The 57,382-nt window shown below is 39.6% G+C and carries 50 protein-coding genes; 17 read left to right on the top strand and 33 right to left on the bottom strand.

Features of this window, described 5'->3' with window-relative positions; all coding sequences use genetic code 11:
- Positions 1-118: 118 nt before the first annotated feature.
- The 7 genes from I6F66_RS16855 to metA all read right to left on the bottom strand — a co-directional run bounded on the left by I6F66_RS16855 (position 119) and on the right by metA (position 9,637).
- Entirely contained in the window at positions 119-2,380 is a 2,262-nt protein-coding gene (locus I6F66_RS16855) for a xanthine dehydrogenase family protein molybdopterin-binding subunit (RefSeq protein ID WP_197209490.1), read from the bottom strand.
- The gene (locus I6F66_RS16850) at positions 2,377-2,874 is read right to left on the bottom strand and encodes a (2Fe-2S)-binding protein (RefSeq protein WP_165721286.1); all 498 of its coding nucleotides are present in this window, start codon (positions 2,872-2,874) and stop codon (positions 2,377-2,379) included. The genes I6F66_RS16855 and I6F66_RS16850 overlap by 4 nt, the downstream gene beginning before the upstream one ends.
- A gap of 187 nt (positions 2,875-3,061) precedes the next feature.
- The gene (locus I6F66_RS16845) at positions 3,062-3,817 is read right to left on the bottom strand and encodes a hypothetical protein (RefSeq protein ID WP_197209489.1); all 756 of its coding nucleotides are present in this window, start codon (positions 3,815-3,817) and stop codon (positions 3,062-3,064) included.
- 126 nt (positions 3,818-3,943) lie between these two features.
- Positions 3,944-4,732 (bottom strand): DUF3800 domain-containing protein, encoded by a 789-nt coding sequence (locus tag I6F66_RS16840; RefSeq protein WP_197209488.1) that lies wholly within the window; start codon positions 4,730-4,732, stop codon positions 3,944-3,946.
- Between the two features lie 254 nt (positions 4,733-4,986).
- Positions 4,987-7,617, bottom strand: a complete 2,631-nt coding sequence (metH, locus tag I6F66_RS16835; protein ID WP_197141195.1) for a methionine synthase — start codon at positions 7,615-7,617, stop codon at positions 4,987-4,989.
- A 9-nt stretch (positions 7,618-7,626) separates the two neighbouring features.
- Complete coding sequence (locus tag I6F66_RS16830; protein ID WP_197209487.1) at positions 7,627-8,700, bottom strand: homocysteine S-methyltransferase family protein; 1,074 nt, start codon at positions 8,698-8,700, stop codon at positions 7,627-7,629.
- Positions 8,690-9,637 carry a homoserine O-succinyltransferase gene (metA, locus tag I6F66_RS16825; RefSeq protein WP_007376156.1) on the bottom strand — a complete coding sequence of 316 codons (948 nt, stop codon included), beginning with the start codon at positions 9,635-9,637 and terminating at the stop codon, positions 8,690-8,692. Before metA ends, I6F66_RS16830 begins: the two co-directional genes overlap by 11 nt.
- A gap of 222 nt (positions 9,638-9,859) precedes the next feature.
- On the opposite strand from metA, the gene ettA reads away from it, so the two are divergent.
- The 5 genes from ettA to I6F66_RS16800 all read left to right on the top strand — a co-directional run bounded on the left by ettA (position 9,860) and on the right by I6F66_RS16800 (position 14,328).
- Positions 9,860-11,533 (top strand): energy-dependent translational throttle protein EttA, encoded by a 1,674-nt coding sequence (ettA, locus tag I6F66_RS16820; protein ID WP_007581203.1) that lies wholly within the window; start codon positions 9,860-9,862, stop codon positions 11,531-11,533.
- 156 nt (positions 11,534-11,689) lie between these two features.
- Positions 11,690-12,058, top strand: a complete 369-nt coding sequence (locus I6F66_RS16815) for a PilZ domain-containing protein (RefSeq protein ID WP_007581201.1) — start codon at positions 11,690-11,692, stop codon at positions 12,056-12,058.
- Between the two features lie 53 nt (positions 12,059-12,111).
- Positions 12,112-13,020: a histone deacetylase gene (locus tag I6F66_RS16810; RefSeq protein ID WP_021032146.1), complete on the top strand. Its 909-nt coding sequence runs from the start codon at positions 12,112-12,114 to the stop codon at positions 13,018-13,020.
- Positions 13,021-13,082: 62 nt separating this feature from the next.
- The gene (locus tag I6F66_RS16805) at positions 13,083-13,577 is read left to right on the top strand and encodes a TlpA disulfide reductase family protein (protein ID WP_165728495.1); all 495 of its coding nucleotides are present in this window, start codon (positions 13,083-13,085) and stop codon (positions 13,575-13,577) included.
- Between the two features lie 85 nt (positions 13,578-13,662).
- Positions 13,663-14,328: a hypothetical protein gene (locus I6F66_RS16800; RefSeq protein ID WP_197119094.1), complete on the top strand. Its 666-nt coding sequence runs from the start codon at positions 13,663-13,665 to the stop codon at positions 14,326-14,328.
- 99 nt (positions 14,329-14,427) lie between these two features.
- Here I6F66_RS16800 and cyoE read toward each other — a convergent pair whose 3' ends face one another.
- The 17 genes from cyoE to I6F66_RS16715 all read right to left on the bottom strand — a co-directional run bounded on the left by cyoE (position 14,428) and on the right by I6F66_RS16715 (position 31,460).
- Positions 14,428-15,312, bottom strand: coding sequence for a heme o synthase (gene cyoE, locus I6F66_RS16795; RefSeq protein WP_197119093.1), 885 nt, complete (start codon positions 15,310-15,312; stop codon positions 14,428-14,430).
- Positions 15,313-15,321: 9 nt separating this feature from the next.
- Entirely contained in the window at positions 15,322-15,660 is a 339-nt protein-coding gene (gene cyoD, locus I6F66_RS16790) for a cytochrome o ubiquinol oxidase subunit IV (protein WP_197209486.1), read from the bottom strand.
- A complete protein-coding gene (cyoC, locus tag I6F66_RS16785) occupies positions 15,660-16,301 on the bottom strand; it encodes a cytochrome o ubiquinol oxidase subunit III (protein WP_197209485.1) in 642 nt (213 codons plus the stop codon). Before cyoC ends, cyoD begins: the two co-directional genes overlap by 1 nt.
- Positions 16,298-18,286 carry a cytochrome o ubiquinol oxidase subunit I gene (gene cyoB / locus I6F66_RS16780; protein WP_165728487.1) on the bottom strand — a complete coding sequence of 663 codons (1,989 nt, stop codon included), beginning with the start codon at positions 18,284-18,286 and terminating at the stop codon, positions 16,298-16,300. The genes cyoC and cyoB overlap by 4 nt, the downstream gene beginning before the upstream one ends.
- A 2-nt stretch (positions 18,287-18,288) precedes the next feature.
- Positions 18,289-19,248, bottom strand: a complete 960-nt coding sequence (gene cyoA / locus I6F66_RS16775; protein ID WP_165728486.1) for a ubiquinol oxidase subunit II — start codon at positions 19,246-19,248, stop codon at positions 18,289-18,291.
- Between the two features lie 318 nt (positions 19,249-19,566).
- Positions 19,567-19,986 (bottom strand): hypothetical protein, encoded by a 420-nt coding sequence (locus I6F66_RS16770; protein ID WP_165728513.1) that lies wholly within the window; start codon positions 19,984-19,986, stop codon positions 19,567-19,569.
- Between the two features lie 1,273 nt (positions 19,987-21,259).
- A complete protein-coding gene (gene nqrM / locus I6F66_RS16765) occupies positions 21,260-21,472 on the bottom strand; it encodes a (Na+)-NQR maturation NqrM (RefSeq protein ID WP_007376137.1) in 213 nt (70 codons plus the stop codon).
- Between the two features lie 101 nt (positions 21,473-21,573).
- Positions 21,574-22,605, bottom strand: a complete 1,032-nt coding sequence (locus I6F66_RS16760; RefSeq protein WP_197119090.1) for an FAD:protein FMN transferase — start codon at positions 22,603-22,605, stop codon at positions 21,574-21,576.
- Positions 22,606-22,714: 109 nt separating this feature from the next.
- Positions 22,715-23,944 carry an NADH:ubiquinone reductase (Na(+)-transporting) subunit F gene (gene nqrF, locus I6F66_RS16755; protein ID WP_007584893.1) on the bottom strand — a complete coding sequence of 410 codons (1,230 nt, stop codon included), beginning with the start codon at positions 23,942-23,944 and terminating at the stop codon, positions 22,715-22,717.
- 19 nt (positions 23,945-23,963) lie between these two features.
- Complete coding sequence (nqrE, locus tag I6F66_RS16750; protein ID WP_002958896.1) at positions 23,964-24,572, bottom strand: NADH:ubiquinone reductase (Na(+)-transporting) subunit E; 609 nt, start codon at positions 24,570-24,572, stop codon at positions 23,964-23,966.
- A 10-nt stretch (positions 24,573-24,582) separates the two neighbouring features.
- On the bottom strand, positions 24,583-25,215 hold the full coding sequence (locus I6F66_RS16745; protein WP_007584891.1) for an NADH:ubiquinone reductase (Na(+)-transporting) subunit D: 633 nt from the start codon (positions 25,213-25,215) through the stop codon (positions 24,583-24,585).
- A complete protein-coding gene (locus I6F66_RS16740) occupies positions 25,215-25,967 on the bottom strand; it encodes a Na(+)-translocating NADH-quinone reductase subunit C (protein WP_165728484.1) in 753 nt (250 codons plus the stop codon). Before I6F66_RS16740 ends, I6F66_RS16745 begins: the two co-directional genes overlap by 1 nt.
- The gene (locus I6F66_RS16735) at positions 25,960-27,162 is read right to left on the bottom strand and encodes an NADH:ubiquinone reductase (Na(+)-transporting) subunit B (protein ID WP_010555189.1); all 1,203 of its coding nucleotides are present in this window, start codon (positions 27,160-27,162) and stop codon (positions 25,960-25,962) included. Before I6F66_RS16735 ends, I6F66_RS16740 begins: the two co-directional genes overlap by 8 nt.
- 4 nt (positions 27,163-27,166) lie before the next feature.
- A complete protein-coding gene (locus I6F66_RS16730; protein WP_165728483.1) occupies positions 27,167-28,510 on the bottom strand; it encodes a Na(+)-translocating NADH-quinone reductase subunit A in 1,344 nt (447 codons plus the stop codon).
- A 674-nt stretch (positions 28,511-29,184) separates the two neighbouring features.
- Positions 29,185-30,378, bottom strand: coding sequence for an enoyl-ACP reductase FabV (gene fabV / locus I6F66_RS16725; RefSeq protein ID WP_197209484.1), 1,194 nt, complete (start codon positions 30,376-30,378; stop codon positions 29,185-29,187).
- 104 nt (positions 30,379-30,482) lie between these two features.
- A complete protein-coding gene (locus I6F66_RS16720; RefSeq protein WP_165728481.1) occupies positions 30,483-30,794 on the bottom strand; it encodes a BolA family transcriptional regulator in 312 nt (103 codons plus the stop codon).
- Between the two features lie 54 nt (positions 30,795-30,848).
- Complete coding sequence (locus I6F66_RS16715) at positions 30,849-31,460, bottom strand: alpha-ketoglutarate-dependent dioxygenase AlkB (RefSeq protein ID WP_165728480.1); 612 nt, start codon at positions 31,458-31,460, stop codon at positions 30,849-30,851.
- Between the two features lie 42 nt (positions 31,461-31,502).
- On the opposite strand from I6F66_RS16715, the gene I6F66_RS16710 reads away from it, so the two are divergent.
- From I6F66_RS16710 to I6F66_RS16695, 4 genes are read left to right on the top strand one after another with little or no spacing between them, the layout of a single operon-like run.
- A complete protein-coding gene (locus I6F66_RS16710; protein WP_165728479.1) occupies positions 31,503-32,645 on the top strand; it encodes a methyltransferase in 1,143 nt (380 codons plus the stop codon).
- The gene (locus I6F66_RS16705; RefSeq protein WP_165728478.1) at positions 32,646-33,206 is read left to right on the top strand and encodes a YajG family lipoprotein; all 561 of its coding nucleotides are present in this window, start codon (positions 32,646-32,648) and stop codon (positions 33,204-33,206) included.
- A 2-nt stretch (positions 33,207-33,208) separates the two neighbouring features.
- On the top strand, positions 33,209-33,829 hold the full coding sequence (locus I6F66_RS16700) for a peptidylprolyl isomerase (protein ID WP_197209483.1): 621 nt from the start codon (positions 33,209-33,211) through the stop codon (positions 33,827-33,829).
- 50 nt (positions 33,830-33,879) lie between these two features.
- Positions 33,880-35,259, top strand: a complete 1,380-nt coding sequence (locus I6F66_RS16695) for an MFS transporter (RefSeq protein ID WP_007584875.1) — start codon at positions 33,880-33,882, stop codon at positions 35,257-35,259.
- Positions 35,260-35,329: 70 nt separating this feature from the next.
- On the opposite strand, the gene I6F66_RS16690 is transcribed toward I6F66_RS16695, so the two are convergent.
- Complete coding sequence (locus I6F66_RS16690) at positions 35,330-35,569, bottom strand: helix-turn-helix domain-containing protein (protein WP_007584874.1); 240 nt, start codon at positions 35,567-35,569, stop codon at positions 35,330-35,332.
- Positions 35,570-36,021: 452 nt separating this feature from the next.
- On the opposite strand from I6F66_RS16690, the gene I6F66_RS16685 reads away from it, so the two are divergent.
- Entirely contained in the window at positions 36,022-36,210 is a 189-nt protein-coding gene (locus I6F66_RS16685) for a hypothetical protein (RefSeq protein WP_165728476.1), read from the top strand.
- 48 nt (positions 36,211-36,258) lie between these two features.
- On the opposite strand, the gene erpA is transcribed toward I6F66_RS16685, so the two are convergent.
- Entirely contained in the window at positions 36,259-36,597 is a 339-nt protein-coding gene (erpA, locus tag I6F66_RS16680; protein ID WP_002958911.1) for an iron-sulfur cluster insertion protein ErpA, read from the bottom strand.
- Between the two features lie 322 nt (positions 36,598-36,919).
- On the opposite strand from erpA, the gene I6F66_RS16675 reads away from it, so the two are divergent.
- The 5 genes from I6F66_RS16675 (at position 36,920) to I6F66_RS16655 (ending at position 43,517) form a co-directional block, all read left to right on the top strand.
- Positions 36,920-38,602, top strand: coding sequence for a chloride channel protein (locus tag I6F66_RS16675; protein ID WP_007584866.1), 1,683 nt, complete (start codon positions 36,920-36,922; stop codon positions 38,600-38,602).
- A gap of 15 nt (positions 38,603-38,617) precedes the next feature.
- The gene (locus I6F66_RS16670) at positions 38,618-39,052 is read left to right on the top strand and encodes a CopD family protein (protein WP_007584864.1); all 435 of its coding nucleotides are present in this window, start codon (positions 38,618-38,620) and stop codon (positions 39,050-39,052) included.
- A gap of 114 nt (positions 39,053-39,166) precedes the next feature.
- Positions 39,167-40,183: an aspartate carbamoyltransferase gene (locus I6F66_RS16665; RefSeq protein WP_007584862.1), complete on the top strand. Its 1,017-nt coding sequence runs from the start codon at positions 39,167-39,169 to the stop codon at positions 40,181-40,183.
- A gap of 33 nt (positions 40,184-40,216) precedes the next feature.
- Positions 40,217-41,497 carry a glutamate-1-semialdehyde 2,1-aminomutase gene (gene hemL, locus I6F66_RS16660; RefSeq protein ID WP_165741544.1) on the top strand — a complete coding sequence of 427 codons (1,281 nt, stop codon included), beginning with the start codon at positions 40,217-40,219 and terminating at the stop codon, positions 41,495-41,497.
- A 178-nt stretch (positions 41,498-41,675) separates the two neighbouring features.
- A complete protein-coding gene (locus I6F66_RS16655) occupies positions 41,676-43,517 on the top strand; it encodes a methyl-accepting chemotaxis protein (protein WP_024608758.1) in 1,842 nt (613 codons plus the stop codon).
- A gap of 270 nt (positions 43,518-43,787) precedes the next feature.
- Here the strand turns inward: I6F66_RS16655 and mrcB are convergent, their stop codons facing one another.
- The 4 genes from mrcB to I6F66_RS16635 all read right to left on the bottom strand — a co-directional run bounded on the left by mrcB (position 43,788) and on the right by I6F66_RS16635 (position 49,302).
- The gene (gene mrcB / locus I6F66_RS16650) at positions 43,788-46,130 is read right to left on the bottom strand and encodes a penicillin-binding protein 1B (RefSeq protein WP_165728474.1); all 2,343 of its coding nucleotides are present in this window, start codon (positions 46,128-46,130) and stop codon (positions 43,788-43,790) included.
- A 150-nt stretch (positions 46,131-46,280) separates the two neighbouring features.
- A complete protein-coding gene (locus I6F66_RS16645) occupies positions 46,281-47,510 on the bottom strand; it encodes an ammonium transporter (RefSeq protein ID WP_010555509.1) in 1,230 nt (409 codons plus the stop codon).
- Between the two features lie 9 nt (positions 47,511-47,519).
- Positions 47,520-47,858 carry a P-II family nitrogen regulator gene (locus tag I6F66_RS16640; protein ID WP_004587162.1) on the bottom strand — a complete coding sequence of 113 codons (339 nt, stop codon included), beginning with the start codon at positions 47,856-47,858 and terminating at the stop codon, positions 47,520-47,522.
- A 220-nt stretch (positions 47,859-48,078) separates the two neighbouring features.
- Positions 48,079-49,302: a diguanylate cyclase gene (locus I6F66_RS16635; protein ID WP_165728473.1), complete on the bottom strand. Its 1,224-nt coding sequence runs from the start codon at positions 49,300-49,302 to the stop codon at positions 48,079-48,081.
- A 365-nt stretch (positions 49,303-49,667) separates the two neighbouring features.
- On the opposite strand from I6F66_RS16635, the gene I6F66_RS16630 reads away from it, so the two are divergent.
- Positions 49,668-51,185 (top strand): S10 family peptidase, encoded by a 1,518-nt coding sequence (locus I6F66_RS16630; RefSeq protein WP_165728472.1) that lies wholly within the window; start codon positions 49,668-49,670, stop codon positions 51,183-51,185.
- Positions 51,186-51,224: 39 nt separating this feature from the next.
- On the opposite strand, the gene I6F66_RS16625 is transcribed toward I6F66_RS16630, so the two are convergent.
- From I6F66_RS16625 to I6F66_RS16615, 3 genes are all read right to left on the bottom strand, one after another.
- Positions 51,225-53,456 carry an ATP-binding protein gene (locus I6F66_RS16625; protein ID WP_197209482.1) on the bottom strand — a complete coding sequence of 744 codons (2,232 nt, stop codon included), beginning with the start codon at positions 53,454-53,456 and terminating at the stop codon, positions 51,225-51,227.
- Positions 53,443-54,252: a phosphate/phosphite/phosphonate ABC transporter substrate-binding protein gene (locus I6F66_RS16620; RefSeq protein ID WP_165728470.1), complete on the bottom strand. Its 810-nt coding sequence runs from the start codon at positions 54,250-54,252 to the stop codon at positions 53,443-53,445. Before I6F66_RS16620 ends, I6F66_RS16625 begins: the two co-directional genes overlap by 14 nt.
- Positions 54,253-54,767: 515 nt before the next feature.
- Positions 54,768-56,291 carry a CYTH and CHAD domain-containing protein gene (locus tag I6F66_RS16615; protein ID WP_165728469.1) on the bottom strand — a complete coding sequence of 508 codons (1,524 nt, stop codon included), beginning with the start codon at positions 56,289-56,291 and terminating at the stop codon, positions 54,768-54,770.
- 294 nt (positions 56,292-56,585) lie between these two features.
- Between I6F66_RS16615 and I6F66_RS16610 the strand changes: the two genes are divergently transcribed.
- A complete protein-coding gene (locus I6F66_RS16610; protein ID WP_007584830.1) occupies positions 56,586-57,191 on the top strand; it encodes a TIGR04211 family SH3 domain-containing protein in 606 nt (201 codons plus the stop codon).
- Positions 57,192-57,382 lie beyond the last annotated feature (191 nt).

Here is a 57,382-nt window from a genome sequence, read left to right as displayed (position 1 = left end):
CAAAAGATGATAAGGGTATTGTGAAGCAACCAAAAGATCGGTCAACCGATCAAAAATACCTTAACTGATCGGTGTTAGCCATTTGGCGGTTTTTTTGTTTAAGCTGTAGGTTATTTAGCTACGCTTTTAATTGGTTACCAATCGGTAACTGCCTAATACGCTTTCCGCACGCTGCAAAAATAGCATTACATAATGCTGGCGCATAAACCGGTGTAGATGGCTCGCCTACCCCTGCTGGTGGTGCATCGCTTTGTACAATTTCAACTTCAATCTCAAGAGGTGCGTCGCTCATACGCGGTACGCGATAATCATGAAAATTACTTTGCTGTACGCGCCCTTTATCAAAGGTAATACCATCGCTGATTGCAGTTGTAATACCGTAAATAGAGCCACCTTGGGTTTGGTTTTTAACAGTGTCGGTGTTTACAACCGTACCCGCATCAATGGCAACCCAAGATTTAATTACTTTTAAATCGCCAGCATCCGACACTTCTACTTCAACTACCGTAGCTACGTAAGTTAGAAAGCTTCTGTGTGCTGCTATGCCTAAACCTCGACCTTTAGGAAGCTCTCGCCCCCATTTACTCATGTCAGCCACTTTTTCAATAACATGGCGCAGTCTGCCAATATCTAAAGGGTAAACTGCTTTATCGCCGCCATAATTATCGTATGTGGCATTTTGCTCAGTTACATCAACAATGCGACTCGGACCTATAGTGTCTAGTAAATAGTCTTTTTGGTCGCGACCGGCTTTGTGCGCAGCTTCGCCAATAAATGACTGAATAGCAAAGGCATGAAAAATATTTGATACAGAGCGCATCCAACCAATTCGTGCTTTGGCTTGCGCATCACCGTTTTCTAACTTCATATTAGGTGTGTTAATAGGGTTATCGGTAAATCCTAAGCGCAGTTCAAAGCTTCCTGGCGTAGTCGCCCCTTCTGAAAAGGTAGAGGTAATTGGTGAAAACGCGGTGCGGTGTAAATAAGATTCTATAGCGCCATTTTTATCTAGCGATGCTTCAATGTGCTGAGCCGAAACTGCATGGTAAAAACCATGTTGTATGTCGTCTTCACGCGTCCACTGCACACGAATAGGCTTGCCTACTTTCATTGAAAGGTAAGCTGCTTCTGCTGAAAAGTCAGGTTTTGACTTACGCCCAAAACCGCCTCCTAACATGGTAACGTGAACATTAATTTTGCTCTCATCCATGCCAAGCATTGCCGCCACTGTTTTCATATCGGCTTGTGGATTTTGCGTAGCAGCCCATATATCAACACTGTCTTTGTTGTACATCGCTGTTGCACAAGGCGGCTCCATTGGTGCTTGAGCAAGATGCGGCGCGTAATAATCAGCTACGAGTTTATTGCTCGACTTACCCAACACGCCCATGGCATCGCCTTTATCACGTATGTTTGCCTGTGGAGTTTGTACCGTTTGTAATAATGACTTTTTAAATTCTTTTGAATTGTAATCGCCATTTTTGCCATCATCCCACACGACTTTTAATGCTTTACGCCCTTGCCATGCAGCCCATGTGTTTTTAGCTATAATCGCAATGCCACCTTTTGGCTGAAACTGCGGTGCGCCTTTTGGTGCAGGTATTTCAATAACATCTATAACGCCGTTTATCGCTTTTGTAGCACTGGCATCAAACGACTTAACAACACCGCCTACTACCGGCGGGCGTTCAATTATAGCCACCAGCGCTTGTGGTTCGCGTACATCGGCTGCAAATATAGCTTTACCTGTTACTAAATCGGCTAAATCTATGTGTGCCATGCCGGTATTAATGTAGCGCCATTCTTTGCGTGTTTTAAGCGTTAGTTTGTCAGCTTCTGGTGGCGTTATTGTAAGCGCTAAGTCGATTAAATCTTTATAAGTAAGCGATTTACCTGAGCTGTGTGTAACAACGTGTTGATTAGCAGTACAGGTTTGTGGATCAACTTTCCAAAACTTAGCGGCAGCATGCTGCATCATGTAACGTACACTTGCGCCCATTTCACGCAGGCGCTGCATGTTGTAGCGAATACTGCGCGAGCCATCGGTATTTTGATCGCCGTATTTAGGGTCGCCCTTACCCTGAATAACAATAACCTTATCCCACGCGGCTTCCATTTCATCGGCAACTATTTGTGCAATCGCGGTGCGAATTTGCTGACCCATTTCAGAGCGATGACAGGTTATTTCAACCATGCCGTCTGGGCGCAGTGCAATAAATAAGTTTGCGCGTTTTGCCAGCTCAGATGGCTGCTCTAACACGCCAGCAAATGCTCTTGGCGCACTGCCAACAAAATAAGTACCCAGCACTAGCGCACCTAGGGCACTAGTTTTTAAAAATTTACGGCGGGTTAAATCAAAGTATTTGTTATCTTGGTTCATACTTCTTCCCCTTGTTCATTTGGGTCGAAATACTGAACACTCGCCATTGTTTTAGCAGCTGATTTAATTGCTTTATGAATACGCGGGTATGTACCACAACGGCAAATATTTCCCGACATATTACTTACTATTTCATCATCGGTAGGGTTTGGATTGGCAGCTAATAAGCTTGCAGCTTGCATCATTTGGCCGCACTGGCAAAAACCACACTGCGGTACTTTATGCTCAACCCATGCTTGTTGTACTGGATGGTCGCCCTGCTCGCTTAACCCTTCAATTGTTGTAATTGAAAGACCCGCTACTGCCGCTACAGGTAATACACACGAGCGCTGAGCTACCCCATCAATATGCACAGTACACGCACCGCACTGAGCCATACCACAGCCAAATTTAGGGCCGGTTAAATTCAATTCGTCTCGGAGATACCATAATACTGGCGTTGACGGATCGCCAGAAAACTCATGTTTATTACCATTAATGGTAAGCGTGATCATACTAAACTCCTTGGCAAAGCGCTTTACAGGAGGGTTCCTTGTTGCGCGAGAACTATTTTTAATTACTTACTATTTTATACTTACTACTTTTAGCCTACCACTTAGATCTATTTTATAAAAATACTAATTATTAGAACGTTTTACTGTTAAAAACAGATCTACATTATCAAGCATACTAAAACATACATTAATGAGTGCTTATAACATCTTCAAATAGTAATCGCTCATCGTCTTTATAAACTTCAAGCCAACCTGGTGGTGATGTATCGCAGCCAATAATGGTTACTTGTAGCACATAACTATAGCGACCATTTTTAAACGTATAGTGATGATTCCCGCCGCTACCCTCAAATGTAATATCGCCGTTTAGTAAAACCATATCAGGCTTATCACTTGGCTTTTTATTAATACCCCACGATGCATACCGATAATTATGCCCCCCTAAATCATCAACACGAATATGGTAGTTAGCCGTTTTCCAATCAAGTACTGGTTTTTCAAAAGTGTTGATACTTGCGTGCAAGGATTGCTTATCGTGTTCGATTAAGCTTTTAGCAAGTGCCTGCTCTTTAGTATTTTGTGTATTTACAGCAATAATTTTACCGTCAGTATCAACCCACATAACGCCGTTATTTAGCATAATGCCGCGCCAACCAACTTTATCCCAATCGGTATTAATGTTTGAGGCGGCAATAACTTTGGCGAGTTCATCGTCAAACACTTCATCAAAGCGGTTAATAAACTCAGCTTCATTTTTAATGTCAGGTATGGGGTACTGTCGTTTTAGCGGGTAGCTAATAAGTGCAGCAATCGCAGTTTTATCATGCGTTTTAAAAGCAGCAATAACAGGTAAAACGCTCTCGTGATATTTTTGCTCAAGCGCAAATGTGCTAGATGTGAAAAGTAGAGATAAGCAAAGGAATATGTAATTTAGATACTTCATTGATAGTCCTTCAATTAAAGTCATTGAAAATGAAAGATTTGAGCCCTTTTGTTATTAAGTACGAAATGAAACAGAAGCGAGTAAAATTACAAAGTTCTCCCTAAGTACAGTTCGTTTAAAACCTTATTAAGAGCCTGTTATAACTTCATATTCTGCTCTGCTAACATTTGGTACTGCAAAATTGGGAACTATATCTCTAGTGTCTGGTATAGCTCTAGTTTCTATTGGAAAATGCCAAATGTTAAACATATTATTTGGTCTAGTATCGTAGGCTAATTGATCCCAACCTAAAATTGAAGCCATTCGAAAAGTGGCTAGTTTTTTTGCCATTTGCATATCAGATTTGGGGTTGAAATATAAAAGATAACCAGTATTAACTGCCCCAGTTAGTATATCAACAGCCTGTAAACCCCAATGGAGCTTAGAGTCCTGCATAGATACAAGCTCAATTTTTGAAGATATTGGTAATTTAGCAAGCATATGATTAGTAATAATTTGAATTACTTCATCTTGTTTAGGATATTTTGTACTTTTCTGGTCTATATATACTTTAAAGTTAGCGTTTAAACCTTTACTACTTTGATTTAGAAGTTGATTATACGTTGTGTAAAAAGCCGCTTCTTCATCTCTATGCCATTTTTGATAAGGCGCTTTTGATACCGCAATGGCATGGAAAGTACACGGGCTACTTAGTACAAACTTTAAGATATTTAAGCATAAATTAATCTGTCCTGAGCTTTTTCTTATTTTTTCCCATTTTATCTCACCTCGAATCCCACTCGATTTATAAATTTGTTCAATTTTAAAATTGAATTCATCTAAATATCCACTTGGAACATTTAAGATACCGATAGTATAACAAGGTGATCCTTTTGAAATTCCACTTTCATCAGCAAATGATACTACATCGTTCACTTCATTCTCCTTATCTATAAGCATTAAATAGCCTATTATGTTCCACTTTTGGAGGAGTTATAACATCCCAAAAATGCTTATATTCGTTTGTTTAATAATTTCACTAAATAAACTTTTTGTAAATATATGATTATTTGGATAAGAACAGGTCTTTATTATTTTTCACCAGAACAATATTTATTAATGTCGTGTGACAAAAACAAAAAAGCGAGCTTAATTAAGCTCGCTTTTGTTTTAACGGACAGCTGTTCTATTTACTCCGGATCATACCCCAAGTTAGGCGATAGCCATCTTTCTGCCTCTGCGAGCGTCATATTAGTTCGTTTAGCGTAGTCTTCTACTTGATCGCGTTGTACCGCTGCTACTGCGTAGTACTTAGCTTCTGGGTGTGAAAAGTACCAACCTGAAACAGCAGCACCTGGCCACATGGCGTATGAGCTGGTTAACTGCATGCCAATGCGTTTTTCGGTGTCGAGCAACTGCCAAATTTTCTTTTTCTCGGTGTGCTCTGGGCACGCAGGGTAACCTGGCGCTGGGCGAATACCTTGGTAGTTTTCGCGTATTAGCTCATCGTTTGCTAGGTTTTCGTCTGGTGCAAAACCCCAATACTCTTTACGTACTTTTTCGTGTAGGTATTCTGCAAACGCTTCTGCGAGTCTGTCGGCAACCGCTTTAATCATTATTTTGTTGTAGTCGTCTTGCTGTGCGTCAAACGCATTTGCTAAGTCGTCCTCTTCTAAACCGCCTGTTACTGCAAACGCGCCAAAATAGTCTGGTGTGCCTTTGGGTGCTATGTAGTCGGCTAGGCAGTAGTTAGCAAAGTCGGTTTTTTCGGTTTGCTGACGTAAATGGCATGAAGTAGTTAACAGCGTTTTGCGTGTTTCGTCGGTGTATATTTCTATGTCGTCCCCAACGCGGTTAGCAGGGAATAAACCTATTACGCCAAGTGGTTGCAAACTGCCGGCTTTTTCAAGGTCGTCTAACATGTCGTTAGCGTCTTTAAATAAGCTTTGCGCTTGCTCGCCTACGACTTCATCGGTCATTATGCGCGGGTATTTACCGGCGATTGACCACGTCATAAAGTATGGCGTCCAATCTATGTATTTACGCAAAGTAGCGATTGATACGTTTTTAAACTCGATCACGCCAAGCTTTTTAGGCACTGGTGGCGTGTAGTTATCCCAATCGAGTTGTGCTGCGTTATCGCGTGCGCGCTGGATTGTAACAGGCTTAGAACGTGGTTTTTTACGCGCTTGTTGCTCGCGTACTTTTACATACTCGGCTTTTGTTTTTTCTAAAAAGGCAGGTTTTAGCTCTTTAGATAACAAGCTTGATACCACACCTACTGCACGGCTGGCGTTACTTACGTACACTACGCCCTTGTCGTACTGTGGCTCAATTTTAACGGCAGTATGCGCTTTAGAAGTAGTAGCGCCACCAATCATTAATGGGAGCTCAAAGCCACGGCGTTTCATTTCTTTTGCTACGTGCACCATTTCGTCAAGCGATGGGGTAATTAAGCCCGACAACCCAATAATATCGGCTTTTTCATCGATTGCGGTTTGCAGTATTTTATCGGCAGGTACCATTACACCTAAATCGATTACTTCATAGTTATTACATTGCAGTACAACACCCACAATATTTTTACCTATGTCGTGTACGTCACCTTTTACGGTCGCCATCACTATTTTACCGTTAGTTGAGCCTTCTTCTTTTTCAAGCTCAATGTAGGGGTCTAGGTAGGCTACGGCTCGCTTCATTACGCGCGCCGATTTAACAACTTGTGGTAAAAACATTTTTCCTGCGCCAAATAAGTCGCCTACTACGTTCATGCCGTCCATTAACGGCCCTTCAATTACGTGAATAGGTTTAGCTGCTGCGGCGCGGCATTCTTCGGTATCTTCATCTATAAAGGTAGTAATACCTTTAACAAGCGCGTGCTCAAGGCGTTTTGCAACAGGCCATGTGCGCCACTCTAAATCTTCTACTCGCTCGGCTTGCGCCATACCCGAGTATTTTGGTGCAAGCTCTACTAAACGCTCGCCTGCGCCTGAGTCGGTGTTAAGTATTACGTCTGTAACGGCTTTGCGTAACTCTTCTGGTATGTCGTCGTAAACGGCTAGTTGCCCTGCATTTACAATACCCATATCCATACCAGCTTGAATAGCGTGATATAAAAACACCGAGTGAATAGCCTCACGTACTGGGTTATTACCCCTAAACGAAAACGATACATTTGACACCCCGCCCGACACTTTACAGTGCGGTAAATTTTGCTTAATACGGCGCGTGCCTTCAATAAATTCTACGGCGTAGTTGTCGTGCTCTTCTATACCGGTGGCTACGGCAAATATATTTGGGTCGAAAATAATATCTTCTGGCGCAAAGCCAATGTCTTCTACCAATATTTTATAACTGCGCGCACATATTGCGAACTTACGGTCTGCCGTGTCGGCTTGCCCGTCGGTATCAAACGCCATTACAACAGCGGCTGCACCAAAGCGTTTTATTATTTTAGCTTGGCGAATAAACGGCTCTTCGCCCTCTTTTAGCGATATTGAGTTAACAATTGCCTTGCCTTGAATACACTTTAAGCCTGCTTCTATTACTTCCCATTTTGAAGAGTCAACCATAATCGGTACGCGAGAAATATCAGGCTCTGAGGCTATTAAGTTTAAAAACTTAACCATGGCGGCTTTTGAGTCCAACATGGCTTCGTCCATGTTTATATCAATAACCTGTGCGCCGTTTTCTACTTGTTCGCGGGCAACGGTTAGCGCGGCTTCAAAGTCTTCTTCCATGATTAAACGTTTAAACATGGCAGAACCCGTTACATTGGTACGTTCGCCGACATTAGTAAATACTGCTATTTGTTGGGTCATGCTGGCTCCTTAATTTAAGTTACAGGCTTCAAGGCCTGATAAACGCATGCGTACTTCAAGCTCTGGTAGTTGGCGTGGTTTAACGCCCGCTAAACCTTTTGCAAAAGCGCGAATATGCGCAGGCGTGGTGCCACAGCATCCGCCTACTATATTAATAAAGCCCGATTTACCCCAATCGATAATTTCGGTTGCCATATCGCCCGCTTCTAAGTCGTATTCACCAAACTCATTTGGTAAGCCTGCATTAGGGTGTACCGATGTAAAGGTTTCGCACACGCGCGATAACTCTTCTACATACTGGCGCAGTAAATCAGGACCAAGCGCGCAGTTTAAACCAATAGAAATAGGCTTAATATGGCGAATAGAATTATAAAATGCTTCGGTTGTTTGCCCCGAAAGCGTACGGCCAGAGGCGTCGGTAATAGTCCCCGAAATCATAACTGGTAATGTGCGCCCTGCTTGCTCAAAGGCTTCTTCAACGCCAAACGAGGCGGCTTTTGCATTAAGGGTGTCGAATATAGTTTCGATTAGTATTAAATCGGCGCCGCCTTCCATTAATGCAAGTGTTGATTCAATATACGCAGTAACCAGCTTATCAAAGGTGACATTTCGGTAACCCGGATCGTTTACGTCTGGCGAAATTGAACACGTTTTAGATGTCGGCCCTAAAACACCGGCTACGTAACGCGGTTTTTCTGGCGTTTTAGCACTAAATTCGTCGCACATTGCGCGTGCTAATTTAGCCGACTCTAGGTTTATTTCACGACTTAGGCTTGCCATGTCGTAATCTTCCATCGAAATAGTGGTCGAGTTAAACGTATTGGTTTCGATAATATCGGCGCCCGCTGATAAAAAACCACGATGAATATCAGTGATTAAATCGGGCTTGGTTAGGCTTAATAAATCGTTATTGCCTTTAATTAATACATGCCAGTCTTTAAAACGCTCTCCGCGATAGTCTTCTTCTTCTAGCTTATGATCTTGGATCATGGTGCCCATAGCGCCATCTAAAATTAAAATGCGTTCTTTTAATGCGGCGCTTATTTCGGCTTGCTTATTATTTGTAGGAGCGTTATTCGGCATAGTTGTTAGTCCTCACGTCTTGGCTAACTAAATTAATATCATACGGTGTGGTTTGGTACACGTAGTAATTTAACCAGTTCGAAAAAAGTAAAAAAGCATGGCTTTGCCACGTTTTTGAAGGTTGTTTGGTTGCATCATCATCCGGAAAGTAATTTTCGGGTTTTGGTGCATTAGGGCTTTTTTTACAATCGCGCTCGTATTCTGCTTTTAGCGAGTCGGCGTCGTACTCAGGATGACCGGTTATAAACACTTGGCTACCCGATTTATTTTTAAGTAAGTAAGCCCCTACTCGCTCAGAACCAGCCAGTACAACTAGCTCATCACAGGCGTTTATTTTATTTATATCAATGTGGCCGTAGCGTGAGTGCGGTACCAAAAAGGTGTCGTCGAATCCGCGAGTCAGTGCGCCGTGATCAAAGTAACATTGGTGGGTAAATACGCCACACAGTTTGTCGTCTTTTAAATCGCGCTTTAAATTGTAACGGTGATATAACGCTGCATGCGCTGCCCAGCACGAAAATAACGTAGAGGTAACGTGTTGCTCAGCCCAATCAATAATGACCTTTAGCTCATCCCAATACGCTACATCGTCGTATTCTAAATGGGCAAGTGGCGCACCGGTTACAATTAACGCATCGTAATTGTTGTCTTTAACCTCGGAAAAATAACGATAAAAAGTATCAAGATGCTCTTCTGAATTACTGCTACTGCGGTGAGTGTCGAGGCGCAGTAGTTCTACGTTTACTTGCAAAGGCGAGTTGGCAAGCAAGCGAATAAACTGTACTTCGGTTTCTACTTTATTAGGCATTAAGTTTAAAATAGCCAAACGCATTGGGCGTATTTCTTGCGTTTTTGCACGTGTTTTTGGCATTACAAATACGTTTTCTTGACGTAAACGTGCAATTGCCGGCAACTCGTCTTTTACTGTAATTGGCATACTTTACTCCTGCTCATAAAAACCGAAGCTTAATTATGAACTGAAAGTAAAAAATATCAACCTCTAGATGTATAGATGTCTAAATGAAATTTATTCATGATTTTATACTTTACTTACAAGCATGCTTTAGTGCTTTAAAACCCGCCATTCGTTGACTGTTTCACCTGTCAGCCACTACAATACAACATTGAAATTTTTATTATTATTTGAAGGCTTTCCTCCATGGTTTTACCTGATAAATTTATATTCTCGATGAGTCGAGTATCTAAGGTTGTGCCACCTAAGCGCACTATCTTAAAAGATATTTCGTTACATTTTTTTCCTGGCGCTAAAATTGGTGTGCTTGGTTTAAACGGTTCTGGTAAATCTACGTTACTACGTATTATGGCCGGTGTTGACCAAGATTTTGAAGGTGATGCACATCCTCAGCCTGGTACAAAAATTGGTTATTTACCGCAAGAGCCTGTTTTAGACGAAAGCAAAACAGTTCGTGAAATTGTTGAAGAAGCTGTTGGCGAAGTTAAACACGCACTTAAACGCCTTGACGAAGTGTATAACGAATACGCCATGGAAGACGCTGACTTTGACGCACTTGCAAAAGAGCAAGGCGAGCTTGAAGCTGTTATTCAGGCGCACGATGGTCACAACATTGATAACGTTTTAGAGCGTGCTGCTGATGCACTTCGTCTGCCAGAATGGGATGCTAAAATTGAGCACCTTTCAGGTGGTGAGCGTCGTCGTGTTGCTATATGTCGATTACTGCTTGAAAAACCAGACATGCTTATTCTCGATGAACCAACTAACCACTTGGATGCTGAGTCGGTTGCATGGTTAGAGCGCTTCTTACACGATTACGAAGGCACTGTTGTGGCGGTAACGCATGACCGTTACTTCCTTGATAATGTAGCTGGTTGGATATTAGAGCTTGACCGTGGTGAAGGTATTCCATGGGAAGGTAACTACTCTTCTTGGCTTGAACAAAAAGATGCGCGCTTACAGCAAGAACAAAAATCTGAAAAAGCACGTCAAAAATCAATTGCGCAAGAACTTGAATGGGTTCGTTCAAATCCTAAAGGTCGCCAAGCTAAGTCAAAAGCACGTATGGCTCAGTTTACTGAAATGCAGCAGTCTGATTACCAAAAACGTAACGAAACTAACGAGATGTTTATTCCACCTGGCCCGCGTTTAGGGGATCAAGTGCTTGAAGTAACTAATCTTCGTAAGAGTTTTGGCGATCGCGTTTTAATTGACGATTTAAGCTTTAGCATGCCAAAAGGTGCCATTGTGGGCATTATTGGTGCGAATGGCGCGGGTAAATCAACGCTGTTTAAAATGATCAGTGGTGAGCAAAAGCAAGACAGCGGTAGCATTACCGTTGGCGAAAGCGTACACCTTGCTACTGTTGATCAGTTCCGCGACGGTATGGACGAAAGCAAAACTGTTTTCCAAGAAATATCAGACGGTCAAGACGTACTAAAAATTGGTAACTTTGAGTTCCAAAGCCGTGCGTATGTAAGTCGCTTTAACTTTAAAGGTAACGATCAGCAAAAGTTTGTTAAAGACCTATCAGGTGGTGAGCGTAACCGTTTACACCTTGCTAAGTTATTAAAAGCTGGCGGCAATGTGTTACTACTCGATGAGCCAACCAATGACTTGGACGTTGAAACACTACGTGCACTAGAGAACGCTATTTTAGAGTTCCCTGGTTGTGTAATGTGTATCTCGCATGACCGTTGGTTCCTTGACCGTATTGCTACGCACATTTTAGATTACCGCGACGAAGGTCAAATTAACTTCTTTGATGGTAACTATACTGAATACGAAGAGTGGCTTAAAAAGACACTAGGTGCAGCAGCAACTGAACCTAAACGTATTAAGTACAAAAAAATTGGTTAATATTTACTGTAGCTAATTTATTACAGTAATACTAAGCCCTGCATTTATGCGGGGCTTTTTTATGCCACCAGCATTACAGGAGCATATCCTGCTAGCATGTAGAGAATTACCCGCTATGCTTAATTTATTATAAAAACAGTAAGGCTAAATTAGGTTATGCAAAATCGTCGTCAGTTTTCTCGTGTTTTATTTTCAACCGATGCACAAGTAATTTTTAATGATCACCAATACCCATGTAAATTACTTGATGTATCTTTACATGGCGCATTAATCACTAAATGTGATGCTTTTATTGGCAACCAAAATAGCCAAGCTGTTCTGCGTTTTTCGCTGCCTCAAAGCGAAATAGAAATAAAAATGGAGGTTGTGGTGTGCCATATAGAAGCGGATCATATTGGTTTAAAATGCCACCATATTGATATAGACAGCATTACTTATTTAAAGCGTTTAATAGAGCTAAACTTAGCTGATGACGAACTATTACATCGCGAACTCGCTATGTTGATTCACGACACACAAGAATAGACTCATTTGGATTAGTTGATTACCATAGTGCAAACTTTTTAACTTGTGTAAACATGACTTTAAATCCACATTTACCTTTGGTGTATCACCCTAACTACTCGTTTAATTTCGATCCAAAGCATCGTTTTGCAATGAGTAAGTTTGCACATTTATATCAGCATGTAGCAAAGCTTGGTTTGATTGGCGATAACCTGGTTGAGCCAATATTAGGCACGCCAGAGCCACTGGAGCTAATACACTGCGAAAATTACATACATGATTTGTGGAATAACCGCTTAGATGAAAAAGCAATGCGTCGCATTGGCCTACCTTGGTCAAAAGAGCTTATGGCACGTACATTTACAGCACCTCAAGGTACTTTGCAAACAGCTCGTTTAGCACTTAAACATGGTATAGCCTGCCACTTAGCCGGTGGTACACACCATGCGCATACCGATTTTGGCTCAGGCTACTGCATGGTTAACGATTTAGCCTTTACCACGCAAACTTTAATTGAATCGGGTGAAGTAACTAACGTACTTATTTTTGATTTAGACGTGCACCAAGGTGATGGCACAGCCGCAATGTTACAGCATCAAGCATACGCTTATACTTGCTCTATCCATTGTGAAAAAAACTTCCCTTTCAGAAAATCCGCTAGCGATTTAGATATTGGCTTAGCCGATAATATGAAAGACGACGAATACCTTGCCGTAGTTGACGACACCTTGAGTTATTTACTTAAAGAGCTAAACCCAAGCTTGGTACTTTACGATGCTGGCGTTGATATTTGGCAAGGCGATGGCTTGGGTAAATTAGATATAAGCTGGGATGGCATAGTTAAGCGCGACCATTTAGTGCTAAAACGCTGCCTTGAACACAATACACCCGTTGCTACAGTAATAGGTGGTGGCTACGATAAAGACCATCTTCGCCTCGCTAAACGCCATGCTATTGTTGTTGAGCAAGCCGCTCGCTTTTAATGTGAAATAAAAATGTTAAATACTCGTTCTTATTTAATACATACAATAAAAACGAAAACACTATGAAACAACTCTTTATTGCCATCACACTCACTCTATTAAGCTTTATAGTTAGCGCGCAAGAGCAAGACACTGAAGCAACATACCCTAAATTACCTATATTAAATCTACAAATGGCCGATGGGTCTGCTCTCAGTACTCAAGATTTATTAGGCCAGCCTTACATTTTACATTTTTGGGCAACGTGGTGCCCATATTGTAAAAAGCTACAACCAGCACTTCAAAAAATAAATGACATGGGTGTAAAGGTCATTGCCGTGAGCTTTAAAGAAGATGACGATGCTACTCCCGCTAAAGCGCTTAGCGATAGAGGTTATACTTTTAAAACAGCCGTAAAAGCCGATGCAATAGCACAGCAATTAGGTATACGCGGCACACCTACTACATTGTTTGTAAATAAAGAAGGTAATGTAATTTGGCTGACTAATACGTCAAACCCAGAGGATCCAAACCTACATTTGAAGGCACGAACATTATTACACTCCATATCTGAGTAATAATATAGGTCTAAATTTAGTTTAAAAATATAAGTAATATAAACTTTATACTACAATTTAAGCTCATAAATTAATTGAGATTATAATGCGCCTACTACTTACTTTATTACTAATCACTTTAAGTGGCTTTGCCGCAGCTGAAGAAGAAAAAGCAGAACTTCCACCGGTAGATCCTGCTTACAATTCTGAGCACCCAATGGCCTTAGTAAATAAAGATTCCGCTATAATTGCGATTAACTTACCTAGTTATAACTCTCCTGATGATGTTCAGGTTGTCTATAGAATAGGAAACCCAGATGTTGCACTGTTAAATTTTGTTAGAAATGCCGAGCTAATTACTATAAAGCCACAAGCGTTTAACATTCAGCATTTAATGCGTGGTGAAGAAATCACAATTATTGCCGATATTTATGAAGGTGATTATCAGCAAGGTGGCAGTTTAATTTATTCAAAAAAAGAGTTGGTCTTGAGTAAGCAGCTGTATGCCAGAGAACTAAAAAAATTAAGTGAATCATCGCAATGGCAAGACTACGACATGATTACACTAAGCGGTACTGAGCGTATTTATATTCATAAAATTCAAAAAGCGCCGAGCTATAACCATCTTATTTTTGTCGATTTAGTTAATGCATGTATGCAAAAGCTTCGTACCTCAAAACGTGTCCCAGCTGAAAATGAGCTTACTTATAAATTTATTAATTGCGGCACCCTTAAACCACTTTATTACAATGCTGATGATTTTAAAAAGTAAAATAGCGAGTATACGAATGCTAAATAATTTCAATATTCAGGCATAAAAAAAGGCTCTTTCGAGCCTTTGGATTAACTTTGGAATGTTAAAGTTTTTAAATTAGGTAAGTGTTAATAGCTGTGGAGCAACGCTATGATAGTCAACAGCCATAGCAATACTTAACGCTGTAATATTAATGATAGAAAACGCGAACACTTTACGTGCCCAACTGGTTACATCAATATTTCGACGATACCCTCTTAGTGCCATTAGCAACCACCAAAAGCTGGTAATACAAGCAACAGCCATAAAAGCAGCACCTGTGTAGCCAGTAATTGGCAGTAACATCACAACTAACGCGTATACAGCAATATAAAGCACAATGTGGCGTTTTGCTTTGTCGATACCTTGCGCTACAGGTAATACTGGAATACCTGCAGCTTGGTAATCTTTAAAGCGAAAAATAGCGATGGCATAAGAGTGCGGCATTTGCCACAAGCTAAACATAACCAGCAGTATTAACGCGCCCATATCGAACTGGCCTGTTACGGCGCAGTAACCGACTACTGGTGGTACTGCGCCCGAAAGGCTACCTACAAAAGTGCCATATACTGAGTTACGCTTCATGTAGAGGCTATAAACCCCTACATAAATTACGTAGCCAAAGGCTGCAAAAAATACCGCGGCTTGAGTGGTATAGGCGATAAGTAAACCAAAGCCCACAACACCCAATAAAATACCGTGACTAAGTGCAGCAAAGGCCGACATTTCGCCTGTTACTGTTACTCGCGTACGAGTACGCGCCATGGCTACATCTATGTCTCTATCTATAACATTATTGATAGCACAACCTGATGCAACCACTAGCGACAAACCAATTAATGTAGCAATCATTAACCATGGGTTTATATCACCGCGCGAGGCAAGTAAAAACCCGCCCGCTACGCTGATCAAATTGCCCATAATAATACCCGGCTTTGTCACTGATAAATAACGACGAAACATCTTCAACTCCTAGTACATCATCATTGCGTTAGATTCATAAATGATCCAAACAGATAACCCAACCACCATTACGATGATCAGAGCACTGAATAGGAATGAGAAAGTACTTGCACGGCCATCTTCGGTCGTAAAATTAAGGTGTAAAAAGTACTTTAAATGCACCCAAATTTGTACGATTGCTAAAGTAACAATGATCCAAAGCGTTGTTGCCTTTGTGAAGTCGCCTTCCATTACCATCCAAAATGGAATGGCTGTCAAAATTACTGATAACACAAAGCCAATTAAGTAAGTTTTAACACTGCCATGAGATTCATCATGGTGCTCAGCATGTGTTTCGCTGTGGCTCATTACATTGCTCCCATTAAATAAACAACGGTAAATACACAAATCCAAACAATGTCTAAGAAGTGCCAAAATAGGCTTAAGCAGCTTAAACGCGTTACGGTTGCTTTACCTAGACCGCGTTTAGCAACTTCTATCATCATTATGGTCATCCAAATTAAACCGGCTGTTACATGTAAACCATGTAAGCCAACTAATGAGAAAAACGATGTTAAAAAAGCACTATGTTGCGGACCATGCCCGTTCACTATTAGGTGATGAAATTCGTATATTTCCATACCAATAAACACAGCACCTAAACAAAACGTAATAAATAACCAAGTAAGTGTGAGCGCCTTTTTTTGCCCTTGAGCGGCAATCATGGCAAAACCAAAGGTAATACTACTAATAAGTAGTGCAGCTGTTTCTACTGCTACAAAGTCGAGTTCAAAAATATCTTTACCCGATACACCACCGGCTGTGTTCATAAATAACACGGCGTAGGTTGCAAAAAATGAGGCAAATAATAAGCAATCGGTCATTAGGTATAACCAAAAACCGAATACGGTATCGCCCGATGTATCGTGATGTTCATGCGCGTGCGCATGATCATCGTGAGATACAGACTCTAAATTTGCAGATTCTAAATTTGCAGAAAGTGTACTCACGCTTTTAGCTCCTTATTCCCACTTGAATTGTATGCTGCTTCAATTCGTGCAATTTCATCAGGTTGTATATAGTAATCAACATCGCTGGCGTAACAACGTTTGATAAATAAAGCAATTGCGCCAATAAAACCAACAGCTGCTAACCACCAAATATGCCAGATCATCGCAAAACAAAATGCGGTTAAACTTGCTGCCATTAGCACGCCTGCTGATGTATTTTTAGGCATATGAATAGGGCTGTAGCTTGCCTTATCTTGGTAAGCTTGACCTTTTTCTTTCATGTCGGTCCATGCATCAATATCATCAATGTGCGGAATGGTAGCAAAGTTATACACTTGTGGAGGTGAGCTTGTTGCCCACTCAAGTGTGTGTCCGTTCCACGGATCGCCTGTTGTATCGTCAAGCGCTTCACGGTCTCTAAAGCTCACATATAATTGAACTGCTTGGCTAATAATACCAAACATAATAATGACAGCACCGCCTGCAGCAATGTATAGCCAAATGTTCCAATCAGGATTATTAGTGTGGTTTAAACGACGTGTCATACCTAAGAAACCAAGTACATACAACGGCATAAATGCAACGAAGAAACCGATAATCCAACACCAAAATGATGCCTTGCCCCATTTTTCGTTAAGCTTGAAGCCCATCGCTTTAGGGAACCAAAATACAAAACCTGCTAGGTAGCCAAATACAGCACCACCGATAATTGTATTATGAAAATGTGCAATTAAGAATAAGCTATTATGCAGTACGTAATCGGCACCAGGAATAGCAAGTAATACGCCAGTCATGCCGCCTACGGTAAAGGTAACCATAAAACCAAGTGTCCAAAGTACCGGAACGGTTATACGTAAACGACCTCGGTAAATAGTAAATAGCCAGTTAAACAACTTAACGCCTGTTGGTACGGCAATAACCATGGTCATTACCCCAAAGAACGCGTTAACGTTAGCACTTGAGCCCATTGTGAAGAAGTGATGTAACCAAACAATAAACCCTAAAATAGAGATTGCACCGCTGGCGTAAACCATCGATTTATAACCAAATAAACGCTTACCTGCAAATGTCGAAATAATCTCAGAAAAAACACCAAACGCCGGTAATACTAAAATATATACCTCAGGATGACCCCATGCCCAAAACAGGTTGATGTACATCATGGCGTTACCGCCCAATTCATTGGTAAAGAAATGGAAATCGAGATAACGGTCAAGCGTTAACATAGTAAGCATTGCGGTTAAAATTGGGAATGATGCTGCAATTAAGATGTTTGCCCACGTACATGTCCATGTGAAAATTGGCATTTTCATTAAGGTCATGCCTGGTGCACGCATTTTGATAACGGTCGCTAAAAAGTTTACTGCAGTTAAGAGTGTTCCAAGACCGGATATTTGCAAAGCCCAAATATAATAGTCGACCCCCACCCCAGGGCTAAAGGTCAGCTCCGAAAGTGGCGGATACGCCACCCAACCTGTTTTAGCAAACTCACCAAAAACCAGCGACATATTAATTAAAATAGCACCACCGGTAGTTAACCAAAAACTTAAATTGTTTAAAAATGGAAAGGCAACATCGCGAGCACCAATTTGCAGTGGTAGTACAATGTTCATTAAACCAATCATAAATGGCATCGCCATAAATATGATCATAATTACGCCGTGAGCTGTAAATATTTGGTCGTAGTGCTCTGGTGGTAAATAACCGGGCGCGCCACTAGTAGCAAGTGCTAACTGAGTACGCATCATTATTGCATCAGAAAACCCACGAAACAGCATTACTAAAGCTAAAATAATATACATTACGCCTAAGCGCTTATGATCCACAGATGTGATCCAGTCGCGCCAAAGCACGCCCCATTTTTTATGCTTTGTAATTAGCGCAGTAATAACAATTGCAGCTATTAAAATAGCTGCCATCGTAAACACAAGAATCGGCTCGTGAAACGGTATTGCATCGAGTGAAAGTTTACCTAAAAACGACATTATTATTCCTCGTCCTGGCTGTGTGATGGTTTCGCTGAATGTTTGTCCATTGCGTGATGTTGCATACCCATCTCGCCATGTTCGCTCATCGCATTGTGCTTTTTATTCATATCGCCATGCGCCTGCATATATTTCATGATAATGGTATGAAATAAGCTGTCTTCAACTTTACCGTAATAAGCAACAGGATTATTTTCGCTCGCTTTTGCAAGCTCAACATAATTTGCATGAGTCAGATTATTAGCGCTTGAATTCGCTTTTACATCACTCACCCACTTATCAAAACCAGCTTGAGTAGGGGTAGCAATGGCATTAAACTTCATACCAGTAAAACCTGCACCACTGTAATTTGCTGAGAAACCTTTAAACGTACCTGGCTCATTTGCAATTAAGTGAAGCTTGGTTTCCATCCCAGCCATTGAGTATATTTGACTACCCAATTGCGGAATAAAAAATGAATTCATTGTGCTCTCTGACGTGATTTTATATTCAACAGGTACATTTGCCGGAAACACTAATTCATTAACCGTAGCAATACCTTGCTCAGGATAAATAAATAGCCACTTCCAATTTAATGACACCACTTCAACAGTAAGATGCTTACCTTTACCTTCAATGGGTTTGTAAGGGTCTAGCTCTTGGGTAGACACCCAGGTAATAACACCTAAAATAATCACAATAACAATAGGAACAGCCCAAACTGCGGCTTCAATTTTATTTGAATGAGCCCATTTTGGAGCGTAAATTTCATGAGTTTGCGTGTCTCTATATTTCCATGCGAAATACAAAGTCATCACAATAACGGGAACGACTACAAGCAACATAAGCACGGTTGCGATGATAATTAAATTTTTCTCATCTATGCCTATCTGCCCTTTTGGATCGAGTATCCCGCCTTTACAGCCTGACAACGCCAGCACGGTACTAGCTAAAGCAATATTACAAAGGTTACGAATTAACAAGGGAGTATCCTACAAACCTAGAGTTTCAGTTTGCTGCTTTGCATAAAAACCAAAGCAACGATTTTTCAATAAAAACCCAAGTTAACTAGAATTAAATTATAAAAATAAGGGGGCTATTCAAAACCTAAAGCTCATGCCATTAATGACCTAGCAACAAACCCAGCTTTCTAAACGCATTTATATAACGTAATAAAAGTTAACTTGGGTGAGTGGTGGTTGGCTGAAGTGTGCTTAAAAAACACAGAGCTACTTTGTTTTAGCTAACCTTAATTATTTACAGCAAGAACAAATAATTAAAACCAGCAACAAGATGCAGCCTTACAGACAACCTGTAAAGCTAGGTGGAGCACGACAACCATGTGCAACATGCACTGGCTGAAGAACTTTAGCCTCGCTAAAAGCAAAGGCTGCTTTACGGAGGATAATTCCAGCACGACGCGCTGGAAAAATATGGAACAATAACCAACAAAGGCCAATAAGTAACTGACTTGAAATGATTGGATGAGCTAAAAATCCGGCAATAGTAAGTAACAGTGGCTCTACAATAAACCCATCACTTAATAGCGCCTCAAGCTTGAAGGCATCCTCTAGTGCACCGCTTAACAACATGACCGTATTAAACACTAATAAAGTTATAGCTACACACACGCCCTTACCCGCTTTATTCAAGCGTTCACACGTAACTGGCTCGCTTGGGGCGAGATCAGTATTGGTATGATGTAAAGAAAGTGTGTTCAAAGACATTAACCTACTTAAATGACTATAACAAAATTAAAGTAATACAAAGCAATGGAAAAATTTGAAAAACATTGCTGCTGTAAGCCCAAAAATCAGGTGCTGAATACGATCAAATCCGGTTAGCACAAATTCACCTTGTGAAAATTGATCCGTATCAATCAAACTTTCAAAACTTACTGAAAGTTCGAACGTGAGTATAACAAAGAGAATTTTCTGTTCAACTAAAAAACAATAAATTTGAGTTAAGCTTTAGAAGCTATTTTGTTAATAAAAAATAACAACTTAAAAAACATAGGGTTAATTTAAATTAAAAACAATTTAAAGAGGTATATTTAATAAAATTATAGGTTTTTTGGAAGGAATAATAATTGTGTCGCACAAATAAAAACAGCCCAAATTCAGTCACCACCGAAATTGAGCCGCTTTTCACACTGACAACATCTTCACACACAATATAAAGATTTTTTGTTTACACTGCGTGGCATTGTAAGGAAATAAAAACAACTCAAATACAGTCACCACCGGATTTGAGTTGCCTTTCACACTGACAACATCTTCACACACAATATAAAGATTTTTTGTTTACACTGCGTGGCATTGTAAGGAAATAAAAACAACTCAAATGCAGTCACCACCGAATTTGAGTTGCCTTTCACACTGACAACATCTTCACACACAATATAAAGATTCTTGGTTTACATTACGTGGCATTGTAGGGAAATAAAAACAACTCAAATGCAGTCACCACCGAATTTGAGTTGCCTTTCACACTGACAACATCTTCACACACAATATAAAGATTCTTGGTTTACATTACGTGGCATTGTAGGGAAATAAAAACAACTCAAATGCAGTCACCACCGAATTTGAGTTGCCTTTCACACTGACAACATCTTCACACACAATATAAAGATTTTTGGTTTACACTGCGTGACATTGTAGGGAAATAAAAACAACTCAAATGTAGTCACCACCGAATTTGAGTTGCCTTTCACACTGACAACATCTTCACACACAATATAAAGATTCTTTTAAGCGAGACCAACTTTGCCTCAAGCTTATGACTAGAGCCTTGCTCTGTGTCTATGATTAAACTTTAGAGTGTTAGCTCCAATTTGACAAACGAGAAAAATAAACCTAATAGGTGAAAAAAACTAAACTATAGACGTTTGTCTAATACATTAAGATTGGATTACTTATGAAATAAAAAAGATAAGAGGTTTTACAGACACAAAAAAAGCGCTATAAAGCGCTTTTTAATATTTAAGAGAACTTAAATAATTTGATTTTCTTTCCAGGCTTGCTCTTTAGCTAAACGGTTTTTGCGTTTATCACATGGATCATCGCAATCACAGGCTTTATCAATACCAACCGAACCTAAACCACCACAGCTACTTGCCATAGATTTTTTTTGCACGATCATACCAACGGCCATTGCCGACACTATTAAAATTAGTAAGCCAAAAGTAAGAAGAAAAAGTGACATTGCTTAGCCCCTATTGATCAGCAATTAATTAAACTCAAACATTTTTGAGCAAGTGTTATTATATACCCAAATAATCTGGAAATAAACAAGGCTGCACCATACTATAAATAAGGTTTAAATGCAGGGCTTGAATAAGTAACTAAACCCTCTTCTGATTTACCTATTAAATACACTGGCAAATCGTGCTGCTGAGCATATGCCTGAGCTTTCTCCATACCCATCACAGTAAGAGCAGTCGCTAAACCATCTGCTGTCATAGCGCTTGGATGAAGCACAGTTACCGACACTAAGTCGTGCTTAATAGGCATGCCGGTTACAGGGTCAATTAAATGAGTATAGATCTCCCCATCCATTTTATAAAAAATACGGTAATCACCTGATGTTGCGATCCCACTTGTACCTGGTGATAAAACACGGTGTACTTTACGCTCTCCAGGTTGTGCATCTGGTTGTTCTATCGCAATTTTCCAATCCTGGTTATTTGGCTTTTCACCCGCTATACGTAGCTCACCACCAATCTCAACCATGTAGTTAGTAATACTGTGGCTTTCTAATAGCTGCGCTACTTTGTCGATACCGTAGCCTTTAGCCGTTGCTGAAAACGAAAGCTCTAACCCATTAACTGTTTTAGCTAAACCCTGTCCATTTAAAATAAGCTTATCAATACCTATTTTTTCAACCATTGAAGCAAGCTCTTCATCTGTTGGGCGATTGGTTGGTTTTTTATCAGGACCAAAGCCCCATAAGTCAATGAGAGGTCCCATGGTTACATCAAGTGTTTTAGTTGATTCACCTAAGCGAATAGATTCGCTTATAACAGCCCTAAAATCTTCGCTAATTGGCATCACTTGATTTGCAGGTAATCTGTTAAATGTATTTATTTCAGAGTCTTCTATATAAGTAGACATAGACTGATTTACATCTTTTAAAACAGCGTCTATTTGCAGCTGTAATTGTGAGGCCGATAGCTGGGTTTGCTCATCATAATATTTAATATGATAAGTGGTTCCCATAGTCTTACCTTCTAAAAAGGTTTCCCTCGACTCTGGTTTTTCACCACACCCAGACAGTAATAAGGTCAGTGTGATTAGTAAAAAGGCCATTATGCCTTGTGAAGTACTTACTCGATTCATAACAGCTCTACTTAATAGATTGATAAAATTAAAGAATAAAAAAAGCCTCGTAACACAAGTGCTACGAGGCTGGTATTTTAACCAAAACTAAACTGTTTTGGTATTAGTGTTAGCCACCGAAGTCATCTAATAAGATATTTTCGTCTTCAACACCTAAATCTTTAAGCATAGTAATAACTGCCGCGTTCATCATTGGAGGACCACACATGTAGTACTCACAATCTTCCGGCGCTTCGTGATCTTTAAGATAGTTCTCAAATAACACGTTATGGATAAAGCCAGTATAGCCTTCCCAGTTATCTTCAGGTTGTGGATCTGAAAGCGCTGTATGCCATACGAAGTTAGGATTTTCAGCGGCTAGGCCGTCAAAATCTTCTACGTAGAACATTTCACGTTCAGAACGTGCACCATACCAAAAGCTCATCTTACGTTTAGAGTTCAAACGTTTAAGTTGGTCAAAGATATGTGAACGCATTGGCGCCATACCAGCACCACCACCAACAAAGATCATTTCTGCATCTGTGTCTTTAGCAAAGAACTCACCAAATGGACCTGAAATAGTTACCTTGTCGCCTTTTGTAAGTGACCAAATGTACGAAGACATTTTACCACATGGCAAGCTTAGGTTTCTCGGAGGCGGAGCAGCAATACGCACGTTAAGCATAATGATGCCTTCTTCTTCTGGGTAGTTAGCCATTGAGTATGCACGAATAGTTTCTTCGTCTACTTTTGACTCCAGATCGAAGAAACCAAAATGGTTCCAGTCGCCACGATATTCTTCAGGAACATCAAAATCTGCATATTTAACATGGTGAGGTGGCGCTTCAATTTGGATGTAACCACCCGCACGGAAAGGCACTGACTCATCACCAGGGATTTGCAGTTTAAGTTCTTTAATGAACGTTGCTTTGTTATCGTTAGAGATAACTTCACAATCCCATTTTTTAACACCGAAAATTGACTCTTCAAGTTCAATTTCCATGTCGTTTTTAACATTTACCTGACACGCTAAACGACAGCCTTCACGGGCTTCACCTTTAGATATGTGATCAAGTTCAGTTGGCAAGATATCGCCGCCACCTTCTTTAATGTGAACACGACACTGACCACAAGAGCCACCGCCACCACAAGCAGATGATACGAAAATACCTGACTCAGATAATGCACTTAAAAGCTTATTACCTGCTGATGTAGTAATGGCTTTGTCTTTATCGCCATTAATACCGATGATGATGTCACCGCTTGCAACTAACTGAGATTTAGCACCAATGATCACTAAAACTAGTAGTACAACGATAGCGATGAAAACACCAACGCCTAAGAAAATCTGATAATCCATGATTTATCCTCGCTACCCTTTACAGTGAAATACCAGAGAATGACATAAAGCCAAGTCCCATTAAACCAACAGTGATGAAGGTAATACCTAAACCACGTAAGCCGTCTGGCACGTCTGAATATTTCAGTTTCTCACGGATACCTGCAAGTAATGTAATTGCAAGTGCCCAACCAACACCAGCGCCAATACCATAAACAACAGACTCGCCGAAGTTATAGTTACGCTCAACCATGAATGATACCGCACCAAATATTGCACAGTTAACTGTGATAAGTGGTAAGAAGATACCTAACGCGTTGTATAGTGCAGGGAAAAACTTATCTAATGCCATTTCAAGTATTTGCACTAGTGCTGCAATAACACCAATGAAAGTTAAGAAACGTAAAAAGCTAAGATCTGCATCCGGGTAACCTAACCAAGTAAGTGAACCGGGTGCAAGTACCGCATGGTAAACCAAGTTGTTAACAGGTACAGAAATACCCAATACAACTATAACCGCTATACCTAGGCCAATTGATGTAGTTACTTTTTTAGATACTGCTAAAAAAGTACACATGCCTAAGAAGAATGACAACGCTAAGTTCTCAATAAAAACGGCTTTTACAAATAAACTAATATAATGTTCCACTATCTGCCCCTTACGCTTTAGCTTCTACTTGGTCTTTCTTATAAGTACGAAGTACCCATATGAATAAACCAATGATGAAGAATGCACTCGGTGGTAAGATCAATAGACCCATAGGCTGATACCAACCGCCATCTTGTACTAATGGGATAATATCAACACCGAATAGTGAACCCTTACCGAATAGCTCACGAATGAAACCAACAGTAAGTAGTACTACAGAATAGCCTAAGCCATTACCAATACCGTCAAGGAAAGACATAATTGGTGGCGACTTCATCGCATATGCTTCAGCACGACCCATTACGATACAGTTAGTAATGATTAGACCAACGAATACAGAAAGCTCTTTTGCCGTAGCGTAAGAGAATGCCTGTAATACTTGGTCAACAACGATTACCAATGATGCAATAATTGTCATTTGTACGATGATACGTACAGATGATGGGATCTGGTTACGAATAAGCGAGATAAAGAAGCTCGAAAATGCTGTTACTAGTGTCAATGCAATTGACATGATTAACGCATTTTTTAAGCTAGACGTTACCGCTAGCGCTGAACAAATACCAAGTACTTGTAGTGCGATTGGGTTGTTAGCTAAAACCGGACCAAATAGGACCGCCTTCATTTCTTTAGTATCAGCCATTATTTCAATGCTCCTTTACGTACTTTCGCAAGGAAAGGGCCAAAGCCATTTTCGCCAGTCCAAAAATCAACTGCATGATCAACACCGTTAGACGTTAATGTAGCACCTGAAAGACCATCGATCTTATGCTCATCATTGCCCGCAGTACCTTTAACAATTTGAATTGGAAGTTCTTTACCTTCCCATGTAGCTGTCCACTGTGGATTCTGAATTTCGCCACCTAGACCAGGGGTTTCATTATGCTTGTAAAAGATAATGCTCTTAACTGTTTCAGCATCGCTTTCAAGCGAGATAAAACCGTACATTAAGCCCCATAAGCCGTAGCCTTGGATAGGAAGAATGATTGCATCAACTGAGCCATCTTCTTTTTTAGAGATATACACCGGCGACTCTTTAGTCACACGTTGAATACCAGCAATATCTTTAACGCCTTTCTCTTTAAGAGAAACACTTAGCGCTGCATCATATTTGCTTTTTTCAAAGTCAAAGATTGTTGGGTCTGTATCTACAAACTCACCTGTAGTCATGTTTACAACGCGCGCTTCGATTTTTGCATCAAATGTTTCTAAAACATTTTCAACTTTATCGATACCCGCAGCAGCCAAGATATTACTTTGAATATCTTTTTCTTTATTAGCTTGCTGTAAAGGACGAAGCTGTACAGAAGCAAACGATACAATGATTGCACACACTAAACATAGTGCGACAACAACTGATAACGTTTTACCGATTGATTCGTTATTACTAGACATTACGTGCCAACCTCCGCTTAATATTAGCCTGCACTACAAAGTGATCGAACAGTGGAGCGAATAAGTTAGCAAATAAGATTGCTAGCATCATACCTTCTGGGAAAGCAGGATTCACAACACGTATCATAACCACCATAAAGCCAATTAATAGACCATATGCTAATTTACCTTTGTCAGTAAATGCAGCTGATACAGGGTCAGTAGCCATAAAGAACATACCGAACGCAAAGCCACCAAGTACTAAATGCCAATACCAAGGCATTGCAAATACAGGGTTAGTTTCTGAGCCAACAGCATTTAGTAAAAATGCAGTTGCTACCATACCTAGGAATACACCTAGTACGATGCGCCAAGAAGCGATACGAACGTAAATTAAGAACAAACCACCTACTAATAATGCAAGTGTAGATGTTTCACCTACAGAACCTTGAATGAAACCGTAAAACGCATTCCACCATAATTCCATGTTTGCAAAATCAAGTGTGCCAGCAAATGCTTGGCCTAGCATAGTTGCACCAGAGAACGAATCTACTGCTGTCCATACTGTGTCACCTGAGATTTGAGCTGGGTATGCAAAGAACAAAAATGCACGGCCGGCTAAAGCAGGGTTTAAGAAGTTACGGCCAGTACCACCAAAGATTTCTTTAGCGATAACTACACCAAACGTAATACCTAACGCAACTTGCCATAAAGGAATCGTTGCTGGCAAAATAAGTGCAAATAGCACTGAAGTAACGAAGAAACCTTCGTTAATTTCATGCTTACGCACAGAAGCAAATATTACTTCCCAAAAGCCACCAACTGCAAATGTTACCGCGTAGATAGGTAGGAAGAAACATGCTCCATAGAACATCTTAGCGCCCCAGCCTGCATCAGCGGTTAATTCACCACCGAATAACTGGAACAAACCAACTTGCCACGTGTTTGCTAGTTCAAAACCTTGTGCTAAAGCACCTGCGGCCTGATGGCCGATATTGAACATACCAAAAAACATAGCTGGGAACGTCGCCATCCACACTAAAATCATCATGCGTTTTAGGTCGATGTTATCGCGTACGTGTGTCGCGCCTTTATTTACGTAGCCTGGTGTATAAAAAATAGTTGCAGCTGCTTCATACAGAGCATAAAATTTTTCATATTTACCACCGGCTTCAAAATTCGGCTCGATATCTTCTAGATATTTTTTTAAACCCATCTCTCTAGCCTTCCTTCTCGATCGTAGTTAAGCAATCGCGTAGGATAGAACCATACTCGTATTTGCCTGGACAAACGAAGGTACATAACGCTAAATCTTCTTCATCAAGTTCAAGCGCGCCTAATGAAATTGCACTGTCTAAATCACGCGCAATTAAGTCACGTAATAATAGAGTAGGCAAAATATCCAGCGGCATTACGCGCTCGTAGCTACCAATTGGTACCATGGCACGTTTTGAACCACCTGTTGACGTTGTCATTTTAAATAAACGACTCGGCGCAAGGTGAGAAAGGAATGTACGCGTTACAGAGAATTTATCACTACCTGGTGCAATCCAGCCAAACAATTCTTTTTCGCGACCTTCAAGTAAAACAGATACTTGAACGTGGTAACGACCTAAGAATGCATGAACACCGTTTGAAATAGAACCTGATAGAACAGAACCAGAAATAACACGGTTATCTCCGTCTTCTAGCTCACCAGCCACTAAATCATCCAATGAAGCACCTAGTTGTGTTTTCACTAAACGTGGGTTTTTAACGCGAGGACCTGCAAGCGAAATAACACGATTTGTGTAAATTTCACCAGTAAGGAATAAGTGACCATACGCAATAACGTCTTGGTAACCAATATGCCAAACTTGTTTGCTAACAGAAACTGCATCAAGATGATGGATATGAGTGCCAACGAGGCCAGCCGGATGCACACCACCAAACTCATGTACTTCTACTTGAGCTATAGATGAGCTAGGAACTTGGCTACCTGCTTTTTTACACACAAATACTTTGCCATCGGTCAAACGCGAAATAACAGCAAGACCCGCTTCAAATGCTTGCGCATTTTCGGCAATTATTACTGCAGGATCTGCAGCTAATGGGTTTGTGTCAGTTGCGGTCACAAAAATAGAACTAGGATTTGCATCCACAGCCGCTACTTTGCTGAATGGGCGAACACGAAGTGCTGTCCATTGACCAGACTGGATAAGTACTTCTTTGGCTTTTTCACGCTCTAAGCTCGCAAGCTCGTCTGCTTTGAAAGAGTCAAAGGTGATTTGCTCACTGCCTGTTACTTCAATAACAACAGATTGCAGCACACGTTTAGCACCACGATTTATTTCTTTTACTGTGCCAGAAGCTGGAGCAGTAAATAGGACGCCTGGGTTCTTTTTATCTTCAAAAAGTACCTGGCCTTTTTTGACTTGGTCATCCACACGAACATGCATGGTTGGACGCATACCGATAAACTCTTCACCAAGCACAGCTACACGTTTGACAGCAGAACCGTCATGTATAACTTGCTGTGGCGAGCCCTCTAAGGGTAAATCCAGACCTTTTTTTATATTGATCATACGCACTTGCATTACATTAAAGGAAAGAAACTGAAAAATCGTATCAACCACGTCGCCATTTGAGTTATTCCAAGTTATATCAAGGTACAAAAGAGCAGCTTGCTAGAAATATCAAACAAGCAACGTAGTAAAACTCATCACATATTGTCGAGATTTTAACATCATTTTAGATGACTATGCGAGTGTATTTATAAAAATTATACGACAGAAACACTTATTTGGTTTTGTTAAGTGACTTTAATTAAAATCAAGTTAGACCAAAGTGGTAGCCTAAGCAATTATTGTTCCTGATTTCATCGTAAATTAAACAAATCGCATAATATAAAAAAGCCGCTATAGCGGCTTTAATACCTAGGACCTGTTGACCTTTCAGGATTAAAATTTGTTCAATCTAGGGGCTATTTAATCGCGGCGTGAGGTTTGTAACCTAGTGGGCTAAGTAAAAACCGAGCAAAGCTTCCGCGTCCTGCTCACGCCCCTTACCTACATCCATTTAGGCAACAAAGAGTAAATAGCCCCTAGGCAGAACCCTTTGGGCAGCGCATGTTTGGCATTTATTCCACGTTATCGCCCATTTACGGGGAATAACCACACTACGTAGGCTCTGCCTTGCCTAAATACCAAACAGACTGCTGCAAATTTAACCTCGAAAGATAAACAGGCCCTAAGCTCTGTTAGTCAATCATATTAGCAATTGGCTTAACTGAACCTATGTCTTGCTCGTAGTCAACACCGTCTATACCAAAACCAAATAAGCGTAAAAACTCATTATGGTAACCAACATAGTCTGTTAGCTCATCAAGGCTGCTTGTATCAACACTATCCCATACAGCTTGAACGCGTGCTTGCACATCGTCCTCTAGCTCTTTGTAGTTTTGGAATAAATGCCCGCCGTCGTCAAAACGAGGCGATTCACCATACAAGTTTTCACTAAATAATGCGTGAATTTGCTCAATAGTGCCTTCGTATGTGCCATCTGCTTTCATAACTTTAAATAAAGCAGAAATATATAACGGCATTATAGGAATAGCAGAACTTGCTTGGGTTACTACTGCATTAAGTGATGAAACATACGCCTCACCCTTTAAATTTTTTGTTGATTCTTTAATAGCAGCCGTTGCACGGTCTAAGTCTTCTTTAGCCTTACCAATAGTCGCGTGTCCGTATATTGGCCATGTTAACTCTTTACCAATATAAGTGTACGCAGTCGTTTTAAAGTTATCGGCTAATACATCTGCTTCTTTTAATGCGTCTATCCACATTTCCCAATCTTCACCACCCATTACTTTAATAGTGTTGTCGATATCGTCTTGATTTGCAGCTTCAACCGTAATTTCATCAATTTCACGCTTTGATGTATTTAAGTTTTTAGTGGTTACTGCATTACCTATTGGCTTAAGTGTAGATGAGAACACTTCGCCTGTATTTGGATCAGTACGACGAGGAGACGCTAGGCTGTAAATAATACAATCTACTTTACCCAAATCTGCTTTAATAGTGTCGATTGCTTTTTGCTTGATTTCGTTAGAAAACGCATCGCCATTAATATTTTTAGACCAAAGACCCGCTTCGTCTACAGCTTCTTGAAAAGCAGCGGTATTGTACCAACCAGCAGAACCTGTTTTACGCTCTGTACCCTCTTTTTCAAAGAAAATACCTAATGTTTTAGCACCACCACCAAACGCAGCAGTAATGCGCGATGCCAAGCCGTAGCCTGTTGATGCGCCAATAACTAATACATTTTTTGGTGCGCTTTTTAATGCACCCTGTTGTTTTACATAGTTAATTTGTTCTTGAACATGCTCTGCACAACCAGCTGGGTGTGCGTTTGTGCAGATAAATCCACGAATTTTAGGCTTAATGACCATTGATCATCCTATATCTTTTACAATAAAAATTAGCGCTAGTTTAAAGGCTAATACTAAAAACACTGATCTGATCAGTTAAACACCGACCAAATTCCCTATTTATTTTAGTTAAGCTTTGAGCCGCCCATACAATTAGGAGAATCAGGCGCTTCACCGCCCTGCTCTGTATATTCGTCTGGTGTATATGTATGAATAGCGAGTGCATGAATATGATTTGCTAATTCATCTTTTAAAATTTCGTTAATTTCACGATGGCGTTGTAATAAGCGCTTACCCGCGAACTCTTCGCTAACCACTATAACTTTAAAATGCGACTCAGTACCGGCACTGTGCATATGACTTTCATTGATTACGTTTAAATGTTTACACGCAATGGCGCTGCTTATTTTTTCTTGGATCTGTTGCTGCATTGACATAAAAGACCATTTTAATTAGCTAATTAATAGGCTTACTATAACAAGTTAAATTAACTAACTAAATTGCTTTTGCTTAATGTGCTTAATAAATCGGTAAGTTAAACTTATTCGCGGGTGCGCAAGCGTTGTTTGCTTGGGTATTGCATGTTGATAATCTCGTTGACTGTCTCCATTCATTATTAGGCAACTACCGCTTTGTAACTTTAAATCAGTCACTTTATTACTCGCTTTGTGCTTTAACTTTAAAACCCTATCAGCTCCTAGCGACACACACACAATTGTTGGTTTATCACCAAGCTCTATTTCATCATCACTGTGCCACCCCATCGTATCATTTCCGTCTCGGTAATAATTAACCAGTAGTGAGTTTAGAGGCTGATTTAAATGTGCTTCTAATCGCTTTCGCATATTAAGTAGAAACTCATCCCACGGTTCTACTATTTGCTTACTACTTGAATAGCCGTATTCAATATTTAAATCGCTCATGAAGCATTGAAGTCGTGGAATGGGTCCTGTTTTGCCATAAACGGTTACATCGGGCTGTTGCCAATGTAGGTTTTTCTGCAAATAATAAAACAGATCGAGGCTTTTTTGCGCACTAAGTGCCCTACTTTGATAAGAAAAGCCATTTGGTAACTGTTGGGGGTTGGCGTTTTGCCGTTGCATGTTAGAATTTACCTACATTAGATTACTGATCAACGAACCATTATGACGACGCAAGCCCAGCTAGGCGATAAAACCTTTACTCTTGAACGCTTTCCATTGGATCAAAAAAACCGCAGCTTACAAGCTTGGGATTCGGCAGATGAGTACCTTATCAATTATGTTAACGAACATCACCCTGATTGTCGCTCATTGCTTATTTTAAACGATAGCTTTGGTGCACTTGCTTGTTATTTTAATAAGTTAACGGTTTGTTCAGTTAATGATTCTTATATTAGCCACCAAGCTGCGGCTTATAACTTACAAGAAAACAAATTGCCTACTACAGATTTTACACAAGTAGATAGTTTGTCGGCATTACCAGAAGACGTTGATTTAGTACTTATTAAAATCCCTCGTAATGTGGGTTTTTTACAGTTCCAATTAAGTGAACTTAGTGAAGTACTTGCGCCTGGTACACCAGTAATTGCGGCAGGTAAAACAAAAGAAATTCATAATTCAACAATAAAATCATTTGAGCAATTTATTGGTGAAACAACAACAAGCCTAGCAGTTAAAAAGTCTCGCCTTATATTAAGCACAGCTAAAGGCGGATATAAAGCAGCAGACTTCCCTATAACATGGGAGCTTGAAGGTACTGAGTTTAATATAACAAATCATGCAAATGTGTTTTCGCGTGATTCGTTAGATATTGGTGCGCGCTTCTTTTTTAACTACTTACCAGAAACACCTAAAGCTAAAAGCATTATTGATTTAGGCTGTGGTAACGGCGTTGTTGGATTAATGACGCTTGCTCGTTGCCCTAATGCATCAATTACCTTTGTTGATGAGTCTTACATGGCAGTAGAGTCAGCCCGGTTAAATGTAGAAATTAACCTAGGCGATAAGTTTGATAACTGTGAGTTCATCGAAAACGATTGTTTAACAGGCTTTGAAAGAGACAGTGTGGATATGGTGCTTTGTAATCCTCCATTTCACCAAGCTCAAGCTGTTACCGATCACATTGCTTGGCAAATGTTTAAACAAGCAAAAGATACTTTAAAAGAAGGCGGCGAGCTGCGTATTATTGGTAATCGTCATTTAGATTATCACGATAAATTAAACCGTATGTTCGGAAACTGTAAGTTGTTAGGCTCAAACAAAAAGTTTGTCGTTCTAAGTGCAACTAAAAATAGTGGAATGCTATAAATGAAATTAACAAACATTATAATTGGGTGTTGTGTATTACTAATACTTGGTGGCTGTGCGAATCAGCCTAGCCAAGTAATACTCAATCCTGTTTATAAAAGTGGTCAAATAAGCACTATAAATAGTAGCTTAAGCACCAGTGTAATTGATTTACGTGGCGACTCATCAACACTTAAACTTATTGAATCAGACAAAGCTAAAACCTTTGCAAGCCAAGGTCTTACTGAATCAGTTAAAAGTGTTTTAGACAGCGCCCTTAGCCGCAATGGTGCCAGCATTTCTAACTTGGCAACTGTTCGCTTTGAAGTAGATATTCATGCACTGCAGGCTGTTGTGACCGAAAAACTTGTGAGCCATACCAGCGAAGCCCATATAGAGCTTGGCGTGCGCGTTATTCGCGCCTCAAGTAATTTTAGTAAAGTGTATAGAGGCAGTGCGAATTTAGAAGGCCCGTTTAGTCACGAGCGAGCAAAAATAGAAGGTCAGCTCAATAAGTTGACTGAGCAAATTATTACCCGCATTGTATCTGACCCTGAATTAATAGAATTTTTAGAAGGTTAACTATGAAACGACTTTTTTTAATCTGCTTAGGCCTATTTTTTAGTTTAAGTAGCTTGGCAGCCCAAGAAGGCCGCTTTGTTCAAAAAGATAATATTTTTCCACGCGTCGAAATCGTAACGACAATGGGCAGTATTGTTGTTGAACTCGACCGTTCGAGAGCGCCTATTACGGTCAATAACTTTTTAACTTACGTGTCAGATAAAAGCTATCAAGGCAGTGTTTTTCATCGTATTGAGCGCGATGTGGAAAATGACCGCGACTTTGTTATTCAAGGTGGTGGCTACGATAAAGATTACGACGGCTTACACGAAAACGATCCTATTTTTAATGAAAGTGGCAATGGTTTAAAAAATGATATGTACAGCATTGCTATGGCGTATCAAGACCGTGAACCGCACTCAGGAACACGCCAATTCTTTTTTAATATGGATAACAACGATCACTTAAACCCAGGTAAAGATTGGGGATTCGCTGTATTTGGTAATGTAATGGATGGCTACGATACCCTTGATAAGATCATGGCTGTTGAAACAGGGTTTAATGAAAAGATTGGTTACGATTTTGTTCCTAAAAAACCGGTGATCATCTTAAATATTAAAATGCTTGAACAAGTTCCACTGTAATTTATTTAAGAGCAGCTTAGCTGCTCTGCATCAAAGCCAATGAAGGCCCTATGAGCAAATCTCTCTCTATTAGCGAATATTTTTCTTACTTTAAAGACAAACGCTTAATCCATATTTTTATATTTGGTATGAGTAGCGGTTTTCCGTGGGTATTAATTGGCTCTGTTATGTCGGCTTGGCTAAAGGATGAAGGGCTAAGCCGCAGCATGATTGGCCTATTCGGCATTGTATTTGGCGCTTACAGTATCAATTTTTTATGGTCACCGCTCATTGACCGTACAAAACTCCCTATTTTATATAAATGGCTAGGCCAACGTCGTAGTTGGATACTATTTTGCCAGAGCTTTATTTTTATTGGCACCTTATTATTAGCTGGGCTTGATTTAAAAGCTAATTTAGCAATTGTTGCTGCAATTTGTTTGTTAATCGCCATTGCTTCTGCAACGCAAGACATTGCTATTGATGCATTCAGAATAGACACACTTAAAGCAAACGAATCTCACAAAGCAACAGCGGCAGCCGCTATGGCAACATCTGGTTGGTGGACAGGTTATGCGCTTTTAGGTGCAATTCCATTTTATATGGCTGATATCCCCTCGCTCGACTGGCCACAAATTTATTACTTTTTAGCTGCTGTAATGCTGCTGCTAATGAGTGGAGCATTGTTTGCAAAAGAGCCTGAATCAAATAGAGAAGCGGTACATGCCGAGCTTGAACGTGTGTACCTTGAAAAACTGTCCTCTACAAAACAAACCCCTCTTACAAAAACTGTTGCGTGGCTCGCGGTAACCGTTATTGATCCCTTTAGAGCTTTTTTTACTAAAAATGGTGTTAAAACGGCACTGGCATTACTTGCGTTTATTTTCTTATTTAAAATAGGCGAAGCGTTTTTAGGGCGAATGTCGATTGTTTTTTATAAAGAAATTGGTTTTAGCAATAGCGATATAGCTACATTTTCAAAGGTAGGTACTGCCGTACTTACAATCATATTTACCTTTGTTGGCAGTTTATTTAATCAAAAATATGGCATTGTTAAGGGTTTATTTGTTAGTGGCATTGCGATGGCGGCCTCAAACTTAGCCTTTTCGTGGATTGCTTTAGTTGGCCCTGATTTAAGACTGTATGCCTTTGCTATTGTTATTGACGGGTTTACGCAAGCATGGTCGCTGGTCGCTATGGTGGCCTTTATATCGATGTTATGCGATAGAGCATTTAGTGCAACACACTATGCATTACTGGCGTCATTAGGGAATTTAGGACGAACATTACTTTCGAGCTACAGTGGTGTAGTAATTGATGATTGGTTAATGGGAAATTGGTCGCTGTTCTTTGTTTTAACAGCCTTGATGGTTATACCTTCGCTGATATTTTTATACCTGATTAGGCATAAATTATATGAGCTTGAGAAAAATTATCATAAAAATATTTAATGCATCCCTGCATTAACATATTACTTAGCACTATCAAGTGCCCCTTAAAGTGTACTAAGCAATGTTTGAGTTAATCTACTTTTAGCAAGCTAAGTGCTTCATGTGGATCAACTTCTAGAGCTGTACAATAACGAACAAACTCAATCACATCTAAACGGCGTTCTTGATTTTCAATCTTGCCGATAAACGAATGAGGCGTTCCCAGCACTTGTGCTAGGCTTCGCATTGTATGACCCTTTTCGTGGCGCTTACTTTTAAGCCACTTTGTTAGCTTTGCATTTTCTTCAGAAGAAACTGTTTTGCCCATCATTTTACATCTCCTACTAGATGATTTGACGTACCTATTAAAGCAGTAGTCTCTATCAATAGCTGTAGGCAAGTAAGCAGTCATACCATATTTTCAATAGCAAGCTATTGCTTAACAAAGCATGTGTTGCTACTCACTCCACCAATATAGCTAAAAAACTACGCTAATAATGTGGTAAAGATTTGTTTTTATTGAGAATGAAATTTTGCCCGTCTCATTCTTGGATACATTATATACTATTAACACTTTGGTTAAATAACTAATTACATACTCGGTACAAATATGAACACGAGTGAATATTTATAAACGCTGAATATTGACCTAAGTACTCAAAAAGTATTAATAAATTAATTTCTAGTTATAAAATATTTAAATGAATTTTTATAACAATTTTGTTCCAATTTATCGTCACATGTTTATGATTAAGCAATAATTAGCACCAAAAAGGCCGAATAATGTTCAGACTTCTTTTTTTATTACCGATTGTGTTGTGCTTGGGTTGGTACTTTTTTTTGCGCCACAACGGCGTACCAATTAAGCAAGGCAAAAAAGGCTTCATATACATTTTAGCGTTTTCTACTTTTGTACTTGGCTTTTTTGTATTGATAATGCAAATAACTGAATACGCCCCAACCGATTTGTAGGCATTAAAAAAGCCGCAAAGCGGCTTCATTCTATTTAGCGTTTGGCTGTTAAACGCTAAAGCTTGCACCACAACCACAGGTTGTTGTTGCATTAGGATTAGATACAAAAAAGCGTGCGCCTTCTAATCCTTCAGTGTAATCAACTTCACCGTCAACCAAATATTGAATGCTCATTGGATCGATCACGAGTGTTACACCATTTTTTACAATTTCTAAATCGCCAGGATTCGCTTTTTCATCAAAAGTAAAACCATATTGAAAACCAGAACAACCACCACCTGTTACATAAACACGCAGTTTTAAATCTGGATTTTCTTCTTCGTCGATTAACTGTTTAACGCGAACAGCAGCTGCATCGCTGAACTTAATTGGTAATTCTTCAGACATTTTAAAACCCTCAATATCGCAATGGCGTGATTATCTAATACCCGAGTGTTTTAATCAAGTATAGTAAAACAACTCTTTACTCTAAGTTATACCTATAAATTAGTAAAAAAGTGGCTAAACATTAGCTCACTAAAATAATACTTAAGCAAACTAAAAGCGACCCTTGTAAACTATAAATTCATTAAAAATTTTAGTTATAAAAAATAGGTCTTAATCTTTACTGCAAATTGTTAATATAAGTTACGAAAAATTCAAAATCACAAGGACTTAACTAAACTCTTTTGCTAAAATGCTGCTGAAAAATGCGGCGAGGAAATAATGCATGTGGCTTGAGCAACTCAGGCGTCGACTGGCAAAACCTAAAACATCTGTACAATTATGCTTATTAGGCGTAGTTGCCGGATTAATTGCTGCATTTTTTATTATTTTATTTCGCTTAACTATTTTGTTTTTTCAAAGCTTATTTTTGGAAACACCTGACGACTTTACTACCCTACCCACTCTTGAACGCGTTTTAATGCCATTAATAGCCGCATTTTTAATTGCGTGCTTTGCTGCATTTACTGGCTTTAAACATTACCGTTTAGGCATTCCTTTTGTTATTCATCGTATTAAACGCCATTACGGGCAAATGCCTTTATACAATACGGTTAATCAATTTGTTGGTGGCGCACTTGCACTCATTAGCGGTTTTTCGGTTGGCCGAGAAGGGCCTTCCGTACATATGGGCGCAACAGGTGCGAGTATTTTAGCGGATAAACTACATTTACCGCATAACGCCATGCGTACTTTAAGTGGTTGCGGCGTTGCAGCAGGTATAGCCGCTTCGTTTAATACCCCACTTGCAGCCGTTATTTTTGTAATGGAAGTGGTACTTCGAGAATATAAAGTACACATATTTGTGCCAATCATGCTTGCTGCTGTTACTGGTGCACTCGCTACGCAGTTTGTTTTTGGTGAAGGCTCTGAACTTGCACTCATTACAATAGCGCCATTAAGTGGTTGGCATTACCCTTATTTAATATTATGCGGTATGGCGCTGGGCGCTATAGCATTTAGCTTTAATCAAAACTTAATGCTAATTATTAAAACATTTAAACCTTTAAGTATGTTTCCTCGTTTACTAATCGCAGGCTGTATTGCCAGCTTGATAGCTTACGCGGTGCCTCATGCTATGGGTTCTGGTATGAGTGCGATTACTATCGCGGTTGAATCGCCTGATAACGTAAAGCTGCTTACTACCATTTTAATAGCTAAACTACTTGCCACATTGTTTGCTATTGGTTTGGGTATTCCTGGTGGTTTAATTGGTCCGGTAATTGGGCTTGGTGTATTAATTGGGACATTAATGGCCTTTTTTGCTCAATATATTAGCCCGGGTACTGATATTGCGGGTACGTATGGGGTTTTAGGTATGGCTGGATTATTAGCGGCTACACTGCATGCACCACTTGCTGCATTAACAACAGTAATGGAGCTTACATCATCACCTGAAATAATCGTTCCTGCGATGATAGTTATAACCACTGCATATGTAACTGCATTACAATTTTTTGGAAATCGCTCCATATTTTTGCAACAATTAGATTTTCAGGGATTGCCGTACCATGTATCTCCCGCTACCGAAGCATTACAAAAAGTGGGAATAATGGATGATATGGATGAAGACTTTAAATTGCTTTACTCAGACGATAAAGAGCAAATAAAAAATACGCTTGATGCCATGGATAGCCAAACACCCTTGATTGTTTTTGACGAAGAAAATGGCTATCGCCTCGCTGAATACGATTTAACGCTAATGTCTGATGAAGCAATAAATATAAATTACATTAGCTTGCAGGGCATCAGCAGCCAAGCCACCCTAGCCGATGCATTCGATATACTAAAAGATAAAAGAAGTGGCGCGCTTTACGTTTATAACCTTTTAGATAATCAACAAATTATGGGGCTATTACGCTGGGATCAAATTCATCATATTTTAACCATTCGTAACAGCTTACTTTAAGCAATAAGGACTATTATGAGCGCATTATTGATTTATAAAACACTCCACATATTTTTTATGATTGCGTGGTTTGCCGGTATTTTTTACTTGCCTCGATTATTTGTATATCACGCAATGAGCGAAGAAAGATCATGTAACTCTATGCTTAAAGTTATGGAGCGCAGGTTACTTTATTTCGTAACCCCATTTGCTGTTTTAACGGCTGTATTTGGTGTGTTAACCATTGTTGAATATGGTCGTGATTGGTTTAAATACAGTATGTGGCTACATTACAAACTTGTACTGGTAATTATTTTATACCTATACCACGGCTACTGTTTTAAGTTATTAAGTGACTTTAAACATGACCGAAACACTAAAACAGACCGCTTTTACCGTATTTTTAATGAGCTCCCTGTTATTGCGCTGCTCATCATAGTGGCACTTGCGGTAATAAAACCTAATTTATAAGCGTTTCGGTGCATGTTAAACTGCGCTGCAATTTACAATACTTGCTATAACACGCGCGATTGCGTGCTCCATTTATGGATTATCGCGCCCATTTGATTGATTAGGAATTACCCCATGTTAAGTTTCCAAGGCGAACATATACTGTCTGTAAATCAGCTAGACAGAGACTGCATTGAACGTATTTTTGCAGTAGCTAAAAAAATGGAGCCTTATGCTAAAAAACAAAAGCAAACAACGGTGCTTAAAGGCGCTATTTTAGCAAATTTGTTTTTTGAACCAAGTACTCGCACGCGAGTTAGCTTTGGTACAGCCTTTAACTTACTAGGCGGGGGTGTACGTGAAACTACAGGTATGCAAAGCTCAGCGCTTGCAAAAGGTGAATCACTTTACGATACCGCGCGCGTTATTTCAGCTTACGCCGATGCTGTTGCTATGCGCCACCCCGATGCAGGCTCAGTAAGTGAATTTGCTGATGGCTGTACTGTGCCAGTTATTAATGGCGGCGACGGTCCAAATGAGCACCCGACTCAAGCATTACTTGATTTATTAACCATTGAGCGTGAATTACACCGTTTTGATCAAAATATTGATGGCATGCATATAGCGCTTGTGGGTGATTTAAAATATGGTCGCACAGTGCATTCTCTATCAAAGCTATTGTGCCATTATAAAAACGTAAAGTTTTCGATGGTCGCGCCTGATGGCCTACAAATGCCAACGAGTATTTTAGATGCCGTAGAAAATGCAGGACACAAAATTGAGCTAGTAAACAAGATGGAAGGTAATTTAGCAGCCGATATTGTTTACCAAACACGTATTCAAGAAGAGCGCTTTCCTTCACAAGAAGAAGCAAATAAATACCGTGGCGGTTTTAGAATTAGCCAATCTATTTACAGCGCTCATTGCAAACCTAACTCTGTGTTAATGCATCCGTTACCACGTGATAGTCGCTTAGAAGCCAACGAGCTTGATAACGACTTAAACAGTAACGACAATTTAGCAATATTCCGCCAAGTACAAAATGGCGTATTAATTCGTATGGCACTGTTTGCTTTAACACTCGGCGTAGAAAATAAAGTCGATAAGTATGAAGTGGACGTACCTTGGTTTAGCCGCAAACGCGACAGCTAAACCCTCTTTAAGTGACAATTTATAGGATTTTTCATGACAATTAGCCAAGACTTATTTGAACGCGCTCAAGCCTCTATTCCAGGTGGCGTAAACTCGCCAGTTCGTGCTTTTAACGGTGTAGGCGGTACGCCGCTATTTATTACAAAAGCAGAAGGCGCGTTTACATTTGATGCCGACGGTAATCGTTACATTGATTATGTTGGCTCTTGGGGGCCTATGATCATGGGCCATAACCACCCTGCAATTAAACAAGCCGTGCACGAAGCAGTAGAAAATGGCCTTAGCTATGGCGCGCCAACTGAAGCCGAAATACTAATGGCTGAAAAAGTAAAAGAGCTGGTTCCATCAATCGAAAAAGTACGCATGGTTAGCTCAGGCACTGAAGCAACAATGAGTGCAATTCGTTTAGCGCGTGGCTTTACCGGCCGCGATAAAATATTAAAATTTGAAGGTTGTTACCACGGCCATGCTGACTCGTTATTAGTTAAGGCAGGCTCTGGTGCACTAACAATGGGCGTACCTAATTCTCCTGGTATTCCTGAGGACTTTGCTAAGCATACACTTACTGTGTCGTTTAATAACCTAGATGAAGTAAAAGCTATTTTTGCAAAATACGCTGACGAAATTGCCTGTATTATTGTAGAGCCAGTAGCCGGTAACATGAACTGCATTCCACCAGTACCTGGCTTTTTAGAAGGTTTGCGTGATGTGTGTGACGAATATAAATCAGTACTTATTTTTGATGAAGTAATGACGGGTTTTCGTGTTGCACTTGGCGGCGCTCAAGCGTATTACAACATTAAACCAGACCTTACGTGTTTAGGTAAAGTCATTGGCGGCGGCATGCCCGTTGGCGCGTTTGGTGGTAAAACCGAAATAATGGATTACATTGCGCCTGTGGGCCCTGTTTACCAAGCGGGTACTCTTTCTGGTAACCCTATTGCGATGGCTGCAGGTTTAAAATCACTTGAGCTATTATGTGAGCCAGGTCTACACGATAAGTTAGAAGCAACGTCTAAAGCAATTTGTGAAGGCTTTGAAGCTGGCGCTAAAAAAGCAGACATTGCATTAACAACTAATTATGCTGGCGGCATGTATGGATTCTTTTTTACTGATGCTGAAAAAGTAACGACATACAAACAAGCTACTGAATGCGACCTAGAGCGCTTCAAACGTTTTTTCCACCTTATGCTTGAAGAAGGTGTGTACCTTGCTCCATCAGCATTTGAAGCTGGTTTTGTATGTGCTGCGCATACTGAGCAAGAAGTAAAAGAAACAATAGCGGCAGCAGAACGCTCGTTTGCTAAACTTTAAGTTAAAATTACTTTTTATATTTTATAAGCGCTTGTTTTTACAGTGTGTAATTAAGACTAAAGATTGAAAAAAGCCCGAAAGGGCTTTTTTTATTTGTAAAGTACTATAAATGAATGATAATTAAGCATAACAAGGTCTATTCACCTTTACCCTAATTACAAAAATACAAGAGAGCCTTATGTCAGGATTACGCCAATTTTCTTTTCCCGCTATCCAGCTAATGGCAAATTTAAAATACAAAACTAAAATCAGCTTAATGTTTGGAATTTTACTCGTTCCTCTCGCACTTAGCTTGTTTTTTTTAGTCTCATTATTAAGTGAAAGTATCGCTGTTTCAAAAATGCAGCAACAAGGTTTAAAAGGCTACAGGTCAATACTCTCAAATCAAATGCAGGGGGAAGCAAATCAAAATATAAAAATAGCTCGCTCACTCGGTTTTGATATAAAAGACGATCAAGCAAATGATGTACTTGAACTTGTTTCTATTCAGTCTAACTTAGCATTAGATAGCCAGTTAGCTAGTGCTTACGTAAACCGCTCTTTAGTCACGCCAATTCCTGCACTTATAATGCAAATAAACTCGACAGCGCAAAGCGCAAATACTGTTTTGGCAAGTAATCGTTTTACGCCAGATACGTTTATAGCACTTTCAAATTTTAGTAAGTCACTTCCTTTATACGAAAAACAACTCGATAAAATACTCAATGTAGCCACCAATGCAGACAAATCAGTAAATAAAGCGCTCATGCCCTCGTTAGATAATTTACACAGTGCTGTTGGCGCATTTAAAAAAGCGATAGATGAAAAACTACTTGAGCCAGACGATATTTTATTAACTCAATCAGAATTTACTAAACTAACAAACAATGTTCACAGCAGTATTAATCAACTTGTTAGTAAGAGTATTCCAACGCTTGAGAGCCTTATTGAAGCAAAACTGCAAACTCAACAGTGGACTCGAAATCTTGTTTTAGCCGCTTCATTGATTAGTTTGTTATTTGCATTTTATTTAATGATTGGTTTTTATTTTGCAGTTGTTGATACCATTAATCGCTTTGCTGATGCAGCGAATAGAGCCGCGAATGGCGACTTAAATGCCACTATCGATTCGAGCACTAATGATGAAATGGGAATTATTGCATCGCGCTACAACGCATTACTTAATGCATTTTCACATTTATTAATTGATGTTAAAGCAAGTACAGAAGAGCTATGCGGCGCAACTAAATCGCTATCACATGCGAGTAGCCAAACAAGCAATGATGTTTCAAAACAGCAAATCCGAGTAAATGCCATTTATAATGCACTCAGCGAAATGGCTCAAAACGCACTTGCAGTTGAAGAGTCAGCCCATCAAGCAACGCTTACCGCGCAAGATGCTGCTGCGCATGTAAAACAAGGTTCAGACAATACAATGGAGCTTGCTAAATATATGCAAGATCTACAAATTGAATTTGCAGAGAGCCAACAAGCGCTCGATAAGCTAGCACAAGATAGCCAAGAAATTAGCAAAGTAAGTAAAGGTATTAGTGAGATAGCCGATCAGACAAACTTGCTTGCACTAAATGCCGCTATTGAAGCTGCACGAGCTGGCGAGCATGGTCGAGGCTTTGCCGTTGTAGCTGATGAAGTAAGAACTCTTGCTCAGCGTACACAAACACAAACACAAGAAATTCATCAAATTATTAGCTCCTTACAACAAGCATCTGACGACACTCAGCAAAAAATGCGTTCAAGTGTTGAAAAAATGGAGCAATCGGTAAAAGCAGCCAATCAAACCAATGAAGTATTGCAAAGCGCAGAGCAAAGTATGGGCGACATTAAACATCAAGGTGAAGTTATTGCAGAGCGTGTTAAACAGCAGTCAAATGCGACAACACAAGCATTAAATGATTCGCAAGAGGTGAGTAATTTAGCAGATCAAACGCTAACATCAGCTCAATCAACGCTGCAAGATGCACAGCAGCTAAGTCGCTTATCTAATGATTTAACCAAATCAATGCAGTTTTTTAAATCTTAATACCAATTCGCTTAATTAAGTGATCTATTTTGAGGGAAGAAAATAGTGTCGATAACAAGGCAAAAATTTCGTTATTTAGTTGTTCTCGGCAATTGCTCCTGCATTGCTCTACCTCCTGCATCCATGCAGTTGTATATCAGAAATTTTTAACGTCAGATTTAACCCCTCAAATTGATTAAGTATTATTACGGATTGGTATAATTACGTTAACTATACTTTAAACAACAAAGCCGCTAAATAAGCGGCTTTGTTGTTTAAAGTAATCTTAAATTAACGAATACATTGTGGTCTTGGCTCAAACTCACTCGCTCTAAGTGGTAGCTGAATCACCTTGCCACATCCTGGTGGTGCCTGCTTACCCGTTTGCTCATTTACAAATGCCCAGCGTATTGATGGCGGACGCGTATCGGCTATTGCTTGTGGATTAAGTGGCTTTAAGTAGCGAATATATGCTTCTAATGCACCTACGCTGCCCGTTAAACCCGTGCTTTTGTTGTCGTCTCGACCAAGCCAAGCTACCGTCACTGTATTTTGATCAAAGCCTGCAAACCAACTATCACGTAAATCGTTACTAGTGCCAGTTTTGCCTGCAAGTTGGATTGATGGGAAGTGTAAATTTAAGCGTTTAGCAGTGCCGTCTTTCGTTACGCGTTTCATCGCGTATTTAGTCATATACATTGCAGATTTATCAAAACGAGGCTCTGCATTTACTTTATGCTTATAAAGTACTTTACCAACCGAGTCGGTTAATGCCGAAATTGCAGTAAGCTTTTTATATTCGCCATCTGCAGCAATTGTCGTATAAAGCTGAGCAACTTCAAAACTCGACATTTCAACAGCCCCTAAAAGCAACGATGGGTATTCGTTTATCGCCCCTTTAGCGCCTAATCCTTTTAGTGTATTCGCGACTTTATCAACACCTACATCGAGGCCTAAATTAACCGCTGGAATATTAATACTGTTACTAAATGCTTTATAAAGAGGTATTGCACCACGGTATTGATGATCAAAATTTTCTGGTTGCCACACTTTTCCCTGCTCATTTGTAACCTGTACTGGCGAGTCATCAAGCAAAGTAGCTAAATTATAATGTGGTAATTGCAGTGCGGTTAAATACACAGCAGGTTTTACCAGCGAGCCAATATTACGTTTTGTATCTAAAACACGGTTAAATCCTGAATAACGAACATCGCGCCCTGCAACAAGTGCAGATACACCGCCCTTTTCTACATTAACAGAGATCATGGCTGCTTCTAGTTTTTCGGTTCTAGGACGATTTTCCAGGTACGGTAAGCTCTTTTCAATAGACTCTTCCATTGCTGTTTGCTTTTGCAAATCAAAATAAGTAAATACTCTTACGCCTGCATCAAGTGTTTGCTGATCTGGCAATAATTCATTTAATTCTCTGTTTACTAACTCTAAATAGCCTGGATATGATTTTTGTAAACTCGCTTTCATTGGCGCAATATCAATTGGGCGATTAAGCGATGCACGGTACTCTTTTGTGCTAAGTAGCTTGTTTTCAACCATAAGGCGAAGCACTAAGTCTCGGCGCTCCATTGTGCGCTCTTTATAGCGACGTGGATTGTAATAAGATGGACCTTTAACCATTGCCACCAGCAAAGCAATTTGATCGTACTCAAGCTCATCTACCGGCTTTGAAAAGTAAAAGTCAGCAGCAAGCCCCATACCGTGCACACCTTGGTTGTATGACTGCCCTAGGTATACTTCATTTAAGTAAGCTTCCAATATTTGATCTTTTGAATAACGATAATCTAAAATAAGGGCAATAAAGGCCTCATTTATTTTTCGTACTAAAGAACGCTCACGTGTTAGGTAAATATTTTTAGCTAACTGTTGAGTAAGCGTACTGCCACCTTGAACGGTGCGCCCCGCTTTAATATTAGAATAAAGCGCGCGTAAAATAGAAAACACTGATACACCATGATGTTCGTAAAAATCACGGTCTTCAACCACCAATAGCGTATCTTTTAGCATTGCTGGAAACTTATCTAGTGGTACAAATTCTCTATCTTGTTTAGAGTCATTACCAATACGCGCTATTTGCACAGGCTCTAGACGAGCTGAATTTAAACGCCTACCAAACTTATCTTTAATGGTCGCAACTTTTTGCCCTGCAAAGCGAAGTTCAATAATATGTGATTCTTCAAGGCCATCATAAAATTCAAAATCACGACGATAAATCTTGATGCTATCTGCTGTTTTAACAAACTGTCCTGTGCGGCTTAATCTATTAACCGATGAATAATTTAAACGCTCTAGCTCAAACACTACTTCCTGGCTTGATAAAAATTGCCCCGGATAAAACTCCATAGAACGAGCATACACTTGCGCTGGAAGTTGCCATTTATTACCTTCAAATATACGCGTTGTTTTTGAATCTAAATAAATGAAGTACATTGCCATTGCAATAAAAACAGCCAAGCTTAGTTTCCAAAACACTGACCATGTTTTTCTCATAAAAGAGCGTTTAACAGTGGTTTCCACTGTTTTTTTACTGCCCTTTGAGGTGCTTTTCTTTGTCTTGCTTGACGATTTACTTGCACGTTTAACTGCAGGTTTACTGGTAGGTGTTTTTTTATTATCGGCCATTTAAGTGTAATTTATTCCAAGGGTTATTCACGAGTGTGAGCTTAGCATATTGGATATATCCTAACATCCGAAAAGTTAACCCCCCCTGAAACAAAAAAAGCCCTACCGAAGTAGGGCTTTGTGTAAACACACTATTATTTAAATAAACTATTAGCTATTTCGAACAGAAACAAACTCTGGGTAGGCTTCAATACCACAATCGTGTTGATCCATACCGTTTAGTTCTTCTTCTTCGGTTACTCGTATACCCATTGTTTTGTTAAGCACAGTCCAAACAATAAATGATGCTACAAATACAAAGGCAAGAATACATACTAGACCCGTTAACTGATTAACAAAGCTTGCGTCACCATTGGTTAGCGGTACTAACATAATACCTAATGCGCCACACGTACCATGAACAGAGATAGCACCCACTGGATCGTCAATCTTAACTTTATCAAGTGCTATGATACTAAATATAACAAGTGCACCACCAAGTAGACCAAGTAGACATGCCATTAATGGTGATGGAGATAGAGGGTCTGCTGTTATAACAACTAAGCCAGCTAATGCACCATTTAAGACCATTGTTAAATCTGATTTACCCCAAAGTACTTTACATACAAACAGTGCTGCAATAGCACCCATTGCAGCTGCTGCATTGGTGTTAAGTAATATTTGGCCTACTGCAGTTGCGTTTTCTTTATCCGAAAGTAGTAATTGAGAACCACCGTTAAAGCCAAACCAACCCATCCATAAAATAAATGTACCTAGTGTAGCAAGTGGTAAGTTTGAACCTGGAATTGGGTATATTTCACCATTCTTACCATATTTACCTTTACGAGCACCTAGGATTAATACACCAGCTAGTGCAGCTGCTGCACCTGCGCCATGCACAATTGCAGAACCTGCAAAATCAACAAAGCCCATTTCAGATAAGAAACCACCACCCCATGTCCAGTAACCTTCAATAGGGTAAATAAAACCAGTTAGTACTACAGCAAAACCTAGGAAAGCCCACAGTTTCATACGCTCAGCAACAGCACCCGATACAATCGACATAGCGGTTGCAACAAATACTACTTGGAAGAAAAAGTCAGATTCTAAAGAATGGTCAGCATCGGCAGCTTGTGTACCAATTAAAGCGCCTATTGAAGGAATAAAACCACCTTCGGCATTGTCTACATACATAATGTTGTAGCCAACTAATAAAAACATCGTACATGCAATTGAATATAGCGCGACATTTTTAGTTAAAATTTCAGCTGTGTTTTTAGAGCGAACTAAGCCCGCCTCTAACATGGCAAAACCTGCTGCCATCCACATTACTAATATACCTGATATTAAAAAATAGAAGGTATCGAGTGAAAACTTTAGTTCTATTATTGTATTTTCCATGAGACCCCCTTAAATTGCTTCTTCGTCAAGTTCGCCAGTACGGATACGAACAATTTGATCCAAGTCGTACACGAAAATTTTACCGTCACCAATTTTACCTGTTGATGCAATTTTAGTGATTGCTTCAACAACGCGTTGACAATTTTCAGTACGCGTTGCAATTTCAAGTTTGATCTTAGGAATAAAATCTACTTGGTATTCTGCACCACGATATAACTCAGTATGACCTCGTTGACGTCCAAAACCTTTAACATCAACTACTGTCATCCCCTCAATTCCTAAATCAGCGAGTGCTTCACGCACGTCGTCTAATTTAAATGGTTTTATGATTGCACTAATCATTTTCATAGCGGCCCCCTCGGACTCTTTATTGTTATCCTATTGGGTTAAACAATCCAACCTTTGTGCCACTATTTTATATCAATTAAAAACAGCCACTTAGTAAAAAACACAAACTCAAGATCAAAAAAAACGCACCAATTAGGTGCGTTAATTTAACAAGTCAGCTACATTGGTGCGTGCTATATCTCTATATATTTATCACGTACCTAGTTTTGTTTAAGAAGGGTTATACCACGCAGTTTCTGCCTTGGTTTTTAGCTTCGTATAATGCTTTGTCAGCAACACGCATAGCCTGCGTTAGACTAGTGTCTTGAAAGTCAGCCAAGCCTATACTAGTGGTAATTTTAATTGATTTATCGCTAATAGAAAAATCGTAACTAGCCATCTTTTTCCTAAATGCTTCAAAGTATTCACGACCGCGTTCTAGCTCTATTTCAGGTAATATTATGGCAAACTCTTCTCCGCCAACCCGTGCAACCGTAAACTTTGAAAACGTAGATCGTATTAATGAACCAACCTGCTTTAAAGCCTGATCGCCGCCTTCATGGCCTAATGTATCGTTAATGTTTTTGAAAAAATCGATATCAAGCAATGCCAAAGTATTTTTCTGGTTTTTACTTTTAAGGAGCTTTTCTGCATATTGATAAAAGTAGCGTCGGTTATGAAGCCCTGTTAAGTGATCCCTATGTGCGCTTTCTTTAATATCTGAAATTAACGACAGTTGCTCCATTGTTTGAAGTACTCGACAATGAAACTCTTCATTCATAAATGGCTTTGTTAAAAAGTCATTGGCGCCGTATTTAATAAATCGTGCTGATAGGCCATGCTTTCCCGCGCCCGATAAGCCAATAATTGCTAAGTCGTCTCGGCCTCTAAAATTACGTACCGCTTTGACAAGTTCAAAGCCATCCATAGAGGGCATAGCGTAGTCGGTCATAAGTAGCTTTATATCAGGATTAGCTTTTAATATTTCGAGTGCTTGTTGTCCATCGTGGGCATCTGTTACATCAAACAATTGCTTTTCTAGCATTTGCTTCATTAACGAGCGACTTAGTAATGAGTCATCTGCTATTAGTGCTTTACAGCCTTGATTTCTGAGTAATTGCGCAACGAGCTTAACGGCATAATGGTAAGAATCGCGATTATCTTTAATAACATAATCAACTACGCCCAATTCAAGCATTTGTTGGCGCTTGTACTCATCTATTTTTGAGGTTAAAACAACCGTAGGAATTTTTTTAGATAAAGTATATTTTGCAACTTCACCGTGCGGAGCATCTGGCAAAGTTAAATCAACTAACGCAAGCGTATAATCGTGCTTTTCTACGAACGTAGCGCATTCTGCTAAAGACCAAGCAAAATCAATTACTACATCAAGGTATTGTGCAGTTAAGTGGCGAAGCACCTGCTGCACTACTTTACTGTCTTCAACCACTAATACTCTTTGCATAAAGCTTCTCTTTACCTTTAATTAATTTTGTAACAAAACGACAAATACAACGCTATTACTGCAATAGCATTAGTCATAAACATCCGGTGTAGAGTGCACTTATGTGCTTGAAAGCGTAATCCATTAGATTTTTTTGGTGATAGCTTGTATATAAAATCAATACAAGTAGGCCCGCAATATACCTGAATTCTGTGATTAACTAAATAAAGAAACCAAATCCTAAATAACTATAAAAGTGGTTAGCACGCGTCTCTAAGCGCATTAATACCTTACTTAACTAGTATTATCGGCCACTAGTCTCAATACTTTTGTTATTTAACTCATTAATGTCTTTAATGGTGTATCAACAATAATAAGGACACCTAATGAAGCTTAGTCGTATTATCAGTTTACCGATAACCGTTATTGCATTAATAATCAGTACAAGCACGCTTGCCGATAACCAACGTCGTATTGATGTAGACAGCAAAGTTGTTACTCAACATAAAGCTAAAATCAACGGTCAACGCTTTAATTACACCGTTGCCACAGGCACACAACCTGTATGGGATGATAAAGGCGACGCGGTTGCGACATTGCAATACACCTACTACACACGCGACAAAGTTGACGACAGGACAACTCGCCCATTACTTATTTCATTTAATGGCGGGCCAGGCTCGGCTTCTGTATGGATGCACCTTGCTTATACTGGTCCTCGCGTATTAAAAATTGATGACGAAGGCTATCCAATTCAACCTTATGGCGTAAAAGACAACCCATATTCTGTACTTGATATTGCCGATATTGTTTACGTAAACCCTGTAAATACAGGCTACTCTCGCGTACTTGAAAACGAAAAAGGCGAACTTCCTTCTAAAGCAAAACAAAAAGAGCTATTTTTTGGTGTTAATGCCGATATTAAGTACCTTGCTGAGTGGTTAAATACTTTTGTAAATAGGGCTGAGCGCTGGCGATCGCCTAAATTTTTAATTGGTGAAAGCTACGGTACAACACGTGTATCGGGCCTAGCTCATGAGCTTCAAAATAGTCAATGGATGTACATAAACGGTGTTGTTCTCGTATCACCTACTGATATTGGTATTAAGCGCGACGGCCCGATTAAAGCAGCTAACCGCCTACCTTACTTTGCAGCAACTGCTTGGTATCACAAAGCACTTAAAGCCGATTTACAAGCTAAAGATCTAGATGAGTTATTACCTGAAGTTGAAGAGTTTACTGTAAACGAATTAATCCCAGCGCTTGCCAAGGGTGGCTTTATTAATGCTGAAGAAAAACGTCGAATTATTACAAAAATGGCACACTACGCTGGCTTATCAGAAAAGTTTGTTGAACAAAATAACTTGGATATTCCAACTCAATTTTTCTGGAAAGAGCTACTACGTGAGCGTGGTCAAACTGTGGGTCGCTTAGATTCTCGTTATTTAGGAATAGATAAACGAGGCGCGGGTGAATCCCCAGACTACTGGGCTGAACTTACCTCTTGGTTACACTCTTTCACTCCTGCAATTAATCACTACTTACGTGAAGAGCTAAACTATAAAACAGATGTAAAATATAATTTATTTGGTAATGTTCACCCATGGGATAGAACCGGTAATAATACGGGCGAAAATCTACGTTTAGCAATGGCGCAAAACCCTTACTTAAACGTGATGATTCAATCAGGATACTTTGATGGTGCAACCAATTACTTTGACGCTAAATATACGTTATGGCAATTAGACCCAAGCGGTAAAATGAAAGACCGTTTGAGCTTTAAAGGCTACAGAAGTGGGCATATGATGTACCTTCGCCACGCTGACTTAGAAAGCTCTAATAACGATTTACGTGACTTTATACAGGACGCTTTACCTAAGAAAGGGGAAGCGGCTAAATACTAAAATATTTTAAACATAAAATGGCTCTTTATGAGCCATTTTTTATGTGCGTTTTTCATATCGTAAACAATAGCTTTTAAGTTGCGTTACTACATCGTTGAAGCAGGTCTCGAGACTTTGCATTTCATTGTTATCAATAGATTCATTTTCTGTATACGTTTCGATCTGCTGGCATATATCAGCCAGTTTAATAGCCCCTACCGATTTTGACGACGACTTTAAGGCATGGGCCTGAAAAGCCAAATCAACATAATTTTTACTCTTAGCATACGCATTAGCTAATTTAATTTGCTCCCCTGCCGTTTGTAAAAACGCATTAAACACCATGCAGTGCACAGTAGGATCATCACCAAGCATTGCTTTTAATAACGTGATATCTAGTTGATCAAAACTATCTGAAGCTATATTTTCACCATCAGATTTTTCTGATCGCGTGTTGACCACTGTTTGAGAGTGCTCCATCAATAACGACTTTAATTTAACAAGCTCAATGGGCTTGGTTAAAAAGCCGTTCATTCCACAATCATAACAATTATCTATATTGTTTTTGGTAATGTTGGCCGTAATTGCAATTATAATAAGTTTATCAAAATGAGTGTTTTCGCGTATTTTTTTGGCTAACCCTAACCCATCGAGTAAAGGCATTTGAATGTCGGTTAGTAAAATATCGAAGTGTTTATTTTGCAGAGTTTCCCAGGCTTGTTCCCCATTACTTACAAAAGTAGAACACACTCCAAGCATGGTTAATTGCTGCCTTAATACTTGCTGATTTGTAACCTGATCCTCTGCTACTAAAACCTCAAGCGTAGGAAGAGTTACTGTATCTAAACTTTGAAGTGTTATTTGAGGAGATTGCACTTGTGCTGGCAAATCAGTTTGATCAAAGCTGTTAAAGTTTAGTGTAAAACAAGAACCTTTGTGCTGCTCACTTTGCGCGCTTAAAGAACCCTGCATACGCTCTACCAGCTGCTTAGTTATCACTAAACCAATACCGGTTCCATTTACTTTACTGGTTTCAGCTCCTAAGCGGTCAAAAGGTTTAAATAAGCGAGAAATGTCATCAGGAGCAAATCCACATCCGGTATCTATTACATCTATTTCGCATTGTTTATTACTTAACACCCGGCAATTTATATTAATGCTGCCATTTGGTTTGTTGTATTTAATCGCATTTGAAAGCAAGTTAAGCATCACTTGTTTAAAGCGGCGCTGATCAATGTAAATACTCAACCCTTCTAAGGAATCGAAACCTTGGGTATACAGTGTTATTGATTGCCCTTTAATAAGCTCAGTGACGAGCTCTACTGACTCCTCTAATATGCTTTTAATAGGCACATAAGAAAAACTAAACTGCATATTACCCGACTCAATAGCCGTTAAATCAAGTACATCGTCTATAAGTAATAGTAAATGTTCTCCAGCTTGATAAATGCTTTTCGCGTTTTCTTTTTGTACTTTATTAGCACTCTCATCATATCCATACAGCTGGGCTAAGCCTAAAATTGCATTTAATGGGGTTCTCAATTCGTGGCTCATACTGGCCATAAAATCTGACTTTGCTTTACTTGCAGACTCGGCTTGAATTCGTAATACATTTAATTTTTGATGGTTATTAGCAACCTCATCAACCATGTTATTAAATGCACTTATTACACTGCCTACTTCATTTTGTTGTTGTTTATCTATATGGCAATCAAAGTCACCTTTGGCTAAACGTGAAAACCCCTGCTTTAAAGTCCTTAAAGGCGACGTAACCCTGTAATCCACCAGCCAAGCTAAACCTATAAAAACGATAACTAAAATAATAAATTGTATATATATTAAGGTGTAATGAAGTTTTGAAGATTCGTTTATTTCATTCGTAAAATTAACAACCAAGCTAATATTAGCCAGCGGTTTATCTAAAAACACCACCTGCTGAGATAACAACATGTCGCCGTTTTCATTTGCTCCAACCCAGTTTTCAAGCGGGTATAATTGGTTATTTGAATCCACATCAACAATTTTAATACTTTTCCAATTAGGGCGAGTTTGGAGTTGGCTGTCTATTTCTTCATACAGCTCTGCATACTGCCTAGTTAACAACGGAGTCGTTATAGAAGTCGATAACTGCGCTAAAGAACGCTGAGCAGCCTTTGAAAGCCCATCGTTTACCCAACGCGCTTGCTCAGGTAAGGCGTAAAACATAAAAAGACAGGCCATAAGCAAGCCACAAAGCAATACAACAATAAAGCTTTGCGCCCTTAGACTACGAAACCCTCTAATTTTCAACATAAAATGAGCGCAAGCCCCACTGAGTTAACTGCTGATACTCTGCTAAAGTTGCAATACTAGGTTTAATAATTGGGATACCTGCAAGTAAATGTTTATGCTCTGGGCTTTGCCCAATATCTAAAATAGCTTGTTGCACTTTTAACTGTATTGCAGGGTCAACCCTTGGGTGGACTACAATTGGATGGCGACTAATTTCACGCGTTTTATAAAGAATTTTAAGCTTATTTTGCAAGCTTTCTGGTTGTTGTTTAAATGTGCCCATTACACCACCGCCCGCCATTGTTGAATGCAGTGCTACATTTAAATATACCGAAGGGTGGGTTTGAACATATACAGGCTTTATTGTTAGCCCATATAACAATGCTAAGTCGGCTCTCATTAATAATGACGCACCTAATGCATTAGGTGCAGGGAATGCTATTTCGGCGCCCTCTAGTTGGCTTAAATTATCAATATTACTGTCTTTGTTTACGAGCAAAATACCTTGCAGCTTTCGCCCTGCATCTTTTATTAGTGGCAAATATCCCTGCTTTTCATATGCTACAACACTGTGCCATGGATTCATGTATGCAAAGTCGTATTCGCCATTAGCAAAGGCTTTTTCAAATACCGGAATAGACTCAACTGTAATTAGCTTTATTGATACCCCTGTTTGCTTACTTACTTGCTTTAACAAAGGTTGCCAAATAGCATTTAGCTTTTGCGGCTCATATTGCGGCACTACACCAAAAGTATATTCTTGAGCCAATAAGAGTGAGCTGTGCATCAAACATAATATAGCCACTAAATACTTCATCAATTCTCCAAATAATAGCGTGTCATTATTGCTTAAGCGTAGTTAAAGACTACTCAACACACCATAAAATTATTATATATTCGATATTTAGCACTGACCTACTTTGATTACAGGTAGTTTTGGAGTGTATTTTTATGTGTGAGCATATGATGTAAATTAATAAAGATGTCGTAAGTACTTTTTAGGCCGGCTTTATTGATTACAGGTAGTTTTGGAGTATATTTTTATGTGTGAGCATATGATGTAAATTAATAAAGATGTCGTAAGTACTTTTTAGGCCGGCTTTATTGATTAGCCAAGTAGGGATTGATCCATGAGGCAAAGCTGGTTGGTATTTCGCTCATCTGCGCTTTTACTTCAAAAATATTATCACTGTGGCTTTGATAATACACACTTACGCCATTTTTGTTTTTATACAAATGCCATGTTGGCTCAGCGTAAGTGTTAAAAATAACGAGTTAAAAAATAACGGATAAGCACTTTTGTAACTGAATTTCATTACAAAAGTGCATCATTTATTTTTGCCAGTAAGGTTCTATGTCAAATGAAGCAAGGCGACTTTGCTCCATCGCACTCACCAAATATTCAGACTTTTGTTCAAGCCATGACTGGATTTTAGCAAGCTGTTCGTCTTCTTGCCCAGCACATAACTGCTTTAAATACTCAAGCGTACTTAACTCATAAATACCATGAGAAATATCAAGCCAAGGCAATCTAAACTCTAGGCGTTCCTCTTTATCAAATAACGATCCTAAGCAGTTACCGCTCAGTAAACTATTTTCAAGTTGAGTGCGCAGGTTTAAATACGAAGCGACATCGAGTGTTTGTTCTTTAGGGAGTAATTCGTGCAGATTTTTCCAGTCTTTATTAAAAAGCCTACTCGCAATGGACGACACGTTTTGCTCAGCCGCTTGAAGCTCTATTTGCCCCCAATCTTTACGCCACTGTTTATCAATTAACCACGTAGTTAACGACAGTAATAAACGATTATAACGCGCGCTATGAAACAGTGCATTTATATCGTCAATGCTTGGCTGTAACTCTTTTAAATCACCAATGACTTGAGTAAGTGCTGGAGCAGCATTAATTTTTTTATAAAAAGCATGGCGTTTAGACGTGTACGTTTTTAATTGAATCGCGTTTTCTACCCACGCTAATTCGCTTAATAACCATTTAAGCTCTGTACGTAAATGTTCTGTACTTTCTTTGGATACTATATCGTCGTACAGCCAAAAAGTATGGCGTATTAGGCTAATGCCGTCAGTTACGCGTTTAAGCGTTTTTAAACTTGGCTTATCGAAATAGCATTGCTCATGCTTTTGCACAAAGCGAATGCCAAAGTTCATGGCTTCAACTAAAGCACGCTCTTGGGTAGTCGACTTTGGTAATTGAACAAAACCAATAGATTTGCTTGGTATTAAAGGTTTTTCATCTGCAAGGCGATAACCACGCGCGGCCTTAGAGTATAATCCTAAACGGATACAGTTCTGGCTAACCAGTACATCTGCAAACGCAAACAACTCATTACGACTGCCCTCAACAAGCTCAATTTCAAGCTCGCTAATAATTTCAATTTTACCCGAAGCCGCAATTTCACCTTTATCGAGTACAACTTCAATTTTAGCGCCACTTTCGGTTTCAATTAACCAAGTACGACGAATAAAGTTAGTACTAAATATTGGATACAAGTTTTTTGAGATTGCGCTTATTTGCATGCCATGAGGCCAAATATCAGCATCAAACGCCATTAAATTAGGGCGACTTGATTCAATTGGTAAATTGTACTCTGGACGTTGGTGTAAACCACCTACAACTTCACCTGCAAGCTTTATAGTTTGCTCGCATTCGCTGTCAGAACAGCGAGTTCTAAAGCCTATGTCAAGCGCTCTAAGCTCTCGGCTTGGCGTGTCGTAGTATGCATTTTGTAAGCTGCGTGACGGTTTATTCTTCACCGTTTTTGCAAATTGAGTAATTAACGAGGGGATCAGTGGAATAACGGCATCTGATACCAAAAATTTCAGTTCTATCTCAGTATCCATTCGGTTTGCGGATTACCTTTAAAATAAATAAGTGCTCAAAATAAACAAAGCACACTAACAATGCAAATTTTTTAGCCTTATTTTAGTGCCTGTTGACCTTTGTGGATTAAAATTCGTTCTATCTAGAGGCAATTTAATCGCGGGGCGAGGTTTGTAACCTAGTGGGCTAGGTAACTGCTACTGGGTTACAATATCAGTCTTGCTATTGAGCTATTTAATCCATACTATCTAACTACTTATGTGAAATGAAAATCACGTTCATAACGGACGCAGTTAGATCAACAAGGTAGATAAATGCTAAAACATTGTTTATTAGGGCTACTTTTAACAGCCACCACATTTATGAGTTATGCAGAAGAAGCAAAACCTGCAAATTCAACTAATGCAAACACCGCTTATATTATCGATAATTTATATACTTTTATGCGCTCTGGTGCGAGTAAGAATTATCGACTACTCGGCTCTGTAGATGCTGGAACAAAGTTAACCTTGTTATCTGCTGAAGAAAACGGCTTTATAAAAATTAAAGATGATAAAGACCGCGAAGGTTGGATAGAAACTAAGTTTGTTACCAAAACGGCAGGCTTACACCAACAGTACAAAACACTAAGTAGCGAAATGAGTACTATGCAAGAAAACCTGCGCCAAGCTCAAATAGAACTTCCGCAGCTACAAGAGCAAAACCAAACTTTAACTGATCAAAACCTGCAGTTATCGGCCCAAATTACTAAGCTTAAAACAACGCTAGAGCAAGAGCGCACCCAAAAAGAAGCTGCTAGCTCAAAAGAGAAACGTCAGCTACTTACTTACGGTGGTGCTATTGCGTTTTTAGGCCTGTTTTTAGGTATTATATTAACGATAGTGTTGTCACGTCGTAAACGCTATGAAGGTTGGGCATAACCCTCCTTTCTATTGAATACAAAAAAGCCGCTTTATAGCTGTCTCTTATACACAAATCCCTGCTAAGAAATTAGCGGGGATTTTTTTGAACTAAATCTCAATGTCATGATCAGATCTTCAAATCTTGTTTGAGGGCACATTATGATTAACGAACATACTCATTGGGCAAAACAACAATTCGGTAAATCGGA

The sequence above is a fragment of the Pseudoalteromonas sp. NZS100_1 genome (assembly GCF_015864285.1).
Classification (GTDB): domain Bacteria; phylum Pseudomonadota; class Gammaproteobacteria; order Enterobacterales; family Alteromonadaceae; genus Pseudoalteromonas; species Pseudoalteromonas arctica.
This window is presented reverse-complemented; position numbering and strand designations above follow the sequence as displayed.

What these genes read in the sequence shown, in the direction of transcription:
- I6F66_RS16845 (WP_197209489.1), bottom strand. Translation starts at nt 3,817, where the DNA reads ATGAAGTATCTAAATTACATATTCCTTTGCTTATCTCTACTTTTCACA.
- I6F66_RS16670 (WP_007584864.1), top strand. Translation starts at nt 38,618, where the DNA reads ATGAGCGCATTATTGATTTATAAAACACTCCACATATTTTTTATGATT.
- I6F66_RS16745 (WP_007584891.1), bottom strand. Translation starts at nt 25,215, where the DNA reads ATGGCTGATACTAAAGAAATGAAGGCGGTCCTATTTGGTCCGGTTTTA.
- I6F66_RS16615 (WP_165728469.1), bottom strand. Translation starts at nt 56,291, where the DNA reads ATGGATACTGAGATAGAACTGAAATTTTTGGTATCAGATGCCGTTATT.
- I6F66_RS16800 (WP_197119094.1), top strand. Translation starts at nt 13,663, where the DNA reads ATGCGCCTACTACTTACTTTATTACTAATCACTTTAAGTGGCTTTGCC.
- fabV (WP_197209484.1), bottom strand. Translation starts at nt 30,378, where the DNA reads ATGGTCATTAAGCCTAAAATTCGTGGATTTATCTGCACAAACGCACAC.
- I6F66_RS16700 (WP_197209483.1), top strand. Translation starts at nt 33,209, where the DNA reads ATGAAACGACTTTTTTTAATCTGCTTAGGCCTATTTTTTAGTTTAAGT.
- metH (WP_197141195.1), bottom strand. Translation starts at nt 7,617, where the DNA reads ATGACCCAACAAATAGCAGTATTTACTAATGTCGGCGAACGTACCAAT.
- I6F66_RS16720 (WP_165728481.1), bottom strand. Translation starts at nt 30,794, where the DNA reads ATGTCAATGCAGCAACAGATCCAAGAAAAAATAAGCAGCGCCATTGCG.
- mrcB (WP_165728474.1), bottom strand. Translation starts at nt 46,130, where the DNA reads ATGGCCGATAATAAAAAAACACCTACCAGTAAACCTGCAGTTAAACGT.
- I6F66_RS16715 (WP_165728480.1), bottom strand. Translation starts at nt 31,460, where the DNA reads ATGCAACGGCAAAACGCCAACCCCCAACAGTTACCAAATGGCTTTTCT.
- I6F66_RS16760 (WP_197119090.1), bottom strand. Translation starts at nt 22,605, where the DNA reads ATGAATCGAGTAAGTACTTCACAAGGCATAATGGCCTTTTTACTAATC.
- I6F66_RS16830 (WP_197209487.1), bottom strand. Translation starts at nt 8,700, where the DNA reads ATGCCGAATAACGCTCCTACAAATAATAAGCAAGCCGAAATAAGCGCC.
- nqrF (WP_007584893.1), bottom strand. Translation starts at nt 23,944, where the DNA reads ATGGATTATCAGATTTTCTTAGGCGTTGGTGTTTTCATCGCTATCGTT.
- hemL (WP_165741544.1), top strand. Translation starts at nt 40,217, where the DNA reads ATGACAATTAGCCAAGACTTATTTGAACGCGCTCAAGCCTCTATTCCA.
- cyoB (WP_165728487.1), bottom strand. Translation starts at nt 18,286, where the DNA reads ATGTCGTTTTTAGGTAAACTTTCACTCGATGCAATACCGTTTCACGAG.
- I6F66_RS16710 (WP_165728479.1), top strand. Translation starts at nt 31,503, where the DNA reads ATGACGACGCAAGCCCAGCTAGGCGATAAAACCTTTACTCTTGAACGC.
- I6F66_RS16735 (WP_010555189.1), bottom strand. Translation starts at nt 27,162, where the DNA reads ATGGGTTTAAAAAAATATCTAGAAGATATCGAGCCGAATTTTGAAGCC.
- cyoD (WP_197209486.1), bottom strand. Translation starts at nt 15,660, where the DNA reads ATGAGCCACAGCGAAACACATGCTGAGCACCATGATGAATCTCATGGC.
- I6F66_RS16625 (WP_197209482.1), bottom strand. Translation starts at nt 53,456, where the DNA reads ATGTTGAAAATTAGAGGGTTTCGTAGTCTAAGGGCGCAAAGCTTTATT.
- I6F66_RS16635 (WP_165728473.1), bottom strand. Translation starts at nt 49,302, where the DNA reads ATGCAAAGAGTATTAGTGGTTGAAGACAGTAAAGTAGTGCAGCAGGTG.
- I6F66_RS16675 (WP_007584866.1), top strand. Translation starts at nt 36,920, where the DNA reads ATGTGGCTTGAGCAACTCAGGCGTCGACTGGCAAAACCTAAAACATCT.
- nqrM (WP_007376137.1), bottom strand. Translation starts at nt 21,472, where the DNA reads ATGTCACTTTTTCTTCTTACTTTTGGCTTACTAATTTTAATAGTGTCG.
- I6F66_RS16815 (WP_007581201.1), top strand. Translation starts at nt 11,690, where the DNA reads ATGCAAAATCGTCGTCAGTTTTCTCGTGTTTTATTTTCAACCGATGCA.
- I6F66_RS16810 (WP_021032146.1), top strand. Translation starts at nt 12,112, where the DNA reads ATGACTTTAAATCCACATTTACCTTTGGTGTATCACCCTAACTACTCG.
- I6F66_RS16805 (WP_165728495.1), top strand. Translation starts at nt 13,083, where the DNA reads ATGAAACAACTCTTTATTGCCATCACACTCACTCTATTAAGCTTTATA.
- ettA (WP_007581203.1), top strand. Translation starts at nt 9,860, where the DNA reads ATGGTTTTACCTGATAAATTTATATTCTCGATGAGTCGAGTATCTAAG.
- I6F66_RS16855 (WP_197209490.1), bottom strand. Translation starts at nt 2,380, where the DNA reads ATGAACCAAGATAACAAATACTTTGATTTAACCCGCCGTAAATTTTTA.
- I6F66_RS16620 (WP_165728470.1), bottom strand. Translation starts at nt 54,252, where the DNA reads ATGAAGTATTTAGTGGCTATATTATGTTTGATGCACAGCTCACTCTTA.
- cyoE (WP_197119093.1), bottom strand. Translation starts at nt 15,312, where the DNA reads ATGTTTCGTCGTTATTTATCAGTGACAAAGCCGGGTATTATTATGGGC.
- I6F66_RS16730 (WP_165728483.1), bottom strand. Translation starts at nt 28,510, where the DNA reads ATGATCAATATAAAAAAAGGTCTGGATTTACCCTTAGAGGGCTCGCCA.
- erpA (WP_002958911.1), bottom strand. Translation starts at nt 36,597, where the DNA reads ATGTCTGAAGAATTACCAATTAAGTTCAGCGATGCAGCTGCTGTTCGC.
- I6F66_RS16665 (WP_007584862.1), top strand. Translation starts at nt 39,167, where the DNA reads ATGTTAAGTTTCCAAGGCGAACATATACTGTCTGTAAATCAGCTAGAC.
- I6F66_RS16655 (WP_024608758.1), top strand. Translation starts at nt 41,676, where the DNA reads ATGTCAGGATTACGCCAATTTTCTTTTCCCGCTATCCAGCTAATGGCA.
- I6F66_RS16640 (WP_004587162.1), bottom strand. Translation starts at nt 47,858, where the DNA reads ATGAAAATGATTAGTGCAATCATAAAACCATTTAAATTAGACGACGTG.
- I6F66_RS16685 (WP_165728476.1), top strand. Translation starts at nt 36,022, where the DNA reads ATGTTCAGACTTCTTTTTTTATTACCGATTGTGTTGTGCTTGGGTTGG.
- I6F66_RS16630 (WP_165728472.1), top strand. Translation starts at nt 49,668, where the DNA reads ATGAAGCTTAGTCGTATTATCAGTTTACCGATAACCGTTATTGCATTA.
- I6F66_RS16690 (WP_007584874.1), bottom strand. Translation starts at nt 35,569, where the DNA reads ATGATGGGCAAAACAGTTTCTTCTGAAGAAAATGCAAAGCTAACAAAG.
- I6F66_RS16705 (WP_165728478.1), top strand. Translation starts at nt 32,646, where the DNA reads ATGAAATTAACAAACATTATAATTGGGTGTTGTGTATTACTAATACTT.
- I6F66_RS16610 (WP_007584830.1), top strand. Translation starts at nt 56,586, where the DNA reads ATGCTAAAACATTGTTTATTAGGGCTACTTTTAACAGCCACCACATTT.
- I6F66_RS16740 (WP_165728484.1), bottom strand. Translation starts at nt 25,967, where the DNA reads ATGTCTAGTAATAACGAATCAATCGGTAAAACGTTATCAGTTGTTGTC.
- I6F66_RS16850 (WP_165721286.1), bottom strand. Translation starts at nt 2,874, where the DNA reads ATGATCACGCTTACCATTAATGGTAATAAACATGAGTTTTCTGGCGAT.
- I6F66_RS16645 (WP_010555509.1), bottom strand. Translation starts at nt 47,510, where the DNA reads ATGGAAAATACAATAATAGAACTAAAGTTTTCACTCGATACCTTCTAT.
- metA (WP_007376156.1), bottom strand. Translation starts at nt 9,637, where the DNA reads ATGCCAATTACAGTAAAAGACGAGTTGCCGGCAATTGCACGTTTACGT.
- I6F66_RS16695 (WP_007584875.1), top strand. Translation starts at nt 33,880, where the DNA reads ATGAGCAAATCTCTCTCTATTAGCGAATATTTTTCTTACTTTAAAGAC.